This is a genomic window from Ulvibacter sp. 2305UL32-6, assembly GCF_058148545.1.
In genome coordinates, this window is the sequence record NZ_JBYVKA010000003.1 from 115343 (window position 1) to 173013 (window position 57671).

41 protein-coding genes (2 of these 41 running past the window's edge) are annotated in these 57671 nt (G+C 38.8%); 22 read left to right on the top strand and 19 right to left on the bottom strand.

Going from position 1 to position 57671, the window contains the following annotated elements:
• Positions 1–1704, top strand: the 3' portion of a protein-coding gene (locus ACY2RU_RS10320; RefSeq protein ID WP_490138377.1) for an ATP-binding protein. It extends 309 nt beyond the left edge of the window; 1704 of the gene's 2013 nt are visible here — the last part of the coding sequence; its start codon lies beyond the left edge, outside the window; the stop codon is at positions 1702–1704.
• Positions 1701–2333: a response regulator gene (locus ACY2RU_RS10325; RefSeq protein ID WP_490138378.1), complete on the top strand. Its 633-nt coding sequence runs from the start codon at positions 1701–1703 to the stop codon at positions 2331–2333. Before ACY2RU_RS10320 ends, ACY2RU_RS10325 begins: the two co-directional genes overlap by 4 nt.
• Positions 2334–2622: 289 nt before the next feature.
• Here ACY2RU_RS10325 and odhB read toward each other — a convergent pair whose 3' ends face one another.
• Positions 2623–3888 (bottom strand): 2-oxoglutarate dehydrogenase complex dihydrolipoyllysine-residue succinyltransferase, encoded by a 1266-nt coding sequence (odhB, locus tag ACY2RU_RS10330; RefSeq protein ID WP_490138379.1) that lies wholly within the window; start codon positions 3886–3888, stop codon positions 2623–2625.
• 66 nt (positions 3889–3954) lie between these two features.
• Positions 3955–6696 (bottom strand): 2-oxoglutarate dehydrogenase E1 component, encoded by a 2742-nt coding sequence (locus tag ACY2RU_RS10335; protein ID WP_490138380.1) that lies wholly within the window; start codon positions 6694–6696, stop codon positions 3955–3957.
• Between the two features lie 145 nt (positions 6697–6841).
• Between ACY2RU_RS10335 and ACY2RU_RS10340 the strand changes: the two genes are divergently transcribed.
• Positions 6842–7339 carry an alpha-ketoglutarate decarboxylase gene (locus ACY2RU_RS10340; protein ID WP_490138381.1) on the top strand — a complete coding sequence of 166 codons (498 nt, stop codon included), beginning with the start codon at positions 6842–6844 and terminating at the stop codon, positions 7337–7339.
• Between the two features lie 9 nt (positions 7340–7348).
• Here the strand turns inward: ACY2RU_RS10340 and ACY2RU_RS10345 are convergent, their stop codons facing one another.
• Entirely contained in the window at positions 7349–8341 is a 993-nt protein-coding gene (locus ACY2RU_RS10345) for a polyprenyl synthetase family protein (protein ID WP_490138382.1), read from the bottom strand.
• A 188-nt stretch (positions 8342–8529) separates the two neighbouring features.
• Here ACY2RU_RS10345 and ACY2RU_RS10350 point away from each other — a divergent pair, with 188 nt between their 5' ends.
• The 4 genes from ACY2RU_RS10350 to ACY2RU_RS10365 are packed head-to-tail and all read left to right on the top strand — an operon-like array spanning position 8530 to position 15262.
• Positions 8530–9141 carry a TetR/AcrR family transcriptional regulator gene (locus ACY2RU_RS10350; RefSeq protein ID WP_490138383.1) on the top strand — a complete coding sequence of 204 codons (612 nt, stop codon included), beginning with the start codon at positions 8530–8532 and terminating at the stop codon, positions 9139–9141.
• A complete protein-coding gene (locus ACY2RU_RS10355) occupies positions 9134–10513 on the top strand; it encodes a TolC family protein (protein WP_490138384.1) in 1380 nt (459 codons plus the stop codon). Before ACY2RU_RS10350 ends, ACY2RU_RS10355 begins: the two co-directional genes overlap by 8 nt.
• A gap of 35 nt (positions 10514–10548) precedes the next feature.
• The gene (locus tag ACY2RU_RS10360) at positions 10549–11718 is read left to right on the top strand and encodes an efflux RND transporter periplasmic adaptor subunit (protein ID WP_490138385.1); all 1170 of its coding nucleotides are present in this window, start codon (positions 10549–10551) and stop codon (positions 11716–11718) included.
• Positions 11719–11749: 31 nt separating this feature from the next.
• Positions 11750–15262 (top strand): efflux RND transporter permease subunit, encoded by a 3513-nt coding sequence (locus ACY2RU_RS10365; protein ID WP_490138386.1) that lies wholly within the window; start codon positions 11750–11752, stop codon positions 15260–15262.
• Positions 15263–15342: 80 nt separating this feature from the next.
• On the opposite strand, the gene ACY2RU_RS10370 is transcribed toward ACY2RU_RS10365, so the two are convergent.
• Positions 15343–16695: a RagB/SusD family nutrient uptake outer membrane protein gene (locus ACY2RU_RS10370; RefSeq protein WP_490138387.1), complete on the bottom strand. Its 1353-nt coding sequence runs from the start codon at positions 16693–16695 to the stop codon at positions 15343–15345.
• 20 nt (positions 16696–16715) lie between these two features.
• Complete coding sequence (locus ACY2RU_RS10375; RefSeq protein WP_490138388.1) at positions 16716–19694, bottom strand: SusC/RagA family TonB-linked outer membrane protein; 2979 nt, start codon at positions 19692–19694, stop codon at positions 16716–16718.
• Between the two features lie 201 nt (positions 19695–19895).
• Here ACY2RU_RS10375 and aspS point away from each other — a divergent pair, with 201 nt between their 5' ends.
• The 6 genes from aspS (at position 19896) to ACY2RU_RS10405 (ending at position 25426) form a co-directional block, all read left to right on the top strand.
• The gene (gene aspS / locus ACY2RU_RS10380) at positions 19896–21650 is read left to right on the top strand and encodes an aspartate--tRNA ligase (protein WP_490138389.1); all 1755 of its coding nucleotides are present in this window, start codon (positions 19896–19898) and stop codon (positions 21648–21650) included.
• A gap of 59 nt (positions 21651–21709) precedes the next feature.
• The gene (locus tag ACY2RU_RS10385) at positions 21710–22288 is read left to right on the top strand and encodes a hypothetical protein (RefSeq protein WP_490138390.1); all 579 of its coding nucleotides are present in this window, start codon (positions 21710–21712) and stop codon (positions 22286–22288) included.
• Complete coding sequence (locus tag ACY2RU_RS10390) at positions 22260–23111, top strand: tetratricopeptide repeat protein (RefSeq protein ID WP_490138391.1); 852 nt, start codon at positions 22260–22262, stop codon at positions 23109–23111. Before ACY2RU_RS10385 ends, ACY2RU_RS10390 begins: the two co-directional genes overlap by 29 nt.
• Positions 23090–24880 (top strand): chloride channel protein, encoded by a 1791-nt coding sequence (locus ACY2RU_RS10395; protein WP_490138392.1) that lies wholly within the window; start codon positions 23090–23092, stop codon positions 24878–24880. Before ACY2RU_RS10390 ends, ACY2RU_RS10395 begins: the two co-directional genes overlap by 22 nt.
• 5 nt (positions 24881–24885) lie before the next feature.
• Positions 24886–25131 (top strand): hypothetical protein, encoded by a 246-nt coding sequence (locus tag ACY2RU_RS10400; protein ID WP_490138393.1) that lies wholly within the window; start codon positions 24886–24888, stop codon positions 25129–25131.
• Between the two features lie 97 nt (positions 25132–25228).
• Positions 25229–25426 carry a cold-shock protein gene (locus ACY2RU_RS10405; RefSeq protein WP_490138394.1) on the top strand — a complete coding sequence of 66 codons (198 nt, stop codon included), beginning with the start codon at positions 25229–25231 and terminating at the stop codon, positions 25424–25426.
• A gap of 59 nt (positions 25427–25485) precedes the next feature.
• On the opposite strand, the gene ACY2RU_RS10410 is transcribed toward ACY2RU_RS10405, so the two are convergent.
• Entirely contained in the window at positions 25486–25935 is a 450-nt protein-coding gene (locus tag ACY2RU_RS10410) for a nucleoside deaminase (RefSeq protein ID WP_490138848.1), read from the bottom strand.
• An 84-nt stretch (positions 25936–26019) separates the two neighbouring features.
• Between ACY2RU_RS10410 and ACY2RU_RS10415 the strand changes: the two genes are divergently transcribed.
• Complete coding sequence (locus ACY2RU_RS10415; RefSeq protein ID WP_490138395.1) at positions 26020–27807, top strand: 1-deoxy-D-xylulose-5-phosphate synthase; 1788 nt, start codon at positions 26020–26022, stop codon at positions 27805–27807.
• A 56-nt stretch (positions 27808–27863) separates the two neighbouring features.
• On the opposite strand, the gene ACY2RU_RS10420 is transcribed toward ACY2RU_RS10415, so the two are convergent.
• Together ACY2RU_RS10420 and ACY2RU_RS10425 are read right to left on the bottom strand one after the other, a co-directional pair.
• Positions 27864–30458 carry a T9SS-dependent M36 family metallopeptidase gene (locus tag ACY2RU_RS10420; protein ID WP_490138396.1) on the bottom strand — a complete coding sequence of 865 codons (2595 nt, stop codon included), beginning with the start codon at positions 30456–30458 and terminating at the stop codon, positions 27864–27866.
• A 122-nt stretch (positions 30459–30580) separates the two neighbouring features.
• Complete coding sequence (locus tag ACY2RU_RS10425) at positions 30581–31921, bottom strand: deoxyguanosinetriphosphate triphosphohydrolase (protein WP_490138849.1); 1341 nt, start codon at positions 31919–31921, stop codon at positions 30581–30583.
• Positions 31922–32101: 180 nt separating this feature from the next.
• Between ACY2RU_RS10425 and ACY2RU_RS10430 the strand changes: the two genes are divergently transcribed.
• Both ACY2RU_RS10430 and ACY2RU_RS10435 read left to right on the top strand, forming a co-directional pair.
• Positions 32102–34879 (top strand): TonB-dependent receptor, encoded by a 2778-nt coding sequence (locus ACY2RU_RS10430; protein ID WP_490138397.1) that lies wholly within the window; start codon positions 32102–32104, stop codon positions 34877–34879.
• 44 nt (positions 34880–34923) lie between these two features.
• Complete coding sequence (locus ACY2RU_RS10435; protein ID WP_490138398.1) at positions 34924–36870, top strand: hypothetical protein; 1947 nt, start codon at positions 34924–34926, stop codon at positions 36868–36870.
• A gap of 85 nt (positions 36871–36955) precedes the next feature.
• Here the strand turns inward: ACY2RU_RS10435 and ACY2RU_RS10440 are convergent, their stop codons facing one another.
• The 4 genes from ACY2RU_RS10440 to ACY2RU_RS10455 form a co-directional block, all read right to left on the bottom strand.
• A complete protein-coding gene (locus tag ACY2RU_RS10440) occupies positions 36956–37330 on the bottom strand; it encodes a toxin-antitoxin system YwqK family antitoxin (protein WP_490138399.1) in 375 nt (124 codons plus the stop codon).
• A 338-nt stretch (positions 37331–37668) separates the two neighbouring features.
• Positions 37669–38298, bottom strand: a complete 630-nt coding sequence (locus ACY2RU_RS10445) for a carbonic anhydrase family protein (protein WP_490138400.1) — start codon at positions 38296–38298, stop codon at positions 37669–37671.
• 12 nt (positions 38299–38310) lie between these two features.
• A complete protein-coding gene (locus ACY2RU_RS10450) occupies positions 38311–40152 on the bottom strand; it encodes a SulP family inorganic anion transporter (RefSeq protein WP_490138401.1) in 1842 nt (613 codons plus the stop codon).
• A gap of 77 nt (positions 40153–40229) precedes the next feature.
• Positions 40230–40478 carry a hypothetical protein gene (locus ACY2RU_RS10455; protein WP_490138402.1) on the bottom strand — a complete coding sequence of 83 codons (249 nt, stop codon included), beginning with the start codon at positions 40476–40478 and terminating at the stop codon, positions 40230–40232.
• A 224-nt stretch (positions 40479–40702) separates the two neighbouring features.
• Here ACY2RU_RS10455 and ACY2RU_RS10460 point away from each other — a divergent pair, with 224 nt between their 5' ends.
• The 4 genes from ACY2RU_RS10460 (at position 40703) to chrA (ending at position 46178) form a co-directional block, all read left to right on the top strand.
• The gene (locus tag ACY2RU_RS10460; protein ID WP_490138403.1) at positions 40703–41905 is read left to right on the top strand and encodes a porin; all 1203 of its coding nucleotides are present in this window, start codon (positions 40703–40705) and stop codon (positions 41903–41905) included.
• 79 nt (positions 41906–41984) lie between these two features.
• Positions 41985–44231, top strand: coding sequence for an inorganic phosphate transporter (locus ACY2RU_RS10465; RefSeq protein ID WP_490138404.1), 2247 nt, complete (start codon positions 41985–41987; stop codon positions 44229–44231).
• Between the two features lie 84 nt (positions 44232–44315).
• On the top strand, positions 44316–45038 hold the full coding sequence (locus tag ACY2RU_RS10470; RefSeq protein ID WP_490138405.1) for a DUF6503 family protein: 723 nt from the start codon (positions 44316–44318) through the stop codon (positions 45036–45038).
• Positions 45039–45041: 3 nt separating this feature from the next.
• A complete protein-coding gene (chrA, locus tag ACY2RU_RS10475) occupies positions 45042–46178 on the top strand; it encodes a chromate efflux transporter (protein ID WP_490138406.1) in 1137 nt (378 codons plus the stop codon).
• A 55-nt stretch (positions 46179–46233) separates the two neighbouring features.
• Here the strand turns inward: chrA and ACY2RU_RS10480 are convergent, their stop codons facing one another.
• From ACY2RU_RS10480 to ACY2RU_RS10505, 6 genes are all read right to left on the bottom strand, one after another.
• Positions 46234–48675 carry a ribonucleoside-diphosphate reductase subunit alpha gene (locus ACY2RU_RS10480; RefSeq protein ID WP_490138407.1) on the bottom strand — a complete coding sequence of 814 codons (2442 nt, stop codon included), beginning with the start codon at positions 48673–48675 and terminating at the stop codon, positions 46234–46236.
• A 127-nt stretch (positions 48676–48802) separates the two neighbouring features.
• A complete protein-coding gene (locus tag ACY2RU_RS10485; RefSeq protein WP_490138408.1) occupies positions 48803–49780 on the bottom strand; it encodes a ribonucleotide-diphosphate reductase subunit beta in 978 nt (325 codons plus the stop codon).
• 450 nt (positions 49781–50230) lie between these two features.
• The gene (locus ACY2RU_RS10490; RefSeq protein ID WP_490138409.1) at positions 50231–51973 is read right to left on the bottom strand and encodes a T9SS type A sorting domain-containing protein; all 1743 of its coding nucleotides are present in this window, start codon (positions 51971–51973) and stop codon (positions 50231–50233) included.
• 181 nt (positions 51974–52154) lie between these two features.
• The gene (locus ACY2RU_RS10495) at positions 52155–52757 is read right to left on the bottom strand and encodes a hypothetical protein (protein ID WP_490138410.1); all 603 of its coding nucleotides are present in this window, start codon (positions 52755–52757) and stop codon (positions 52155–52157) included.
• A 154-nt stretch (positions 52758–52911) separates the two neighbouring features.
• Positions 52912–54654 carry a T9SS type A sorting domain-containing protein gene (locus ACY2RU_RS10500; protein ID WP_490138411.1) on the bottom strand — a complete coding sequence of 581 codons (1743 nt, stop codon included), beginning with the start codon at positions 54652–54654 and terminating at the stop codon, positions 52912–52914.
• A gap of 395 nt (positions 54655–55049) precedes the next feature.
• Positions 55050–55613 (bottom strand): DUF3109 family protein, encoded by a 564-nt coding sequence (locus ACY2RU_RS10505; protein WP_490138412.1) that lies wholly within the window; start codon positions 55611–55613, stop codon positions 55050–55052.
• Positions 55614–55779: 166 nt separating this feature from the next.
• Here ACY2RU_RS10505 and ACY2RU_RS10510 point away from each other — a divergent pair, with 166 nt between their 5' ends.
• Together ACY2RU_RS10510 and ACY2RU_RS10515 are read left to right on the top strand one after the other, a co-directional pair.
• Complete coding sequence (locus ACY2RU_RS10510; protein ID WP_490138413.1) at positions 55780–56361, top strand: MarC family protein; 582 nt, start codon at positions 55780–55782, stop codon at positions 56359–56361.
• A gap of 22 nt (positions 56362–56383) precedes the next feature.
• The gene (locus tag ACY2RU_RS10515) at positions 56384–56578 is read left to right on the top strand and encodes a hypothetical protein (protein ID WP_490138414.1); all 195 of its coding nucleotides are present in this window, start codon (positions 56384–56386) and stop codon (positions 56576–56578) included.
• Positions 56579–56628: 50 nt separating this feature from the next.
• On the opposite strand, the gene ACY2RU_RS10520 is transcribed toward ACY2RU_RS10515, so the two are convergent.
• Positions 56629–57671 carry the 3' portion of a S41 family peptidase gene (locus ACY2RU_RS10520; protein WP_490138415.1) on the bottom strand. The gene runs 556 nt beyond the window's last position, so 1043 of the gene's 1599 nt are visible here — the last part of the coding sequence; its start codon lies beyond the right edge, outside the window — the gene reads right to left on this strand; its stop codon occupies positions 56629–56631.

The window sequence follows — 57671 nt, forward strand, 5'->3', positions numbered from 1 at the left end:
ATAAATTCTGTTTTAGTACATAAATATAAACTTCGGGACAGTTTTTTATTAGGTGTTCTTTATCTAAAAAGAGGGAAAACACACCAACAAATCGATCTTAAAAGCGCTATTGAAGATTATACCTTAGCCCTAGAAAGTTTTTCCAAAAATGATATTGCCGTAATTGGAGATGCTTATTTGTTTAGAGGGCAAGCCAATGCAGATTCTGGACAATTTATTGCCGCAACTGAGGACTTTAACAATGCCTATAAAATTTATGAAAGTCTCCAAGATTACGAATATATGTTATATGCCCAGCAAGGAAATATCAACATGTATAGCTTAAACGGTTTCTTTAAAAAAGCAGAGATAGAGCGAAATAGATATATTACCAAGATCAAAGAACTCAAACTAACCAAAAACTTACCGTTGGCGTACTATAATCAGGCAATCGACTATCGTAAAACTGGCGAACGAAATTTAGAATTTAAGGCATTACACAACGCCAAAAACTATCTCGATCAAGGCATTGTAGACCTGAGCACTTTTGTAAGAGTACATTCAAAATTACTAGAATATCACTGTCAGGATAACGATCTGGTGGCAGCGAAAAAATATTTGACCATTCTAGATGACAACCTTCCAAAATTTGAAGGAAACGTACTTGCGATGCTAAATTATTTGGAAGCAAAAGCCACCTATCTGGCAAAGATCTCAGAACCTGAAAAAGGACTTAGCTTTGCGCAGACAAAGTTAGAAACCGCAGAGAGTTTAGGAAGTGGCGAAGACATTATTGCCTCCCATTTACTCCTCTCAAATATTTATGAACAAACTGGAAATTACAAGAAAAGTTTGTATCATAAAAAAAAATACTCCCGCTTTCGGGATTCTGTATATAGCAAAAGTACCGCCAATGCGCTAGCCTACTATCAGACATTGTATGATACCGAAAAAACGGAGAAAGAACTTTTAGAAAAAAATGCCAACATTCAACTTTTAGAAGAAGGAAACGCCTCGATAAAAAAGTTCGTTTATTTTATCGGAATTTCATCTGTTCTTAGTTTCGGACTCATTCTATTATATCGTAATCAGCGTTATTTGAAGGAAAACAAACTTCAACAAGAAAAGTTCAGCCAAGAACTTTTAGTTTCCCAAGAAAAAGAAAGAAGACGTATTTCCAAAGATCTTCACGATGGTTTGGGCCAGCATTTGTTACTCATTAAAAACAAACTCATTGATTCTGGCGATGCCCAAGCAAAACAAATGGTTGATAAAGCGATTGACGAAGTTCGTTCTATTTCCAGAGATCTGCACCCTTTTCAACTTCAGGAAATGGGCATTACGAAAGCCATTGAACATACACTCTCCCAAGTAGATGACAATTCTTCTCTTTTTGTTTCTTCGGAAATTGATAATATCGATAATATTTTCAGTCCCGAACAAGAGGTCAACATCTATCGTATAGTGCAAGAAACGCTAAGCAATATTTTAAAACATGCAGAAGCTGAGGCTACTCGTGTTTCTGTCAAAAAATTTTCCCGATATATTGTTATTTCCATAAAAGATAATGGCGTTGGCTTTGACTTTCCAGAAAAATTGCAGAACTTGAAGTCGCTAGGGTTAAAAACCTTATTAGAGCGGACAAAATTCTTAAACGGGCAAATGAAAGTGCAATCTGTACGGGACAATGGAACCACTTTAGAATTTCAATTTCCTGTTACATGAGAAAAGAATCTATTATTATAGCTGATGACCATCCCCTACTCCTTAAAGGTTTGAGTGATTTTCTAATTGAAAAAAAGTACAATCTTGTTGGTTCAGGCAATAACGGACGAGAAGCCTATAATTTAATTGCCAAGCTACAACCCTCCATTGCAATCTTGGATATACAAATGCCCTTTATGTCTGGGCTAGAAATTGCAAAAAAGTGCAAAAATATACATATAGACACTAAAATTGTGCTTATTACACTTCACAAAGAAAAAGATTTGTATCAAGAAGCTCAAGACCTAAACATCTTTGGCTATATTTTAAAAGAATTTGCATTAGAAGAAATAGAAAATTGCATCTCTTCAGTTTCACAAGGCATTCCGTTTTTTAGTCCGAAGATCAAAGCCCTGTTAGGTAAAGATTTTTTTGAAGATGAATCTTTAGAAGCACTAACTCCTTCAGAAAAAAAGATCCTTAAATATATTGCAAATGATAAAACCAATAAGGAAATAGCATCCCTTCTCTTTATTTCTTATCGCACTGTAGAAAAGCACCGCAGTAACATTATAAACAAGTTAAAGTTAGAGCCAAAAACCAACAGTCTCCTTATCTGGGCTAAAGAAAATCACGACAAACTTCACTAAGGAACTTAAAATACGTATTAACACGTATTTCAAATCTATTGCTTTATTGCCATCTTTACACTGTGAAAGAGATTGTATTACATAAAGCATCAAAGACAAGAACACACAAACGAACTAGTTGGTTTGTAATCTTGATAATAGCCGCTGCTGTAGCTACCATCATTTTGAATATTGTTAATTATATTGTTTCGTTTTAGCACACGCCAAATTTGGCACTACTAACCAAATTAAAACCCCGTCTTCTATTAAGAGACGGGGTTTTTTTATGTTTTAATTTTATATCTAAAACCTATAACTCTAACGCTTTTTTCACATCGTTGTTCATTAGTAATTCTATTGGGTTTTCAAGCGCTTCTTTAACAGCAACCAAGAAACCAACCGATTCCTTTCCGTCAATTATCCGGTGATCATATGACAAAGCAACGAACATGATAGGTGCGATAACAATAGCACCATCCCGAACGATAGGACGTTCTACGATATTATGCATTCCTAGAATTCCAGATTGTGGCGGATTGATAATAGGTGTTGACAGCATACTTCCGAAGACACCTCCATTTGTAATGGTAAATGTTCCTCCAGTCATTTCATCAACAGTAATTTGTCCGTCGCGGGTGCGAATCGCAAGGCGTTTTACCTCAGATTCAACACCTCTGAACGTAAGGTTTTCAGCATTACGGATCACGGGAACCATTAAACCTTTAGGTCCCGAAACTGCAATTGAAATATCTTTATAATCAAAAGTCACCATTTCCTTACCATCAATCATACTGTTTACGGCAGGATACATCTCTAATGCGCGTACTACAGCTAGGGTAAAGAAAGACATAAAGCCTAAGCTCACTCCGTGTTTTTCCTTAAAGGTCTCTTTGTATTCTTTACGCAATTCAAAAATTGGCGACATATCAACTTCATTGAACGTAGTCAACATAGCTGTTGTGTTTTTTGCCTCTACCAAACGTTCTGCCACCTTACGTCGTAACATCGACAATTTGGTTCGTGACGACCCTCTTGTTCCAGGTCCTGGAGTTCCCATAGAAGGTGTTGCATTTTCTGCGTCGCTTTTAGTAATCCGTCCATCTCTTCCTGTTCCAGAAACAGCTGACGCGGCAATATCCTTTTCATCAAGGATCTTTTTCGCGGCTGGAGAAGGAGTACCACTTGCATATGTTTTATTGGTAAGCGGCTCAGCTTTAACATTGGTGTCTTTTGCTTCGGCCTGACGTTTATCTACATCTGGCGCCGCATTCCCTTTTCCTTTTTCATCACCTGCATTTTCATAGGTGTCAATATCGTCTGCATCTTTACCTCCTGGTTTTTCAGCATCGGTATCAATAAGACAAACCACAGCACCCACGGCTACTGCATCGCCTTCTTCGGCTTTGAGAGTAATAATTCCGCTTGCCTCTGCAGGAAGTTCAAGAGTTGCTTTATCGCTATCAACTTCGGCAATAGCCTGATCTTTTTCAACATAATCGCCGTCTTCAACAAGCCATTGTGCTATTTCAACTTCGGTGATCGATTCTCCCGGTGAGGGAACTTTCATTTCTAACATAGTATCGTATTTACTATTGATATATTATTTAAATCACGGTTTCAACTTCCGAAGAAACGTACATCCTTATTTTTTTGGTGTCTCAAAAACACTGTCAATAACTTCTTTATGTCTCGCCTTTGATCGAGCGCTACTTCCTGCTGCGGGAGAACTATAAACGCGGCGGGATGCAACTCGTAGCGGTACTAACTCGAAATTCATCAACATAAATCCCCAGGCACCCATATTTCTAGGTTCTTCCTGCGCCCAGACATAGTCGGTCACATTCGAATATTTCTTTATAATTGCTTCCAATTTTTTCTTCGGAAGAGGAAAAAGCTGCTCAATACGTACAAAAGCTATGTCATCTCTTCCATTCTCTTCCTGTCGTTCGATAAGGTCGTAATAAAACTTTCCCGTACAGAAAACCAATGATGTTACTTTCTTTTTATCAGCTTTTGGATCGTCAATGACTTCCTGGAAGCTTCCGTTTGCCAATTCTTCTTTTGTTGAGATCACTTTTGGATGACGCAACAAACTTTTAGGGGTAAATACCACAAGCGGCTTTCTAAAATTCCACTTCATTTGACGACGAAGTAGATGATATAAATTTGCAGGTGTAGTTACATCTGCCATGATCATATTATCTCGAGAACACAATTGTAGATAACGTTCCATACGAGCACTTGAATGCTCAGAGCCTTGTCCCTCGTATCCATGAGGCAACAACATGACCAAACCGTTTTGTGTTTTCCATTTCGCTTCGGCTGCCGAAATATATTGATCTAGCATGATCTGTGCTCCGTTCGAAAAATCACCAAATTGGGCTTCCCAAATAGTTAGTGTTTTTGGAGTTGCCATGGCATATCCGTAATCAAATCCTACAACCCCATACTCAGACAGTAAAGAATTATAGATATAGAAGTGTCCTTCAAGACCTAACATATTATGAAGGTTCAATTCTTCGGCATCATCATCTGTTTTGATAATTGCATGACGGTGTGAAAAAGTTCCTCGCTCTACATCCTGACCAGACATACGCACATTAAAACCTTCTTCCTGAAGCGTCGCATACGCTAATAATTCACCCATCGCCCAGTCGAGCTCATTTGTTTCAAAATAGCGTTTATGTCTATCGTCAACAATACGCTTGATCTTCTTAATAAAATTTTTGTCCTTCGGAAGTTTCGTGATTCCTTGAGCCAAGAAATCCAATTTTTTTAATGGAAAAGTAGTGTCAGTTTCAGCAAGAATATCTTCTGAAGTACCGTGTGTATATCCTTTCCAATCATCGGCAAGAATTTCTGTAATAACTGTCTTATCCTTTTTTCGAGAAGCTTCTAGATCGTTTTCAAGATCTTCTTTATAGGCCACTTCCAAATTTTTTACGTAACCCTTATCGATTACGCCCTCATTTAAAAGTCGTTTGGCGTATAATTCTCTTGGATTAGAATGTCTTGCAATGGCCGCATATAACTTTGGTTGCGTAAAACGAGGCTCGTCACCTTCGTTATGCCCATATTTTCTATAGCCCAACATATCAATAAATACATCACGCCCAAATTCATTTCTAAAATCTAGTGCAAATGTAAACGCATGGCAAACAGCCTCAACATCATCGGCATTTACGTGTAATACAGGTGAAAGCGTCACTTTACCAATATCAGTACAGTATGTAGACGACCGTGCATCGAGATAATTAGTGGTAAAGCCCACTTGATTGTTTGCAACTACATGGATGGTTCCACCGGTGCGATAACCTTCTAATTGTGCCATTTGAATCACTTCGTAAACCACTCCTTGTCCTGCAATTGCAGCATCACCGTGAATTAAGATTGGCAGAATAGCCTTTTCGTTACCATTTAAGGTATTGTCTAATTTGGCACGTGCAATCCCTTCTACTACCGCATTCACAGTTTCAAGATGCGAAGGGTTTGGAGCGAGATCCATACGAACTTTCTTTCCGCCGTTGGTTTGTCTAAAACTAGTCCATCCCATATGATATTTTACATCACCGTCAAAAAGTTCGGCTTCATCGTATTCTTTGCTGTCAAACTCACTAAAGATCTTTTCGGGCGATTTTCCGAAGATATTCGTCAGTACATTTAAACGCCCACGGTGAGCCATTCCCACAACGAATTGTTCAATACCTTTTTCAGCGCCTTTTTCAATAAGGGTATCTAAGCCAGGGATCAAAGCATCAACACCTTCAATAGAAAAGCGCTTTTGACCCACATATTTTGAATGTAGAAAAGTTTCGAAAGAAATTGCCTCGTTTAATTTTCCTAAAAGATGTTTTTTCTCTTCGGAATTATAATTTGGATGATTATCATTTTTGTTTAACCAATTCTGAATCCATTTAATTTCGTCTGGATTCCGAATATACATATATTCTACTCCTATAGCATCGCAATAAATGGCATCTAAATGACGTACGATCTCTCGTAAGGTTGTTTTTCCGAGGTTCAAAATAGAACCTGCCTCAAATGATGTCTCTAGGTCGCTTTCAGATAAACCAAAATTTTCCAGCGCCAGAGTAGGTGCGTATTTACGTCTTTCACGAACTGGATTGGTCTTTGTAAATAAATGGCCACGTGTGCGGTAACCATCAATCATTTTAATGACCTGAAATTCTTTTAATACATTATCTGGAACGACAGCCGAATCAACCCCAAGTGCTTCTATGGAACCGTTTTCAATCCCAAAATCAAAACCTTGGAAGAAAGCTCTCCAACTTGGTTCAATACTATCTGGGAACTGTAAATACTTATCGTAAAGTTCTGCTATATAAGCAGGGTGGACGGCGTTTAGAAAAGAATATTTATCCATACGTGGAATGAAAGCGTGCTATTTAAAAATAAAACGTTACAAAAATACAATAAATCCCCAAACTACTTAGTCCGAATTTGTATATTTATAGCAGGTAACTCTTAAATTATTCCCAATGCTTTATTCGCGAAACGTTCTATTAAAAATGATTCTTTTTTGCTTTTTCTTCGGAAGTGTTTCCGTGATGAGCGCTCAAGAAAATACCACATCATTTTGGGATCATGTTCGCTTTGGCGGGGGTGTAGGACTTAGTTTTGGCGACGGATTTTTTAGCGGAACCCTTGCTCCAAGCGCTATTTATGATGTAAATGATCAACTTTCTATGGGAGTAGGCCTTAACGGAACTTACAACAGTTTGAAGAATACCTATAACTCAACTATTATTGGAGGCAGCTTGTTAACGCTTTTCAATGTGATCCCAGAAATTCAACTCTCGGCCGAATTTGAAGAATTGAACGTCACTCGAAACTTTGAAAGCGACCTGAATATTGAAGATCAAAATTATTGGTATCCTGCCCTATTTTTAGGGGGCGGCTATCGTACTCAAAATATCACCATTGGCATTCGATATGATGTACTCTATGATGAAGGAAAAAGTGTTTACGCCAATGCCTGGGCTCCTTTTTTTAGAGTTTATTTTTAATGCTATTTGCTACACCGTTCGCTGCATTAACCATCCGCCAAATTCGCGTAGTTTCGTTCGGTTTTCTTCGGAAATATCAATATGTTGTAATAAGGCATTTGCCTGTTGGGTGTAGCTTTCTATTTTCGCGATTGTCGCCTCTGCAGCACCCGAACGTTTAAAAATAGCTTTCACTGTTTCTATTTTTTCCGACGGATCTTTAGGCATTTGTTTGAAAAGATCTCGCAGCTGTTCTTTGTCTTCCGAAGTTCCCTGCGCTAAAGCCGTTAAATAGAGAAAGGTTTTTTTATTGGCAATTATATCCCCTCCTACCTGCTTTCCGAAGGTAGCTGGATCTCCGAAAGCATCTAGATAATCATCTTGCAATTGAAAAGCGATTCCAAGATTTCTTCCGAAGTCATATATATGATCACGACAATTTTTCGACGCATTTGCCACAATGGCTCCCATCTTCATAGACGCGCCAATAAGTACAGCCGTTTTATAATCTATCATTTTAATATAGGCATCGATTGTCACATCATCTCGTGTTTCAAAATCGACATCGTACTGCTGCCCTTCACAAACCTCTAGAGCGGTTTTACTAAAAAGACGCGCCAGATGCTGAAACATCTCTGGTTTGTACGCCTCAAATAATTGATATGCTAAAATAAGCATCGCATCGCCAGAGAGAATTCCGGTATTAATGTCCCATTTTTCATGTACTGTTTCCTTGCCGCGTCGCAAAGGAGCATTGTCCATGATATCATCATGAATCAATGAAAAATTGTGAAAGAGTTCTACGGCCAATGCTGCATTCATCGCCTTTTTATAGGCTTCTTTTCCTTCCGAAGCAGCTAAAAAGAAATCGGCTGTAAGTAAAGTGAGCACTGGTCTTAAACGTTTTCCACCTAAAGTGATTATATACTTTATAGGTGCGTATAACTGAACAGGCTCCTTCATTTGTACAGCAGCATCGAGGTGTTCAACCAAAGCACTACTGTATTTTTCTAAATGATCCATGCAAGAATTTTTGGTAAAAATACAGATTAGATAACATTCCTATGATGTAAGTAATAACATTTTAAAAAAAAATACGCTCGGGGAATACTCACAGGCAGTTCATTATGAGCATAAATGTTAATAAATCATTAAAACTTTGGAAACTTATAATGTTTTTAAAGTTTCCTGTTATATATTTGCACTCGATTATGAGAGAAAAAATTATACAAAAAGCAACCGATCTTTTTATAACGCTCGGTTTTAAAAGTGTTACCATGGACGATATTGCCACCGCAATGGGTATTTCAAAAAAGACGATCTATACACATTTTAACAATAAATCGTCATTGGTTCGTGAAACAACCATGGCTATGTTCAATCATATAACGCAAGGAATTGACTGCATTTGTGCTTTGAATAACAATCCTATAGAAGAGCTATACGACATTAAGAAATTTGTAATGTTACAATTAAAAGACGAAAAACTATCACCACAATACCAATTGCAAAAATACTACCCAGAAGTTCATGAAACTTTTAAGCATAAGCATTTTGAAAAAATGCAGGATTGTACCAAAAGGAACTTACAACGAGGAATTGAACAGGGGTTATATCGCGATAATATTAATATCGAATTTGTCGCGCGAATTTATTTTATCGGCATCAATGGCATTAAAGATGACGTGATGTTTCCCATGACCGAATTCCCTAAAAAAGCACTTTTTGAAGAATATCTCGAATATCATTTAAGAGGTATTGTAACTAAAGAAGGGCAACAAATCTTAAATAAATTTATAAATAACAACCAACCAAATGCGTAACTTATTTTTAATTTTAGGCGTGTTGCTGTTAACCACAACGGCATATGCACAAGAACCCAAGCGCTACAGTTTCAATTTGGAAGAAGCCGTTAGTTTTGCAATTGACAGCAACTACCAAACCATCAATGCCCGTCGTGACATTGCTGAAGCGCTAAAACAGAAGTGGGAAACCACGGCTACCGGACTACCGCAGATAAGTGGTGCAGTTTCATACCAAAACAATTTAAAGCAACCTGTAACACTTTTACCCGCTGAAATTGTTGGAGGTGAACCCGGTACTTTTGTCCCAGTCAATTTTAGTACAAAACAAAGTGCGTCTGCAACTGCCACATTAAATCAGTTGATCTTTGACGGAAGTTATCTCGTGGGGCTTCAAGCCGCGAAAGCGTTCTTAGATTATTCTGAAAATGCAGCTGAAAAAACCAATCTTGAAGTTAGAAAAGGTGTTATCAATGCCTACGGAAGTGTGCTACTTTCCGAAGAGCTTGTTGCCATCTTTGAAAAGAACAAGGCCAATCTTGAAAAGAACTTATTTGAAACCCGAAAGATCTTTGAAAATGGTCTTACCGAAGAAGAAAATGTAGAACAATTGGAGATCACCTTACTCGATATTGAAACACAACTGAGCAATGCTCAACGCTCTGCAACCATTGCCCGTGAAATGTTTAATGTAGCATTGGGCATTGAAATAACAGACATCGTTCTGTTTGAAGACAATTTAGATGCCCTTGCTGAGCAAAACACCCAACTTAAATATTTAGATAATACCCTGAATGTGGAAGAAAATATTGACTATCGAATTGCTTACAATCTCACTGAACAGCGAAGTCTCGAATTAAAACTAGAGAAAAGCAAAGCATTACCAACTCTTTCTGCCTTCGTAAACTATGGAACCTCAGCTTACAATGAAGATTTCACTTTCTTAGATGGAGATCAACCGTGGTTTCAATCATCTATTTTTGGAGTCAATATGAGCATTCCAATTTTTAGTAGCGGTATGCGAAGTGCGCGAACACAACAAGCCAAAATTGCCTTAGATCAATCAAAAACAGAGTTAGATGAAACTGCTAAGCAGGTTCAACTTCAGCTAAACACCGCAAAAAGCAATTATCAATTCGCTATCGAAAAGTATGAAAATTCGAAAAAGAATATTAGTCTCGCAGAACGAATTGAGAATAAGAACCAAATAAAATTTACTGAAGGGCTTTCAACCAGTTTTGATCTGAGACAGGCTCAAACACAGTTATACACGGCACAACAACAGTATTTTCAAGCCATGCTTGATCTTATCAACGCCAAAGCCGAGATCGAATCGGTTTTAAATATTCCTCAATTACGGGTTACTTCCGAAGAAATCCGCAATCAAAAATAATTATGAAAACGAGCAACAACCAATATACAACGACCATGAGAAATCTATTACCTTTATTAACCCTATTGCTTCTGCTTGCATCTTGCGGAGGTGACAAGGCAGAGAAATCTGTTTCAGAGATCATTGCCAGCGGCGACGTGGCCCAAATGACCGAAACAAGAAAGACTATAGTTGCCGAGCAACAAGAATTGAACACTCAGTTAAAGCAATTAGATGAAAAATTGGCAGAACTGAATCCGGAGACAAATATCCCTTTAATCACCGCCTTTACAAGTAAAAAAGAACGCTTTGAGCATTATGTAGAGTTACAAGGAAGCGTAGAAACCGATCAAAATTTAGTTCTTACTCCCGAAATGAGTGGTGTACTTACTAATGTATATGTAAAGGAAGGGCAAAAAGTGAGTAAAGGACAAATACTAGCCAAGGTTGACGACGGTGGAATGAGCCAACAGTTAGCGCAAATGCAGGTACAGGCCGACTTGGCAAAAACCACTTATGAACGTCAAAAACGTCTTTGGGATCAAAAAATTGGAAGTGAGATACAATACTTGCAAGCAAAATCGAATTACGAAGGCATGCAAAAAAGTATTAGTTCTATGCAACAACAAGTTGGTAAATCAAATGTTCGCGCCCCTTTTTCGGGTATTATCGACGATTTGATCACTGAACAAGGAAGTGTAGTTTCACCAGGAATGACACCACTTATGCGAATTGTGAACTTAAACGAAATGTATATCACCGCCGATGTGCCAGAGAGCTATTTGGCCGATGTTGTTACAGGGAAAAACGTAGCGGTTGAGTTTCCGGTGCTAAATAAGAAGCTCGACGCCAAGGTGAGTCAGACAGGAAGTTTTATTAATCCTGACAACAGAACTTTTAAAGTGGAAGTCGATGTTCCTAATAAAGATAAAAGCATTAAGCCAAATCTTACCGCGCGTTTAAAGATAAACGACTATACCAATGAAACCGCAATTTTGATTCCGCAAAGTATAATAAGTGAAAATGCAGCTGGTGAGCAATATGTTTATGTTTTAAAAGATAGACAAGGTGAAAAAGCAGTTGCTTCGCGAGTAATCATTGAAACGGGAAGAACTCAAGGTGATTTTATTGAAGTTATCAAAGGAATTGAAGACGGCAATGACATCATCGAAGAAGGTGCACGAAGCGTAAAGGACGGTCAGACTGTTAAAATTATTTCATACTAACCAAATTAGTAGCCATTAGGCAGAATGTACTATGGAAAAAACGAAAAAAAATACCGAAAAGGAGTTTAAACTCTCCTCTTGGGCCATACATAACAAGACCACTATTTACATGTTTATGGCACTTATCCTATTTCTTGGGTATAGTGCATACAACTCAATGCCCAGAGAGAGTTTTCCAGAAATTAGAGAAACCAAGATTTACGTCAGTTCGCTCTTCCCTGGCAATACCGCCGAGGACATTGAAAAACTAATAACAGACCCTTTAGAGGACGAGTTAAAAACGGTAAGTGGGGTAGTAGAAATAACCTCAACATCACAAGAAGATTATTCTATGATCGTTATCGAGTTCGATGATGATATCCCGGTTGAACAAGCCAAACAACGTGTTAAAGATGAAGTAGACACCGAAACATCTAGTGAAGATTGGCCATCTTTTAATGGCGCTAAAATTGAACCCAATATTTTTGAGTTGAGTATGAGCGAAGAAATGCCCATTCTCAATATTAATATTTCAGGAGACTATACCGTTGCACGTCTTAAAGAATTCGGAGAATACCTACAGGACGAAATTGAAAACCTTTCAGAAATTAAGAAGGTAGATATTCGCGGAGCTCAAGAAAAAGAAGTTGAAGTAGCTGTTGACATTTATAAGATGATGGCGAGTAATGTGAGCTTTCAAGATATTTCTAGTGCTATTAGCGATGGAAATATGACGATGTCGGCAGGTAATTTTAAAGCCAGTGGTCAACGGCGTACCATTCGTATTCTAGGCGAAATTACAGACCCTAGTGATTTAGAAAATTTTGTTGTAAAATCTGAAGATGGCAACATTGTTTATCTAAAAGATGTGGCTACTGTTGATTTTAAAGAAAAAGACAAAACCACCTTTGCAAGAGAATTTGGCGCGCAAGTGGTCATGCTTGATGTAAAAAAGCGCTCTGGACAGAATATGGTGGAGGCTGCAGAAAAAATTGACGCCATTGTAGCAGATGCTAAAGAAAACGAATTTCCTTCCGATTTAAGCATAACGATCACAAATGATCAGTCTTCCAAGACCATTGGTCAAGTAGATGATCTAGTGAACAATATTATCTTCGGAATCATCCTCGTTGTCACCGTATTGATGTTCTTTTTAGGATTTAAAAATGCGTTGTTTGTAGGATTTGCCATCCCGATGTCAATGTTTATGTCCCTAATGATCTTAAGCTGGATGGGGTACACCATGAATACCATGATCCTTTTTGGTCTTATTATGGGACTGGGAATGCTGGTAGACAATGGGATTGTAGTTGTAGAGAACGTGTATCGCCTTATGGAAGAAGAAGGCTTAAGCCGGATAGAAGCAGCGAAAAAAGGTATTGGTGAAATAGCATTTCCAATTATCATATCAACAGCTACTACTGTAGCAGCCTTTATTCCGCTGGGATTATGGCCTGGTTTGATGGGCCAGTTTATGATTTACTTCCCCATTACACTGTCGGTTGTTTTAGGCTCGTCGCTCTTTGTTGCGATCTTCTTTAACTCGGTTTTAGTTTCCCAGTTTATGACCATTGAGGACCGCGATATGCCGTTAAAGAACATCATTAAAATTTCGGCCATAGTTGGAGGTATCGGGATCTTTATAATGATCTTTGGTGGCTCATGGAGTGGTCTAGGCGTTTTGATGCTCACTGTAGCAGTGATGTTGTGGGTATATCGATTGATTCTTCGGAAAATGGCTAATCGTTTTCAGAACAAATCGTTGGTTACACTTGAAAACTGGTATGAGCGTAATTTAACGCAAGCTTTTAAAGGAGCTCGGCCCTATGTTATTTCAGTAGGTGCTTTGGTCTTGTTTGTTGCATCAATTGTTGCTTTTGGAATTTCCGTAGGGGCTCAACGCACAAAAATTGAATTCTTTCCAGATAACAAGCCCAATCAGATCATTGTTTACTTAGAATATCCAGAAGGAACCGCGATAGAAAAAACCAATGCTATTACTAGAGAAATTGAACAGCGTGTTTATGGAATTCTCAATGATGATATGTATATGGATGATGGGGAGAACTTTTTAGTTGAAAGTGCCGTGTCTCAAGTTGGTGAAGGGGCTGGTAACCCTCAAACCGATGGTGGTTCGGCGGCCGAGATGCCTCATAAAGGTAAAATTACAGCCTCTATGCGTGAATACAAACACCGCCGAGGAGAAGATAGTGAGACACTTCGTAAAAAAGTACAGGAAGGATTAGCGGGTATTTACCCTGGTTTGCTTATTTCAGTAGAAAAAGACGCCAATGGGCCTCCACAAGGAGCAGCCGTTAACATTGAATTGGAGGGTGATGATTACAACGAATTGATCGCCACAGCCGAAAACATGCGGAAATTTTTAAATACCAAAAATATCCCAGCTATTGATGAATTAAAAATTGATGTCAATAAAGATAAACCTGCCATGCAAGTGGTGGTAGATCGTGAAAAAGCAGGTGAACTTGGTGTAAGCGCTGGTCAGGTAGGTCAGCAATTGCGAAACGCTATATTTGGAACAAAAGCCGGAGTTTACAAACATGATGGTGAGGATTATGATATTTATATTCGTTTTAACGAGAATAGCCGTTATAATACAAGTGCACTTTTTAATCAAACTATGACCTTCAGAACCAATACTGGGCAGTTAAGAGAGATTCCAGTATCTGCCGTAGCGGAAAAAAAGAACAGTTCAGGGTTTAGCGCTATTAAGCACCAAGATACTCGAAGAGTTGTTACCGTTTATTCAGGACTAAAGCCAGGTTATACTGATGCTGGAGCCGCGGTAGCGGAAGTTCAGGAAGCTATGAAAAGTTTTGAGGGTATGCCTAGCAATATAAATGTTGATTATACCGGGCAATTAGAGGAGCAAAATAAAGAGCAGGCCTTCTTGATGAGTGCTTTTTTCAGCGGACTCTTTCTTATCTTCTTAATTCTGATATTCCAATTCAATTCAATTTCGAAACCGGCTATCATTATGGTAGCGATCTTTTTAAGCTTGATTGGTGTTTTCGGTGGAATTGTTATCTCAGGATCGCCATTTGTGATCTTAATGACCATGATGGGGATAATTTCACTTGCAGGAATTGTGGTGAACAACGGAGTGGTTCTTTTAGACTATGCACAATTATTGATTGACCGAAAGAAAAATGACTTAGATCTTGACGACTCAGAATATCTAGCAAAAGAAGATCTTTTGGCTAGTATCATTAAGGCTGGAAAGGCGCGTTTAAGACCTGTATTATTAACTGCCATTACCACGATCTTAGGATTGATCCCGCTGGCTACTGGTCTTAATATTGACTTCTTTGGGTTATTTAATGACTTTGATCCTAATATTTACATGGGAGGAGATAACGTGATCTTTTGGGGACCATTGGCTTGGACGGTGATCTACGGATTAGTGATCGCTACTTTCTTGACATTAATTGTTGTTCCCGTATTATTTTATCTGGCAATGCGTTTAAAAATGTGGTTTCATGATAAGCGTACTCCAAATACTATTCAGGAAACTGAAGATATTAGTTTAGAAGCTGCCGAATAAACAGTAGATTTCGCTTCTAATAAAATGAAAAGAGCCCTTTCAGAAATTCTGAAAGGGCTCTTTAATTTAAAATATTGAGTTTATTGATTTTCAGTTAACGGAATTGGAAACTGTTGAAAGATGGCATCTCCTGCTCTATCAATAGGAAGAACATTTAGCATATCAAATCTTCTTAAATCGATCCAACGATGTCCGCCTTCAGCAAACAATGAATACCTTCTGTTATATAGAATTTCGGCTTTAAGTTCGGCTGGAGAAGTTCCTCCTGCATAATCGCCTATTTCAGCTGCATTGCGAATCACATTCAGCGCAGAAACAGCAGCCCCTGGGTTTGAAATATGATTTGCTTCAGCATATAATAAAAGAAGCTCTTCATTTCGAATTATAGCTGCAGAATCTGTATTGCTCTCATAAATAAACACGTCGTAAGAACCTGTTAAATTAGATTGTGTAAGCGGGTTTGGTTGTAATACGTCATTTTCATCTGGCACCTCGCGAAACACAGCTTTATTCACTCTAATATCACCTGGTCTTGCTTCATCAATAAAGCTAGGATGCGCAATTCTCGCGTTTGCTCCAGTTGAATTAAGTGCAAAAAACAAAGGGTTAATGATGTCGGCTCCTGTTAATGAGAAGGTCATATAAACTCCCTTATCTAAATTTCCACTCAAATCCATAAACGAATTTTGCAAAATAGAATTTGCAGAGGCATAGTTCCCTCTGTACACTTCAACACGTGCTGCAAGCGCTCTGTTGAATTCGTTAAAATCTGATGGTGCATAATCAGTAGTTGGCATATTTCTAAATTCAAACCCCGAAGGCACAGAAAAAGGAAATGTTCCACCACCATTGGCTAAATCAGTAGACGCATCATTAAGCATTTGACTAATTGCTGCCAATGATTCATCGTAGCCTACAAAAGGCCCCAAATTATCTGGATCAGCCACATCAAGACGAATTCCATTTTGATATTGATGATTTAATAGCATAAGCAATTCATGTGCTTTGATTGTATTTGCAAAACCTCGAGTTGCCGCGATCTCAGCAGAGCTGAAATCGGCTGTTGTATTTTCAAGACCTTGCAACAATAGATTGATATCCTTAACAGTTGCATATCTAGCAGCATACGGATTGGTGGTATAATAGGTATTATTATCTAATGTACCTGTTAGCAAATCGGCAGTCCATCGCGGATCTGAACTTTGGAATCTCCAATATTCTCTCCCAGCTACAGACATAGCATCTACTTGGGTTCCCAGACGCACACGCATATCAGACACAGCTCCTGCCATAGCCTGCTGCAGTTCACCTCTCGAAATATCATCGGCAACCGAATCTGTGGTGGCGCCGTTCAAATTCTGCCCATCCTCAACAGTACATGAGAGTACCATCCCGACAAGCATTAATGTTAGAAAACTTTTTATAAATTTCATATTGTTATTTTTTTTAAAAATTAAAAGTCTAATGCTATATGAAACACATATCGCTTAGAAGATGGAAATGGCGTTACCTCTACTCCAGTTGATAAACCGTTTGATCCAAAGTTAGAAACTTCAGGGTCATAACTGTTATAATCAAAAATATTGATCAGGTTTTGTCCAGAAACACCCATTCTAAAGTTCGTGATAAATCCGTTAAATGCGCTATCCAAAAACTTCTTAGGTAAATTGTAGTAAAGCCCTACTTCTCGTAATCTTAAGTAAGAGGCGTCTTCAACGAACGGAGTTGCTACCCCTCCAAAGAAAGAAGCAATTCTAAAATCACCATTGTTTAGCTCTCCTGAAGGATCAAGATTAGTATCGTCATAATCATAACTTGTTTGTCCGAAATCGGTTAATAAACTAGATAAGTTTATGTTATCTCCCCCTTTTTTCCAATGCCATAAAAAGGATAGATCCCAGTTTTTATAGGTAAAGCTATTATTAAATGTCATTTGAAAATCTGGTTCAGCATCACCAAGAACTACAAGCTCTCCGTCGGCATTGTTTCCAACAATTTGAGTGGCACTTTTACCTTCTTCAATTCTAAAAGTTCCTAAACCTGTACCAAAACCACCTAGGTTAAACGGATCAACATCTAACTGTGTAATTTCAGATTTGTTTTTGAAAAATAAGATCCCTGTATTCCATTCAAAATTTTCACCTTGAAAAACCCCTGCATTTAAACCTACTTCGAAACCTTTGTTCTCTAGATTACCTGCATTAGCAAATCGAGATACAAATCCAGAAGACGACTCATTATTTGCTAATAGAATAAGGTCATCCACTGCTTTGGTGTAGTAGGTAACTTCTAAGCTAATTCTATTGTTGAACAAGCCTGCATCCAATCCAAATTCAAGTTCTTTTTGTCGTTCAGGTGTAATTGTTGGGTCACCTAAGGTTCCCGGAACCGTGATCCCTACAAGACCGTCAACAAGTGAACTAACATAGGCCGTAAAAAGGGCTCCGTTTGGCGCAAAGTTTCCTGCTTCCCCATAAGCCGTTCTCAATTTAAACTGACTTAGGGTTTTTCCTTCACCGAAAAATCCAAATTTATGAAGGTTTAAAGCAACCGATCCTTTTGGATAATAAAATATTTCATTAGCGTCACCGTTGTTGCTTGACTTGTCGCCACGCACACCCACGGTTGCAATAACTTTATCCTGAAAATTCACTTCCTCTTGCACAAAGAAACCAGCATCTTCCTGCTCTTGTCTAAACTGTGTTACACTCGAGTTTGCAGCTTGATCTAGGTTTGTTTCTGAAGCAATTAAGCCATTGGCTAAATTACGTACTGTATTACGATAGAATGTCTGTTTCGTAAGTCCAGCTTGTGTCGAAAAGTTAATATCACTGGCTGTGTTAAAATTATGAATTAAGAAAGCCGAAAAGTTGGCATCTTTATTCTCTGTGGTAGAAAGCGCACTAACACCGTCTAAACCACCATTACTAGGCTTCTGAAACTGTAGCTCCCTTGGGAAGATAACTGTATTTACGAGTTCGTAATAATCAACCCCTGCTCGTAATTGTAGATCTAGACTTGAGTTGTCGGCTTTATATACATTAAAGTCTAAATTACCTCCAGTGATAAATCTATTAACATCCTCTCTGTTTGTCATCAAATCTCTTGTTTGCAAAGGGTTTGATGCCGCATAAGGGTTATCTGGATAGTTTCCATTTGCATCGGGACGTAACTGAGCCCACGGTGGTGTTGATGTTAACGCTACTCCTAAGGTTGTTCCTGTATTGTCATTGTTAAAAAAACCACGATCTGCTTTCGAGTCTATATAATTACTATTAAGAGATACTTTTGCGCGATCACCCCAAAACTTGTGTTCAAGATTCAATCGAATCGATTTCTTATCATATCCCGTTCTTTCCACGATACCATCTTCTTCGTTATTAGAAAAGGCGGCATAAAAAAGTGTATTCTCAGAACCTCCAGAAATACTGGCATTGGTATTCAAAATAAGACCATCTCTTCCGTAGATCTCTTCTTCATAATCTCTAAGTGTACCATTGGCTTGAGCTGCTAAAAATAAATCTCCCTGACCAGGACCGAATCCATTTTCAGCAATTTCAGCAGTATAAGTACGTTGACCTAACGGATTCAACATTCTATTAAAACCAATGTCTTGAGAAAAAGAAACTTTTGTTTGACCTCGTTTCCCTTTTTTCGTCGTAATAATAACTACCCCAGCCGCGGCACGCGAACCATAAATAGCAGCTGCCGAAGCACCTTTTAATATTTCAATACTTTCTATGTCCTGAGGATTAAGATCTGAAATCCTGTTTGAAGGGTTATCTTGGTTAGAAGCACTTCCGCCGGAAGCCGCTCCAGAAACCGCGTTCAAACCTGCCGCAGCAATACTACTATTATTCACATAGACTCCATCAATGATATACAGAGGTTGAGAATTACCGTTAATTGAGGTAACCCCTCTAAGTTTAACCGAAATACCACCTCCAGGTGCACCCGAACTCTTTGTAACTAAGGCTCCTGCAAATTTACCTGCCATTGCGCCATCCAGTGTTTGAGCTGGAGTTCTTCCTGTGAGCTCTTCAGCACCAACTCTAGCCACTGCATTGGCCGCATTAGAACGCTTAATTGTAGAAGCAAGTCCTGTAACTACAACTTCTTCTAAGGCCTGAGATGACTCAGACACAGTTACATTTAGCCTTCCAGCCGCAGTCACTTTTTGCTCAACAGTAGTATATCCTAAAGATGAAAATACCAAGGTTGCTGGAAGTGTTCCCACGTCCAAACTGTATGCTCCGTTAATGTCTGTGGTGGTACCATTTGAAGTGCCTTTTTCCACTACATTGGCGAAAGGGACAGTATCGCCTCCGTCAGAGACTACCGTTCCGGTGATCACGTTCTGTGCGAATACAAAGCACGGTAATACCATTAATAAGAGTAGGATGATCCTACGACTAGGTTTGATTTGTTTCATAATTGTTGAGTTTTCAATGTTTATTCGAATTTACTAAAGTATTTGCAATTTTTTTATTCTTTTTCAACTTTTTTAATTTTTATTAAGCAACTTTATTGGCAAATGAACAATTATTGTCAATCTTAGTTTTATAAAATGCTTAAAACAAGCTACAATACATTAGAACTTATTAAATTTGCACTCTTTAAAAGCTAACGCATCATGTATAGAACGCATTCTAATGGCGAACTTCGCGCCTCAGACATAAGTAAAACAGTAACATTAGCCGGATGGGTTCAAAAAACCCGAGACAAAGGTTTTATGGTTTGGGTGGATCTTCGGGATCGCTACGGAATAACTCAGTTAATTTTTGATGAAGAACGTACGCCAAAAGCAATGATGGAGCAAGCTTCAAAATTGGGCCGAGAGTTTGTTATTCAAGTTACCGGAACCGTCATTGAACGCGAATCTAAAAATCCGAATTTACCCACAGGTGACATCGAAATTCTAGTTTCCGAAGTAAACATTCTCAACCAATCATTAACGCCTCCATTTACCATTGAAGATGAAACCGATGGTGGTGAAGATCTCCGCATGAAATATCGCTATCTAGATATTAGAAGAAAACCCGTTCGAGAGAACCTTATTTTTCGTCACAAAGTTTCAATGGCGGTGCGTAACTATCTTTCTCAAAAAGATTTTGTTGAAGTTGAAACCCCCTACCTTATTAAATCAACACCCGAGGGTGCACGAGATTTTGTAGTTCCTAGCCGAATGAACCAAGGTCAGTTTTATGCCCTTCCTCAGTCACCACAAACTTTTAAGCAATTGCTTATGGTAGGCGGTATGGACAAATATTTTCAAATTGTAAAATGCTTCCGCGATGAAGATCTTCGCGCCGATAGACAACCAGAATTTACACAAATTGATTGTGAAATGGCGTTTATTGAGCAAGAAGATATTCTTAATATGTTTGAAGGCCTTACCCGCCATCTTCTTAAGGAAATTCGCGGAATTGAAGTTGCCGAATTCCCAAGAATGACCTTCGACGATGCCATGAAAAAATACGGAAATGACAAGCCAGATATCCGTTTTGGGATGGAATTTGGCGAACTAAATGCCGTTGCGCAACATAAAGATTTTGGCGTTTTCAACAATGCTGAACTCGTAGTAGGAATTGCCGTGCCAGGTGGAAATAGCTATACTCGTAAAGAAATAGACAAATTAATTGATTGGGTAAAAAGACCGCAAGTGGGCGCTCTTGGAATGGTTTACTCACGCTGCAATGACGACGGAACCTTTAAATCTTCTGTAGATAAATTTTACGATCAAGAAGATCTTGCCAAATGGGCCGAAATTACCGGAGCCAAAGCTGGCGATTTAGTATGTGTACTTTCTGGAGATAAACATAAAGTTCGTGCACAATTAAGTGCCTTACGCATGGAGTTAGCAGAACGTCTCGGACTTCGGAAAGCAGATGATTTCGCTCCATTATGGGTTATCGATTTTCCTTTACTCGAATGGGATGAAGAAACTGAACGTTACCATGCCATGCACCACCCATTCACTTCACCAAAGCCGGGACAGCTGGAATTATTATCGACCAATCCTGGCGATGTGAAAGCCAACGCCTATGATCTTGTTTTAAACGGAAATGAAATTGGAGGAGGCTCTATTCGTATTCACGATAAAGAAACTCAAGCATTAATGTTCGATTATCTCGGATTCACGCCCGAAGAAGCGAAAGCGCAATTTGGATTTTTGATGGACGCCTTTCAGTATGGAGCTCCACCACACGGCGGACTCGCATTTGGATTAGACCGATTGGTAGCTATTTTGGGCGGACAAGAAACGATCCGTGATTTCATCGCATTTCCGAAGAACAACGCTGGTCGCGATGTGATGATCGACGCTCCCGCACCAATTGATAAAGCGCAATTAGAAGAGCTAAGTCTGCAGCTGAACATAAAAGATTAATCAAAGATCGCGTCGCCTCATTACTTCTAGGCGAAGCGGTTTTTTTATCATTTGTACCAATGAACTGGAAAAAAGGACTGAAAATTACAGGTATCATTCTAGGTATTCTCCTTGTTGTCATTGGTGGCTCCGCGGCATATATTTATTACGTATACTACGGAAAATTTCCTGTCGACGAGACCAAATACACCAACCACGTTGGTTATATAGATCCTCAGGAAGCACTTTTTACCGAAAATTTTGAATTGTGTGAAAGTGACGACAAAGGAAACACATTCCTTTTAGGCTCCTATAGTAGCTCAGATCCTGCGATTTATCGAGGTACAAAATATACCTTCCGCAATTATATTTTAGATAATTATTCGCATGAGGCATTTTCAGACACAGGCTTATTAAACCTCCGATTTCACATTAACTGCCACGGCAAAACAGGGAACTTGATCGTGAATCAGTTAGATGTCAACTATAAAAAAACAAATTTTCATCCAGAGTTGGTAGCCCAATTAACTGAGCTTACCATGCGAAACGAAAACTGGCAGGTACGCGCTGAAAGCGACAATACGTTTTCAAAGCACAATCACTATATGTACATAATTTATAAACTTGAAAATGGAGCTATTACAGAAATTCTTCCTTAGTATTTGTCTCGTTTTCTTCGGAAGTTGTGCTACAGATACAACCAATCTATCAGACACCGATCGTTCGGCTTTGTCTAAAAAAATCTTTGATGAAGGATCACATTTATACCAAGGATCTCCAAAAAGTATGACTCGTATCGCTCACGCCATTGAGGTCGATCCTGGTAATTGTGAAGCACAGCGAGAACTTTCGGTAGCCTATCTCAAACGCGGAATGCCATTAGAATGGGAACCCCAAATGAATAAGGCAGTCGCTTGTGACCCTGCACTTTGGCAACCCTATCGAGGCTATAACTATTTGTGGTTTTACCGAGATTATAAAAAAGCCATAGCAGATTTTAACGCTAGTGACACCTTAACCCCAAATTTTATAGATGCACCCCAAGGACATAGTGTTGATTATTGGCGAGGCATCGCTTACTTAGGACTTAAAGATTACAAGAATTCTATCGCATATTTTGATCGTTATATTGATCAAGAAACACTAGATTATGGAGAAGATTGGGCAGAACCAACTGCCTTCCTTTTTCGTGGAATTGCGTATCTTGAAAATGAGAATACTGTAAACGCTCTTCTAAATTTTGATAAATTTGATTTTTACAGCAAAGGACGAACCAGCGACGCTAATTACTACAAAGCACTTATTTTTAAACAGCGTGGCGATTGCGAGAAAGCATTGACGTTGATAGAGACTGCGATCACTAACTTTGACGCAGGTTATTTCAACAGTAGAGCATATGTAGAGACTTTGCGCCAAATCTACAGAAAAGACCTTACATCTCTAAAAACTGAGATAGACACATGCCTAAACGAACCCTCTTAAAGCGCTTTCTTATTTGGCGCATCAAGCATATTTCGCATAAACAATTTGTGTTTGTGCTAAGTATAGCTGTGGGATTTTTAGCAGGCTTAGCCGCGGTTCTTATAAAAAACGGTACTCACTTAATACAACTCCTCTTAGAAGGAAAATTGATTCAGGATTACCATACGGCATTCTATTTTATCTTTCCTATCATCGGGTTATCATTGGTTTACCTGATCGTTAAATATATCCTTAAAGTACAGCCTACCCAAGGGATTCCTTCAACACTTTATGCGATCTCCAAACGCAAAGGAATTATGAAGCGTTTCCAAATGTACGGAAGCCTAATAACCGCGCCGATCACCGTAGGTTTTGGAGGATCTGTGGGACTGGAAGGCCCAACAGTAGCAACGGGGGCAGCATTGAGCTCTAATCTATCGCGTCTCTTACATCTCAATCAAGCTACACGTACACTTCTTATTGGTTGTGCCGCTGCTGGCGCCATGGCCTCAATTTTTAAAGCACCTATTGCCGCCATTATTTTTGCCATTGAGGTTTTTAGTTTAGACCTAACATTAGCCTCATTGATTCCTTTGTTGTTAGCCTCAGTCTCCGCAAGTGTCACGTCTCATTTTTTCTTCGGAAATGATGTCTTACTCCCTTTCCGAATAGAAGAAGGTTTTACTATCTCAGATATTCCGTTCTATATTTTCTTGGGCTTGATTGCAGGACTTGTCTCTATCTATTTTACCGAAATGTATGAGCGTATTCAGAAATTTTTTGATCGTATTGCCTCTCCAGTAAAACGCCTTTTGATAGGGGGAATTGGAATTGGGGTACTCGTGTATTTTATTCCTCCACTTTATGGTGAAGGCTTTGATGTTATAAATGATCTTGTACAAGGAAATCCGGAAAACGCATTACAAAATAATTTATTCGACCTTGATCTTAGCAATGTATGGGTAGTGATTGCCTTACTCGCTGGGCTTGTCTTTTTTAAAGTCATTGCAAGTGCATTTACTTTCGGAGGAGGCGGTGTGGGTGGTATCTTTGCGCCTACTTTATTTATGGGAAGTATCTTAGGAAATTGCGTGGCCAAAACAATAAACGCCCTAAATATTTTTTCAAATCCAGTTTCAGAAAGTAATTTTACTCTGGTGGGAATGACAGGGCTTATGGCTGGGGTACTTCATGCGCCGTTGACGGCTATCTTCCTCATTGCCGAAGTGACGGGAGGCTATGAATTGTTCATTCCGCTAATGATCACGGCAGCTATTTCGTTTACCATAACAAAATACTTTGTACCTCACTCTGTCTACGCGATGGAATTGGGTCGCAAAGGAGAACTTATCACCCACAATAAAGACCACGCAGTTCTCACATTAATGGATATCAACTCGGTGGTTGAGACCAATTTTATTCCTATTTATTCAACTATGACCTTAGGGGAAATTGTACACCAGGCTGTCGTTAAATCAAACCGAAATATTTTTCCTGTGGTGAACAAGGAAACGGCTGAACTTGAAGGAATTATTTTGCTAGACGACCTAAGACCTATCATGTTTGATCAGAGTTTATACACAGAAGTAATTGCCCGCGAGCTGATGAAAGATCCGCCCGCTACTATTTTAATGAAGACTGATAAAATGACCGCAGTGATGAAGAAATTTCAAGATACGGGAGCATGGAATTTACCCGTCCTTTCGGACGGTAAATATTATGGTTTTGTATCAAAATCAAAACTTCTAACAGCCTATAGAAGAAAGTTAATCGACTTCTCTACAAAATAATTATTATGAAATACATTTTACCTTTTTTATTGCTCATTTCTATTGCTGGAGCATGCTGCGGTTTTTACATTCGGGAGGCCGATCCAAAGACTGGAGAATTTTTAATTGGCGCTTCTATTTCTCTCCTATTTTTTGTCACCATGCCTGTCTTTATCTATCGAAGATGGAAAGACAGAAGCGTAAAAGAATATATGCTCACTAAAGAAAATATAGAAAAAATGCGCGATCACTCCAGAGACAAGAAGCTATAAATCAATGGATTTGAAAAAAAAATTGACATTTCGTTAACATTTCAGAACATATTTATACTACCTTTGAGTATTATTAATATTTTTATTTTTTATTACAATGGAAGGAACAGTAAAATTTTTTAACGAATCAAAAGGTTACGGTTTTATCACAAATGATGATACCGGAAAAGACATTTTTGTACACGTAACCGGTCTAAACGGCGAAGCCCTTAACGAAGGTGACAAAGTAGAATATGTTGAAGAAGAAGGAAGAAAAGGAATGACCGCGGGGCAAGTTCGCGTGATCCATGATTAAGATATACATATCGAACCAACCTAAAAAAACCCGCTCTTTTAGCGGGTTTTTTGATGCCTTTAATTTAAATTCCTTTTTTCAATAAAAAAGCGTTTTAGTAATGCCGAGGCCTCTTCAGCTAGAACACCACCAGTCATTTTGGTTTTGGGATGCAATTTCGTTTCCATTGCAATACAACCTCGTTGTTCATCACGCGCGCCATACACTATTTTAGGGATCTGACTCCAAAAAAGCGCCCCTGCACACATTTGACAAGGCTCTATGGTCACATACATCGTACAGCCTTTTAGATATTTTCCGCCTAAAAAATTCGCCGCTGCAGTAATAGCCTGCATTTCTGCATGAGCCGTAACATCATTCAAGGTCTCTGTTAAATTATGCGACCGAGCAATAATTTTATTTTTGATCACAACAACGGCACCAATGGGTACTTCCCCCTTTTCGTAAGCGGTTTCCGCCTCTTGCATGGCACGCTTCATAAAATAAATATCATCGTAAGGGTCTACTATACTCAAAGTGTAAGGTTTAATATTGGAACTCCATTAATCGTTGTTACAAACTCATCAACGCAATCACAAAAGTACAATTTCAAAATGTATCTTTGCTTTGTGTCAAAAGCGATATTACATACTATTAATTACCCTGAGGATCTTCGAAAGCTTTCTTCGGAAGACCTTCCACAGTTAGCGCAGGAACTACGCGACTTCATTATTAATATGGTCGCTACTAAAGAAGGGCATTTGGGTGCTAGTTTAGGCGTGATCGAATTAACGATCGCGCTCCATTTTGTCTTTAACACACCCGAAGATCTGCTGGTTTGGGATGTGGGGCATCAAGCATACGGACATAAAATTTTAACCGGTCGGCGCGACGTTTTTTATACCAACCGCAGGCTTGATGGTATTAGCGGTTTTCCAAAACGGAGCGAAAGTAAATACGATACTTTTGGCACGGGACATAGTAGCACGGCAATCTCAGCTGCGCTGGGGATGGCAATTGCTTCGCAATTGACAGGTGATGCCGAACGGCAGCACATTGCCGTGGTTGGTGATGCTTCTATTGCCAGCGGGATGGCATTTGAAGCGTTAAATCATGCGGGAGTTACAAATACCAATCTCCTCGTCATCCTTAATGATAATGCCATTGGAATTGACCCCAGTGTGGGTGCCTTAAAAGAATATCTAACCAAAGTAACTTTAGATGGTGCACCAGACACCGATAATATTTTTGAAGCTTTAAATTTTGACTATTCCGGACCAGTAGACGGGCATGACCTTTCGATTCTTATTGCGGAGCTGCAGCGTCTTAAAAATGTGGAAGGCCCTAAATTATTGCACGTAATTACAAAAAAAGGAAAAGGACTCCGACAAGCAGAAGAGCAACAGGTTATATATCATGCGCCTGGAAAATTTGATGCTATTACAGGTGATCTCCTTCCGAAGACAAAAGAAATTCAAGCACCAAAATTTCAAGATGTATTTGGTAAAACTTTAGTAGAATTGGCTTTAAAAAATGAAAAGATCGTTGGCATCACACCAGCTATGCCCACAGGAAGCTCCTTAAAATATATGATGGAAGCCTTCCCTGAGCGCGCCTTTGATGTAGGTATTGCCGAGCAGCATGCAGTTACCTTCGCGGCAGGTCTGGCTACACAGGGGCTCCATGTATTTTGTAATATATACTCCACTTTTCTACAACGCGCCTATGACCAGGTTATTCACGATGTATGTCTCCAAAAACTGCCTGTCATCTTCTGTTTGGATCGTGCGGGCCTTGTAGGTGAAGATGGTGCGACCCACCACGGAGTCTTTGATATTTCGCACTTACGCTGTATCCCCAACCTCATTATATACGCGCCTAAAGATGAAATTGCATTGCGAAACATTCTCTATACGGCACAATTGGGGCTAGACAAACCAATCGCCATCCGTTATCCACGTGGTCGCGGCCGCATTATTGATTGGAAAAAAGATTTTCAGAAAATAACTATCGGTAAAGCCGAAATAATTCAAACCGGAGAAAATATTGCTGTTCTTTCTGTTGGAACCATTTTAAACAATGTGCTCGATGCGTTAGCTCTTTTCTCGGATGATCAGAAGATCGGATTGTTTGATATGGGCTTTATAAAACCACTTGACGAGGATTTGCTGCATGTCGTTTTTAGAAAATACAAAACTGTAATTACTATTGAAGATGGTGTCATTTCGGGTGGCTTCGGAAGTTCAATTTCAGAATTTGCTGCCAGACATCACTATAAAAATACCCTCGAGATCATGGGTATTCTAGATATGTTTATCGATCAAGGGACAGTCGCACAACTACAGGAGATCGCCCAAATTTCTTCCGAAGCAATAAAAGAAACTCTTCAGAAATACCTATAAAAAATCCCCTCAAGCCAAGGCTCAAGAGGATTTTACATTGTTACTAATACATTTTATTATCGGATGATCACTTTTGCGGTATGTACATAATTACCACCATCAATATTGATCACATAAATTCCGGCGCTCAGGTTTTGCGCGTCGATATTTACGGTGTCTTCTAATAATCTATTTTCATTAAACACAACACGACCGTTCATGTCGGTGATCTGAATCGTTACATTTCCAACATTCAACACACTTTTAATATTAATGTTTCCTTCGGAAGGATTCGGATAAATAATAAAATTATTATTAAAATTATTGTCGTTCACACCTAAAGAACATTCCGCAGGTAAGTCGAAAGCCTCTACCTGATCAGAACGATTGTTTACACTCCCTTGGCTTGCGCTTAATCCTAGTCCCCTAGCTGCAAATGCCTCCCAGATAAGACAGAAATTCGCACCGCCATTAGTCAATTCATCTGCTTCCAAAATTGCATCGCGTCCGTCTACAGATCCAGGATTACAACCTTGTAGTTTTAAACCATCCATAACTAATTGCATAGCAATATTGTTTCCACCTGTTCCATTGTAAACATCAGGATCAAAACCATATTGGTCAATAAGATCCCATGTCATATCCCAAAGCATGGTAGTCCATACAAAGCCAATTCCGTGTGGTTGTGACACCATAGTATTTGAATCTCCATATGTAAAATCATTGATAGCAAAGTCTGTACTATATGGCGCCTCACGGAAACCCGGTCCGTTTGGTGTTTGACCGTTATCATAAGTTCCTATTCCTCGTATTTCAGTGCCATCATCGCCAGGCAGAATAGTGATCATTAGTCCGAAATAATCACTCCAGCCTTCACCCATCTGATCTGCATTTTGAAGACATCCCACATTGAAGCGGCCTCCGGTTAGACGATTCGAAATTCCATGACCATACTCATGTGCAATAACTACATTATCATAATCTCCGTCGATTTCCTGACCCACAGGTTGTGATTGAATAGTTCCATTAACAGTTCCTGAAGCGATCTCTGTAATAAGGGCTTCGCCATCGGCGCTACTTATCATGATCATAGGAATAGTCACCATAGCACCTTGCGCACCAGGACCCATAGCAATAGGATCAAGCGCTATATTATTGACAACAACAACGGCTACAGCACCTGCATTTTGAGCCGCTAGCCCCTTAAAGCCAAATTCACATTCACCTCTGCGTATCACAGCGATCTTACCGCTGAGGTCCCCAGCATTTTGAATAGGGTCACAAGCATCATTGGGATCTGTTGAAGCACCTGCATCATTATCTTCTACAACTACCATATCTTGCGTTAGAGGCATAGCTGGAATAGCACCTCCAAAAGTTGCTGCCACTGCGTTGATTGGTCCAGTTAATGGTCCATTATTGATTGTAAGTAAATCTGCCTGGTCAGACGGATCCCATAAAAACATTTGCATTCTTGGGCTTTGTCCGTCTGGTGGGGTTCCAAAGTTGGCGTTGTTTTGACCGCTTCCGTCCTGTGCGTCTGCATTAACAAAATCGCCTTGACTTCCGCCATTTCCGTAATTATTTTCTTGAAAATTTCCACTTTCTTCATCAAAACCATACTGATAATATACATCGTGCATGATATTATTCATATAGAATAAGTTGGTCATAGCTGCATCTTCCGTCGCCTCGGGCGGTGCATTAAAATCGTACGGGAAATCAAAAAATAAGCCAGGACCACCATCGGCTCTGTTTCCTGTTCCGTTGTTTCCGTTTCTATCTTCTTGAACCAGAACATTATTTCCAACCGTTTCGGTTGATTCTGCACCTGGAACACCATCAGTATCGTGCCATCCAAAAGGAGAAGCGGTTAGATTTTCTGGTGAATTTAATAATTCGTCGGGTCCGTGACTCGGACTTTCAGTTGGAATTGGAAAAACACGATACTGCGCGCCACCAGCACTTACTAAACTTGGTGTTGGCATAGCGTCTTTAAATAAGATACTCTGCTGCGAAGCCGTGTTTGCATGTGCATGATCACGTTCAGCAAAATTACAAGAAGCCACCCAATCCATTGTTTCCAATAATTCTCCAGTTACCGCATCGATGCGCACATTATAATAATGTGAAGCGTCTAAATAATAGATGCTCAAATCCCATGCAAGTCGTAAGGTATTGGTTTCTTCAATTGATTGATACACCAACTTAACTGGAATATTTTCTAAGGAGATTCCACCATTTGAAAACAGATAAACGTTTCCTTCGCGCTCCAGTAATTCGATATTTGTAGGTGTATCTATTCCAAGTGCATTGGCCGCCTTATTAATGGCGTTCATTGCCGTAATTCCAGGCGAGGTCGTGTTTACTTTCTGATTTAAATTTGAGGTAAAACCCATTTTTAAATAGGCTACAGCATTATTTTTAATAGCCGCAGCAGAAACTGAATTGAAAATTTCAATCCCTTCATGTTTTTGTGTGAAATAGACATTTTCTACTTGCATACTCTTTGAGAAGCTTTGAGAACTAATGTCAATTTGTTGAACGTCTTGGGCTGTTAGGCCTAAAGGCGCTTTGTTATTTTCTAGATAGTTTTGGATTACTTGCGTATAGTCCTGCGCATGCACAAAACTAACTACAAACAAGCCAAGTAAGCAGAGTACTTTTTTCATCGATATAGTTGGTGTTAGAATTAAAGCAATAATCAATGTGAGTATTGCCGACAATTTTTTCTAAAAATATTACAAAAAGTGCTCAAAACCATAAGATTACTGATTTTTAACAACAGTCTGTCTTATAAATTTCCTTGTATTTTCTGAAATAGCTGTAGGGCATTTCCATCAGTAAGACGTGAAACATAATTGCAGCACTCCATCAAATATTGGTAAACCGTTGGGTGTTCTTCAGTAGCATTTTTAAAATTAGACAATATGAGCTTGTCGTAATGTCGAAGTTTCCCTCCATCGTGATAGTTTTCAAAAGCTGTTGTGAATTTGTCTAAAAGGGTTGCTAAAATAGTATAGCCTGCGAGCTCTTTTTCAACAACTTCGGTACTTTGGTAGACCTTTTCTACGGAAATTTTAATGATATCATCAATTTGGGCTTTGTACTTACTTTTGTCTAGTAGCGCCACTTGAAAATCGCCTTTTAAAATAGCTTCTTCATTAGCCAAAAAGATCTCTGAAGCTTCCTTAATCAAAACGCTTATGGCCAATGATCGAAGGTATGCTAGTCGATCTGAAGCCTGCGTTAACATATTGTATTTTTCTGTGTTTATTGTGTCTTTAACTAAGGCGATCAGATATTCTAGAGCAAATTCTTCCTCAATTAGACCTAGATTGATTCCGTCCTCAAAATCAATAATTGTATAACAAATGTCATCGGCAGCTTCTACCAAATAGGTTAAAGGATGTCTGTGAAATCGTAGATCGTCCGTTTTATCACGCGCTAGCAATCCTAAGGAGTCTGCAACTTCTTCGAAAAAGGCTATTTCTGATTGAAAGACACCAAATTTTTTGTCTGCTATATGCGTTGTGGGTTTTTTCGGAAGAGATTCCTTCGGATATTTCATAAAAGCTCCAAGCGTAGCATATGTAAGTCTTAATCCGCCATCAACACCATTTTTTGATTCAGTTAATATTTTAAATCCGTTGGCATTTCCTTCAAAATCTATAAGATCTTGATATTCTTTTTCAGAAAGATCTTTTTTGAATCGCTTTCCATTTCCGTAGGAAAAATAATCACCTATAGCTTTTTCTCCACTATGACCAAACGGTGGATTTCCGATGTCGTGTGCCAATGCTGCCGCAGCTACAATAGCTCCAAAATCGTTAAAGGTATGCCCGTGAACTTTATGCAAGTGTGGATGTTTTTCAAGAATGGCTTTCCCAACACTTCGCCCCAAAGAACGGCCAACAACCGAAACCTCTAAACTGTGGGTAAGACGCGTATGAATAAAAGAAGTTTTTGACAAGGGTATGACTTGTGTTTTATCTTGTAAACTTCGGAAGGCAGACGAAAAGATAACCCTGTCATAATCTACCTCAAAACCAAGGCGTGTTTCGTTTTCTTCAATTCGTAGGCTTTTATGTTTATGTCCTTGTTTCCGAAGAGAAAGGAGCTGTTCCCATTGCATCATACTGCTATACTTTTAAATGCAAGATAGTATTTTCAGAAAGCATTTTGGACGTCACCACATGTTAAATTGGTAACATTGAGATAACGTTGGGCTAATGGTTAAGTAAAGCAATCGTAACATGGACATAACTCAAGTCGTTAGCAATTAAATTTTCTTTGCGCAAAGAAATAAACCTAAATGAAATACTTTTTTACACTAATAGTCATTCTTCTTGCAAACGTTGCGTTTTCGCAGCAAAACGGATCGATTGTGGGACAATTAACAGACAAAGATTACAACAATGAACCGTTAGCTTTTGCCAATGTGATCATTAAAGGTACTGCCACTGGTACCACTTCAGATTTCGAAGGCCTATATGCAATAGAAAACTTAGCACCTGGAAGTTATATAATACAATACAGCTTTGTAGGATACGAAACTACCGAATTACCAGTAAATGTTGAGGCAGGAAAAGTTACTACGGTAAACGTTCCTATGGGCGGAAGCGCAGCCGCACTTGACGAAGTAGTCATAAAAACAACCATTCGCCGAGAAAGCGAAGTTGCCTTACTTATTGAGCAGAAAAAAGCAACCACTATTAAGGAGAGCATTGGTTCTGAACAACTTGCCAAAATGGGTGTTTCAGACGCAGCCGCAGCAACCACTAAAATCTCAGGAATATCAAAAACAGATGGAACAGGAGATGTATTTGTACGTGGTCTTGGTGATCGTTATTTATATACGACTCTTAATGGTCTTCCAATTCCTTCAGATGATATTGAGCGTAAAAATATCGATCTTGGGTTATTCCCAACACGTTTGATCCAAAGTATTGACGTTAGTAAGACCACTGCAGCAGGATTATCTGCCGATCAGGCTTCTGGAAATATCGATATCCAATCAAAACGATTGACCGGAAGCAGCTTACTTTCTGTTTCAGCGAGCACCAGTGTTAATACAAATGTTGCAAGTGATGGTAATTTTAGCAATTTTAAGGTAACTCCAAACAGTGAAGATGTTACCGTAGGTGTTTACATGCGTGATTTTAATACCCTTGAGGCAATCACCGAACAATCTTGGAGTCCTACTAACCAAAGCACGCCTCTTAACAGATCGGTTGCTATTAGTGCGGGGAAAAAATTAGGTGAAAAGGTTAAGATCCTTGCCACTTTGGGTCAGTCTTCAAGCTTTGAATATCGCGATGGGGAATTCAAACAATTTAGAGGAAACTTTATAGACGATTCTATTCCTGACGCCATTACCTGGAAAAAGACAATAGCAACTTCAGGACTATTCAATACGCAATTTCGTGCAAATGATAATAACAAACTGGAATTTAACGCGCTTCTTATTAATAAGATCGAGGACGAAGTATTTGAAGGTGGGCGAGAAGGAACAGCAACTATTTTTGAGGAAACAGACCCTGCGGAAGGTTTGTCTCAATTCATTCGTGATCAAAATTTAAAGAAAACTTTAGTTGGAGTTGGTCAACTTAGCGGTGAGCATGATATTTCAGAAAAAAACACCTTAGACTGGGCCGCTGGATATAATTATTTAAGTGCTGATGAGCCTAACCGCATTCGCAACGAAGTTAACTTTAATGAAGACCTCGTTCAATTAGGTAGAACTGGTGGTTTTCAGCAGCGTAAGAGTATTCAAACAATTGAAGATGTTGAATACAACGCGCGTATTAATGACGCCATCAAGTTTGTTGATTTTGACACCGAAAAGTTTTATATCAATGTAGGTGGTAATCATCGAAATAAGGAAAGAAATTTTGGGTCTCAGTTCTTTGGAGTGGAAGAGACATTTACTAATGCTATCAACCCAGAATCTATTGACGCTATTTCAGATATTTTCACCGAACAAAATTTTGATAATGGCTTGTTGAAAATAAACAAGTTGCAACCCGATTTCTATAACGGTACGCTACAATCTTCTGCTGGGTATATCGAAGCAATGGGAGTTACAGGAAAATTTACTGTACAAGCCGGAATGCGCTATCAGCAAGATGATATTGACGTACGATGGGACGTTGGTAACTTTGTAGGTCGTGAAGGAAGTGTTATCAAGAAGTACCGTAGATTATATCCGTCTGTAAACTTAAAGTACGCTGTTTCTGATAAAATGGCCGTGCGTTTTGCAAATAGTACAACTACTACATTACCTGAATTCAAGGAAATAGCTCCTTTTGAATATGTTTCGGCAACTGGTCAGGTAACACGTGGTAACACAGAGATCGAAGCGTCTATTAACCGAAACTTCGACCTAAAATTTGAATTTTTTCCATCAAATGATCAATTGCTTTCATTAACTGGATTTTACAAAATAATTGAGAACCCCATTAATAAAGTACAAGACCGTGGTTCATCTGGCGCATTTTCGTACTTCAATACTTCCGACGAAGCAACTATTTATGGAATTGAGATCGAAGGTCGCTTAAAATTGATCGATGGTTCTGCAAATGAAAAAGCATCTCTTGACCTTAATATGAATGCTTCTAGAATGTGGCACACTCAAGACCTTCGTGAGATCCTCGATGAGAATGGTGATTTTCAGAATACCTTCAGATATAAAGGCATTACTGAAGTTGGTCTTCAAGGAGCTTCAGATTGGATCGTAAATACTTCAGTTGGTTACAATTCAAATACTGAAAGAGCTTTTACAGCAAACATTACGGGGAACTATGCTTCTGATAAAATTTATGCCTTAGGAAATCCAACTATTCGAAACGCAGGAGATGTGAATTACAATGATGCCATCATCGAAAAAGGATTTATAACCTTAGATTTTATTGCAAAGAAAGAGCTTACCGAAAAATTTACACTCGGACTAACGGCTAAAAACCTATTAAATCCAGAGATCAAAAGAACACAATTGGTTCGAAACCCAAATACAACAATCGAGACCGAAGAAACAGTATTGTCTTACACGCGCGGTATGCAGTTGGGACTAAACCTAAATTATACATTCTAAATCAATCAATAATCAAAAACGAACGCTAATTTAAACTTAAAATCATGAAAATTTTAAAAAACCTCTTTGCAATGACTACCATTGTAGCGATGTTGTTCTTAACAGCATGTAGTAACAACGATGACTTCCAAAGTACAGATGACGATGGTGGTGAACAAAATTTTGAATTAAATGGAACGCAAGACACAGACCGTGTTTTAGATCCTTCTCAAGAATACAGTCTTACAGGTACATATACTGTAACTGCTGGTAACAAATTAACTATCCCTGCGGGAACGGTGATCGTTTCAAATGTTGGAACAGAAAACTATATCGTAATTTCTCAAGGTGCTGAAATTGATATACAAGGAACTTCAAGCTTACCTGTAATCATGAGATCACAAGCTTCAAATCCTGGAGATTGGGGTGGCTTGGTTATTTTAGGAGAAGCTGAAACTACCGAAGGTGTCGATGCAATTGCTGAAGTAGGCGGATTGATCTACGGAGGTACAAATCCTTCTGATAATTCAGGAAGTATCAACTACTTAATCATTAAGAACGCAGGGGCACAGATTAACTCTGAGTCACAGTACAACGGACTTACACTATACGCAGTAGGTTCTGGAACAAGTATTAGCAATATCGCTATGCTCGACGGTGCAGATGATGGAGTAGAATTTTTTGGTGGAAGTGTTTCTATCACTAACATGTACTTAGAAAACAACGAAGATGACTCGGTAGATTGGACAGAAGGTTGGAATGGTACTATTACAAACACGTATGTGCTCCACACTATCGATGGTTTTTCAACGGCAGTTGAGGCTGATGGTGATAACAACAACCCAACGATCACAAACTTTACAGCAGTATCTACCACAGGTGGTACAGCGCTTCAGTTTAAGAAAATGTCTGGTGCAACCATTAACGGTTTATCTTTGACAGGATACGAAACTTCAGTAGACATGAAGGACGATGGCCCATTAGCGAATGTTATCATTGAAGGTGAAGACGCAGACCCAACAAACTCATACATTACAGCACCAACAGTTGATGTAAACACTTTTGCGTGGGTAAATTCAAACCAATCTGGACAGCAATTAACAGTATTGGGTGGAGATATTACAGGAACTACTACTTTAAATGCTTCTGAACGATATTTACTTGATGATGCACTTATTGTACAAAACGGCGGAAAATTGATCATCCCAGCAGGTACAAAGATAACTGCTCGTGACGGTGGAACCGAAGTATATATCGCTGTTCTAAAAGGAGGTGAAATTGAAATAAACGGTACCGCTTCGAATCCAGTGGTTATGTCTTCACAAAGCGCACAACCAGGTGACTGGGGTGGTTTAACTATCTGTGGAGATGCCATTACAACCGAAGGTACTGACGCTACCGCTGAAGTGGGTGGATTTATCTACGGAGGAACAAATCCCGCTGATGATTCTGGAAATATTGACTACCTAGTAATATTAGGTACAGGAGCGCAAATTAACTCTGAATCTCAATACAATGGTATTTCTCTATATGCCGTTGGAAGTGGAACAACAATTAATAATGTTGCCATCATTAATGGTGCTGATGACGGAATTGAATTCTTTGGAGGTTCTGTAGGAGCAACAAACGTTTACTTAGAAAACAACGAAGATGATTCTATTGACTGGACAGAAGGCTGGAACGGCGTTTTAGCGAATACTTATGTTCGTCATGACATCGAAGGTTTCTCAACAGCTGTTGAAGCCGATGGAGACAACAACAACCCAACGATCAACAATTTTACTGCTGTGTCTTCAACTACAGGAACGGCATTACAATTTAAGAAAATGTCTGGTGCAACCTTTACAAACATCTTATTGACTGGATACGAAACCAACGTAGACATGAAAGACGATGGGCCAATTGGTAATGTAATTGTTGACGGTACACCTTTAACAACTCCAACCGATGATGTGTTTAATGGCACTGCTGTTGATATTTCAGGATGGTCATGGATTAACACAAGATTATAAGCAATAGCTCATAATAGACTATTTTAGCCAAAAAAAGAGGCTGTTCATAGTGAACAGCCTCTTTTGTATTTAATAGAAAGTGCGTTTAGTTTGTTACTACCCGCGTCCCTTCTAAATTCCATGTTTTAACCTCGGCCATGCGAGCGTCTTTAAATGTAACCTCTTTTTTGGTATTTCCCTCGAAGAACAACCAAGTTCCTACCTTCTTACCTTTGTCGTAATTACCTATAGCTGTCTTATTTCCTTGAGCATCATAACTGATCCACTCTCCCTGCAGCTTATTATCTTCAGTATAGAAACCTGTTTGTGCAATTTCACCATTATCGTGATAAAGCGTCGCCTCAATCAAATTGTTATTTAAGACATATTTATTTGCCTTATCACATGTTTTAGAACAGGCCTGAGCCATGATCGCATTAACAGAGAATACAGCGACTAATATTAAGATCATTTTTTTCATAGCATTGGGCTTTTAATTGTTTCTATACCCAAATTTACGCAATAAGTAACAATTATGAAACCTTCAATTAACAATTTAGTAACATTTGATGCTTAACTATTTGATTTCAAAGTACTTAAAAAATGAAGATTTAACATTGGAAATAGCAGAAAGGTGTTTTTCTTAATAATTTTTTAATGCAGAGTTTACCCAAAAGGAACCTACACACTCGTAATTTGTGGAGTCGAATGACAAACACATTTTATATCGCTTTAGTTTTTGTCGACTAGCTTATAATGTGTAGAGGCTACCCAATGGGTAGCCTCTTTTATATATATTGGTGTATGTAAGCTTAGAAGTTAGTCATAAAAATGAACACTTCCATTACTAATATCATACATCGCTCCAACAATCTTAATTTCATCATTTTCCTCCATTTCTACTAATATCGGACTTCTTTTACGAATATCATCAATGGCCATAAGTACATTTTTTGCAGATACCTCATCCACAAAATCAAGATTTTTAGAATTCCGAAGACTCTCATCTTTAGGTTCTGAAACCGCCGCTACAGCAGGTTCGATCTTTTCGATCAGTTTAGTTAGATTTCCTAAGCGTGCGTGATCGCATGCGCCTTTTATTGCGCCACAACTTGTATGGCCCAAAACGACAATTAATCGCGTTCCAGCAAGCTTGCATGCAAACTCCATACTTCCTAAAATATCTTCATTGATAAAATTTCCTGCAATACGAATACTAAAAATATCACCTAAGCCTTGGTCAAAAACTAATTCTGCTGAAACTCTTGAATCAATACAACTTAAAATGGTTGCAAAAGGAAATTGCCCTTCCGTAGTATCATTTACTTGCTGTAATAAATTTCGGTTTGCGCTAAGGTTACCTTGAAAACGTTTATTCCCTTCTTTTAAATATTCCAACGCTTTGTGAGGGGTCATCGTTGCTTGTGTTTCTTTTGTGTGTGCTTTCATATCTACTCTATTTTAGTATGTATCTTTTATATTATTTTTAACCCAATCTAAACATTCTCTGAAATTTTTAAAGATATGTTCTTGTGGTATCAAGTTTGGTATGATATCAATTCTTTCCATCATGTATTTCGGTTGCTTAAGAACATCTACCAACAACACTTTGATGTTGCGTTGTGCTAGATCAACTAAAATATCTTCCATCGCATAAAGACCCGATTGATCCATATACTGCATTCTACCCATCCTGATCACAACGGCCTTTGCGGTATCAGGTATTTGCGATGCCAACTGCTGAAAATCACTTGTCGATCCAAAAAACAAAGGTCCCTTTAAGTGCTTAATAAAGACCTCTTCTTTTAAATTCTGCGGAAAATCATCTTCATCAGCCCACGCTTTTTCCTTTAATAAAGGCTTAACGTCTGATCGTTCTGCAGTAAGATCTCCCATCTTTTTCATAAACATAAGAGACGCGATAACAAGGCCAATTCCTACGGCATATACCAAATTCCAAACAGAAGAGAGCACTAGCACGACTAGCATGATAATTACCTCTGCTTTTGGCATATAAGGTATAGCTTTTAATCCTTTATAATCCATTACGCCTATTCCTACCGTGATTAAAATTCCTGCAAGTACTGCAGCTGGAATTTCAGAAGCGACAGGACCTAACGATAAAAGAATTATCAATAATAATACACCCGCAATCATACCAGACAATCGTGTTTTTCCACCCGATTTGATATTTACAACCGTTCTAATGGTCGCACCAGCCCCTGGTATTCCGCCAAAAAGAGCTCCGATACTGTTTCCTATTCCCTGACCAACTAGTTCTTTGTTTGGCTTGTGTTTCGTCTTTGTCATATTATCTGCAACAACAGACGTCAATAACGAATCAATGGCTCCTAAAAGTGCTAAAGTTAGTGCAGTAAAAATATAGGGTGTTATGCTTCCGAAGCTAAAATCAGTAAAGATCCCGAGATTTGGAATCGGCAATCCGCTTGGAATTTGCTCAATAGGACGATAATCTAAACCAAATCCAAAAGCAATCCCAGACATTACCAATAGCGCCACCAAGGTGCTTGGAACAGCTGTTGTGATACGCTTAAACCCGTAAATAATTAAGATGGTTCCTAATGCTAAGAGCAATTCTAACCAATTGATATTGTTTAGCGCTTTAGGAAGTACTTTGATCGCTCCCAATACTCCAGAAGCCTCTGAAGCCGCAAGCGTTTGCGATTCCTTTAAAATATCTTCTTGAGTGATGTCTTCAGCTCTTAGAATCGTTTCTTTAAAGTCTTCCAATACAAGAATACCCTCTCCGGCCTCTTCCTTTAAAATATTATCAAGAATGATCTCTTCGGCCATGGGTTTGTATTGATTTACAAACTCGGTATCTTCCTTTGGATAATACCCCAAGGCCGGCAATATCTGCGTGATTAAAATGATAATTCCAATCGCGGTCATAAAGCCAGATACCACAGGATAGGGAATATATTTTATATACTTACCTATTCCCAATAGCCCTAACCCCACCTGCATCAAACCTGCGAGTAAAAACACAGTTAATATCGCAGGCAAAGCCTTGTCTAGATCACCGTCATTTATGGCGATAATTCCCGCAATAACAACCATACTCACGGCAGTCATTGGAGCCGTTGGTCCTGAAATTTGTGTATTGGTGCCGCCAAATAGCGCAGCAAAGAAACTTACAAAAATAGCTCCATAGAGTCCGGCACTTGGCCCAAGACCTGAACTCACTCCAAAAGCTAATGCCAGCGGCAAGGCTACAATACCAGCCGTAATTCCGCCAAATAGATCTCCTCTAAAGTGTTTAAAATTGAATAAATTTTTCATCTAATAGTATTACATTATAGAAACCCCATCATTACTGAAGTGGTTTCACTTGTTTTTTAAATTCTGTTTTGAAAATTTTAAGCGAGCTGCTCTGGAGGGGGAAGCGGTATTTCAGTAATAAACCCAACAACCGAAGGAATACAGTATCGAGAAGTTACTGGTTTTTTGTTAAACCAAACCGCATCAAAATCTGGATAAGAATACAAAACAACTTGCTTCTCTTTAAGATCGACCTTGTAACTATTTTGATTTTCTTCTTCAGTAATATTGATAATCAAAACAGAATCACTATCAAAATTGATCAAATTCACAATAGCCGGAGCCATAAGCGTGAAGCTTAAGAAAAAAGAGATTGTGATTTTTGCAAGTGTTTTCAAATACAGATTGAGTAAGCGAACAAATATAACCTCAAAAAGTTATTTTTATAGACCACATTTTGTTAAATAAACTTTAAAAAATCTATTTAAAATTTATTTCTTCACCTCGGCTTAACCTTAACTTAACATTGAAGTTGGTTATTTGCAGCGACAAAAACTATAAACGATATTTAATGAGAGTTCATCTACTCCTCGTATTTGCTTGTTTTTCAGTAATTTATTCTACACAAGCGCAAGAGATTAGCGACACCAAATTTGGAAATGGTATTATTAACTATGTAGCTAAGGATAGTTCATTTAGTGTAAAATTTGCTCCACGTATTCAAGTGCGCTCTATCTCTTCATGGGATTATCAAGGGGATCGTTATGGAAGTGCAGAACACAATTTTCTCGTGCGACGTGCCCGCTTAAAATTTGAAGGTTTTGCCTATACTCCTAAACTAAAATACAAAATAGAACTTGGCCTCTCAAATAGAGATATTTCTGGAGGCAACGATTTTAATAGAAACACACCGCGCTATATTCTTGATGCGGTAATTATGTGGAACTTCTATGAAAATTTCGAACTTTGGGCAGGACAAACCAAGCTTCCTGGCAACGTAGAACGTGTTGTTTCTTCCGCAAACCTACAATTGATCAACCGTTCCTTATTAAATAGCCGCTTCAATATTGATCGTGACGCTGGCATACAACTCCGTCATTATACACAATTAGGAGAATCATTTTTAATGCGCGAAAAACTCGCAGTTTCGCAAGGAGAAGGTCGTAATGTTACAGAAGGAAATCAAGGCGGATTACAATATACCGGACGTATTGAGTTTTTACCCTTCGGAAAATTTGCGTCCAAAGGTGATTATTCGCAAGCCGATCTAAAGCGGGAACAAACACCAAAATTGATGATAGGCGCCACATACGACTTTAATAATAATGCCGTAAAAACCCGAAGCAATTTAGGTTCCTATATGTTTTTACAAGACGGCTCGCTCTACGAAACCGATATTACCACCGTATTCGTGGATGCCATGTTTAAATACAAAGGTCTTTCGTTTATGGGTGAATTCGCGTCAAGAGATGCCAATAAACCAGTTGCCATTGATCTTGACGATACACCTACAGGCGATATCGTTCTTGTTGGTAATGCAATTAACGCCCAAATAGGTTATCTTTTCAAAAACAATTATGAAGTTGTTGGAAGATATACGACCACACAATTTGATGACGTGACCGGAAATGATAACGAAGATCAATACACCATTGGCCTTTCAAAATATATTGTAGGACATAAATTAAAAGTACAGACAGATTTTAGCTATACGGAAGTAGGCGGAGAAAAGGACAATCTTCTGTTTCGAATGGGCTTTGATCTGCATTTTTAAATAAAAATAGATATAACAATTTGGTAACAATGAAGCACCACTAAAGTGTGACATTTGCACCGTTGAATTTAATAATACTATGGAGAATATATACTTATTAATGCTTGTTGCATTAGTGATTCTGGCGATTGCAGATATCGTAGTTGGGGTGAGCAATGATGCCGTTAATTTTTTAAACTCTGCTATCGGTTCAAAGGCAATATCGCTACGAACCATTATGATCGTTGCCAGTTTAGGAATCTTTATTGGTGCCGTCTTTTCAAGCGGTATGATGGAAGTAGCCCGAAAAGGGATCTTTGTCCCCGACCAGTTTTACTTCGATGAGATCATGATCATTTTTATGGCCGTAATGATCACAGATATACTATTGCTAGACTTTTTTAACACCTTAGGACTACCTACTTCTACCACTGTATCCATTGTTTTTAACTTGCTTGGTGCGGCTGTAGTGATGTCATTGATCAAAATTAGTGGCTCAGAGACAGAAACTTTGGCCGATCTTGGAAATTACATCAACACATCGAAAGCCATCGAAATTATTCTAGGGATTTTGCTGTCGGTACTTATTGCGTTTAGCGTTGGTGCCGTGGTTCAGTGGATCTCTCGTATGGTTTTTACTTTTCAGTACGAAAAGAAAATCAAGCATTTTGGAGCAATTTTTGGCGGTATCGCTTTAACCGCTATCCTTTATTTTATTTTTATAAAAGGCCTTAAAGGAACTCCTTATTATGGCGAAATGAAAGATGTTATTGAAGGCAACGAGATCATTATCATGGGCTTAGGTTTTGTTTTCTTTACGGGTCTTGCTTTTCTATTTCAGAAGATCACCAAAAAGAGTATTCTTCTTGTTGTAATTGCTGTTGGAACATTTGGCCTTGCACTCGCCTTCTCAGGAAACGATTTGGTGAATTTTATCGGGGTACCAATGGCGGCTTATCACTCTTACGAAGCATGGGTCGTTTCTGGAGTTGACGCCTCTTCCTTTTCTATGGGTGTCCTTGAAAAGAAAGTGCCTGCAGAACCATTACTTCTCTTTATAGCTGGTGCCATTATGGTTTTAACTTTATGGTTCTCTAAAAAAGCAAAAACCGTTGCTGAAACCGAAATCAGTCTTTCACGCCAAGGCGATACCCACGAAAAATTTGAGCCAAATATGCTCTCAAGAGGAATTGTAAGCGGAAGCTCATGGCTCTCTAAAACTTTTGGAAAGCTAGTTCCGGGGAGAACACAATTACGTATTGCAAAAAATTTCGAAAAACCAAATACAGCTGCCCTTTCAAAGGATCAAAGTATGGACGCACCAGCATTTGATATGATCCGCGCTTCTGTTAACCTAATGGTCGCAGGGGTTCTTATCTCGATTGCAACCGCGATGAAATTACCACTATCTACTACCTACGTAACCTTTATGGTCGCCATGGGTACCTCTTTAGCCGATAAAGCCTGGGGTAGAGAAAGTGCTGTTTACCGTGTTGCCGGTGTACTAAACGTTATTGGTGGTTGGTTCTTTACCGCTATTGGAGCCTTTATTGCTGCTGGAATCGTTGCTTTCCTTATCAATTGGAACAAAGAGGTGATGATCCCGATCTTGTTACTGTTAACTGTTCTTTTATTGGCGAGAAACTACCTTTCTCATAAAAAGAAAAGTGATGTAAAAATTGACGCAAAAAGCCTTAAAAAGTCTGAAAGCAGTACTGTACAAGGTATTATTACCGAAAGTGCCGACAATATAGCAAATGTAGTTTATAGAACTAATAAGATCTATACGGCTGTTCTTAAAGGATTAGCTACCGAAGACACCAAAGCACTTAAAAAGAGTCGCAAAGGTGTTGAAAAGCTCGATTCTGAGATCGAAGCGCTTCGAGATAATATATTTTACCTTATTAAAAGCTTAGACGATACCAATGTACGTGGTAGTAATTTTTACATTACTATTTTGGCGCATCTCACCGATATCGGACAATCACTGGACTTCATTTCCAAAAAGAGCTATAAGCACGTAAACAACAAACACAAAGCTTTACGCTTCAATCAAATTAAGGATCTGCAAGAACTAGACGATACACTATCAACCATGCTGGTTGAAATTGAGGAAGTATTTAATAGTAGAAAATTTGAACGCATTAGCTATGTGCTTGCGCGTAAAGAGGAGATTTTTGAAGGACTTTCAGAAAAAATTCAAAAGCAGATCGATCGTACTCGTAGCGAAGAATCTAGTCCGAAAAACACAACCTTATACTTCAACTTACTGTTAGAGACAAAAGATCTTGTGACCGCTATCATGAGTCTTATGGAAGAATACTATAACAGTTATCAGAAGCAATAAGAATCAACCCATCATCATTACAAAAAGCACGATTTCCTCTTTTGGATGTCGTGCTTTTTTATTGTATTTCGTTATCTTTAAAAGATGAAAAACTTCCTTCTTTTAGTGGGTCTTGTGCTTAGTAGTCATATTAGCATTGCCCAACAAATAACAGCAGATCAATTGCTTGAAAAAACCATCCAATATCACGATCCAAATGATACTTGGCCACAGTTCAATGGACAATTTACAGTGACTATGGAAACCCATAGTAATTCGAAACGTCTTAGCAAGATCTACATCAATTTACCAGAAGAATACTTTCGCGTACAAGCAACACGTGATACGATCGTCACAGATTATACCCTCAATAAAGAAGATTGTTCGCTCACTTTAAACGGTGCCTCCAATCTTTCCGAAGAAACCATTAAAGCAAACAATATGTCTTGTGAGCGAGCTGAAATGTATAAAAACTACTATACATATCTCTACGGTTTGCCCATGAAGTTAAAAGATCCAGGAACGATCCTCGATCCAACAGTTGCAAAGAAAACGTTTAAAGGCAAGGAATATTTGGTTTTAAAAGCCACCTACGATGAAGCTATAGGAAGTGATGTTTGGTTTTTTTATTTTGACCCAACGACCTACGCCATGGAAATTTATCAGTTTTTTAAAGGCGATCCTAGCGGAAAAGGGAAAGATACAGGTGAGTATATTTTGCTTACTGAAGAAATTGTGATCAACAATATTCGGTTTCCGAAGAACCGCGCGTGGTACTACAACAAAGACGATACGTATTTGGGTACCGATTTCCTGAATAAAATGTAAGCCGTGAAGCAAACCGAAAAGCTTAAAGAGATAGCCTTTGTTTTCTTCAGGATGGGTTGTATTGCCTTTGGAGGGCCCGCGGCACATATCGCCCTTATGGAGGCTGAAATCGTCTCAAAACGCAAGTGGATCACGCCAGAACATTTCTTAGATCTCGTTGGCGCCACCAACCTAATTCCGGGTCCAAATTCCACCGAAATGACCATGCACTGTGGTCACGAACGCGCAGGCGTTCCAGGGCTGTTTGTGGCAGGGTTTTCGTTTATATTTCCCGCGGTAGTCATCACGTGCTTCTTGGCTTATTTATATGTTACCTACGGAAGCCTTCCCGAAGTAGAGCCCTTCGTTACAGGTATTCAGCCTGCCGTCTTAGCAATCATTGCTTCTGCTATTCTAAAGCTGGGTAAAAAAGCCCTAAAAAATGCTGAATTAGCCATGCTTGGTGTATTGGTTCTAGCGGGAAGCATTGCGGGAATCAACGAAATTTATATGCTTTTTTTCGGCGGAATTATTGGCGCATTTTACTTTCTTCTGAAAAGCAAATGGCAGACAAATTCGGTAAAGTCGGTATCCCCTATACTGTTGCTGTTTTTCTCTTCGGAAGTGATCACCAAGCTCACAACCTTAAAAATTTTATGGACCTTTTTAAAGGTGGGAAGTATTCTCTACGGAAGTGGCTACGTCTTATTTGCGTACCTCGATGCGGAGCTCGTTAGCAACGGACTCCTCTCGCGACCGGCACTAATGGAGGCTATTGGGATAGGACAATTTACACCAGGACCCGTACTTTCAACGGCAACCTTTATTGGATATCAATTGGGTGGCTTTTGGGGTGCATTAGCGGCCACAGTGGGTATTTTCCTTCCGTCTTTTTTATTCGTTTGGGTTTTGAATCCGTTAATTCCTAAAATGCGAAAGTCAAAACTTTTGGGCTATGTGCTCGATAGCGTCAATGTTTCGGCAGTAGCCATTATGTTGGCTGTTTTGTATGTGATGAGTCTTGAGACGCTTTCAGATTGGCGCGCCATACTCATTGCTGTTTTGTCGGCCATCATCATTTTCGGCTTTAAAAAAGTACACGTGATCTGGGTAATTGTGATGGGTGCTATTTTGGGCTATGCACTTCAGTTTATGGCATAAAAAAAGGAAGCCAATTACTCCTGACTTCCTTTTCTTTATTAACACTTAAAATAGGTTAAGATCCGCACATTTCGCAGTCCTCGTCTGGGCCGCCAGTTTGCGATTTGGTCAATAATTCTCGTAATTCTTGTGGGGTCATAGGTTTTGTAGAAACGCTAGCGCTTGTCGCTGCATCTTCAGCAACATTTACAACTGTTTCAACAACCGCTGCGGCTACGGGTTCTTTCTTTTCTTCCTTCTTCAAGGTAAACTTGATCGCGTCTACAGCACTCTTCGTTCTCAAATAATACATTCCTGTTTTAAGTCCGCTCTTCCATGCGTAAAAGTGCATTGAAGTAAGTTTTGCGTAATTCGCGTTTTCCATAAAGAGGTTCAACGATTGAGATTGGTCAATAAAATAACCTCTATGACGTGACATATCAATAATGTCTTTCATGCTCAATTCCCAAACTGTTTTATAGAGTTCTTTTAGGTCTTGTGGAATATCTACATTTTGAACCGATCCGTTATCACGCATGATCTGCTCTTTTAGATCGTCATTCCAAAGATCTAACTTAACAAGATCTTCTAAAAGGTGCTTATTTACTACAATAAACTCTCCTGAAAGGACACGGCGTGTATAAATATTAGAAGTATACGGCTCAAAAGCTTCGTTGTTTCCAAGGATCTGTGAGGTTGAAGCTGTAGGCATTGGCGCAACAAGTAATGAATTACGCACACCGTGTTTTTTAATTTCTTTACGCAATTTACCCCAGTCCCAACGACCGCTTAATTCGCTGTCCTCTATCCCCCAAAGGTTGTGTTGAAATAATCCTTCGGAAATAGGAGACCCTTTATAAGTTTGGTATGGTCCATCGGCTTTAGCCTCTTCCATAGAAGCAGTTAAAGCAGCAAAATAAAGCGTTTCAAAAATTTCTTGGTTTAGTTTTTTAGCTTCATCACTTGTAAACGGCATACGCAACATGATAAAAGCATCTGCTAATCCTTGAATTCCCAATCCAACCGGACGGTGACGGAAATTCGAATTTTCAGCTTCTTTTACTGGATAGTAATTTCTGTCAATCACGCGATTCAAGTTCTTGGTAACGCGTTTGGTTACTTTGAACAATTCTTTATGGTCAAACTCACCATTCTTTACGTACATGGGTAACGCAATGGAAGCTAAGTTACATACAGCAACCTCATCTGGAGATGTGTATTCCATGATCTCAGTACATAGATTTGACGATCTAATGGTTCCTAAGTTCTTTTGGTTACTCTTACGGTTTGCTGCATCCTTGTACAACATATACGGCGTTCCTGTCTCAATTTGAGACTCCATAATTTTCTCCCAAAGCTCTCTTGCTTTGATGGTCTTTCTTCCTTTACCTTCAGATTCATATTTGTGGTACAGTGCATCAAACTCATCGCCGTGAACGTTAAATAAGTTCGGACATTCATTCGGGCACATCAAGGTCCACTCACCATCTTCTTGCACGCGCTTCATAAACAAATCTGGAATCCACATAGCATAGAACAGATCACGTGCGCGCATTTCTTCTTTTCCTGTATTTTTCTTTAAATCTAAGAAATCAAAGATATCTGCATGCCATGGTTCAACATAGATCGCGAAAGAACCTTTACGTTTTCCGCCACCTTGATCTACATAACGTGCTGTGTCGTTATAAACACGTAGCATGGGTACGATTCCGTTTGAGGTTCCGTTGGTTCCCGAAATGTAAGATCCTGTTGCCCGTACGTTGTGAATAGATAAACCAATACCTCCAGCCGACTGTGATATTTTGGCTGTTTGTTTTAGTGTATCGTAAATACCGTCGATACTATCGTCTTGCATGGCTAATAAAAAGCAAGATGACATTTGTGGTTTTGGTGTTCCACTATTAAATAAAGTAGGTGTTGCGTGTGTGAAGTATTTCTTCGACATCAGCTCGTATGTTTCTTTGGCTGCAGGCAGGTCATTTGGATGAATTCCAATAGAAACACGCATCAGCATATGTTGCGGACGCTCCACGATTTTTCCGTTAAGCTTTAAAAGATACGAACGCTCTAATGTTTTAAAACCGAAATAGTCATACCCAAAATCTCGGTTATAAATAATTGTAGAATCCAGATCATCTGCATTCGCCATGATCACATCGTATACCTCATCACTTAATAACGGTGCTTTTTTACCCGTACGCGGATTTACATATTCGTATAGGTCTTTCATCACTTCTGAAAAAGACTTCTTTGTGTTTTTATGTAAATTAGAAACTGAAATACGAGCTGCCAAACGTGCATAATCTGGATGTGAGGTCGTCATTGTTGCAGCAACTTCCGCAGCAAGATTATCTAATTCACTTGTTGTTACCCCATCATATAGTCCCTCAATGACACGCATCGATATTTTGACTGGATCTACCAATTCATTAAGTCCATAGCATAATTTTCTTACTCGTGCCGTGATCTTGTCGAACATTATAGGCTCCTTGCGTCCGTCTCTCTTTATTACATTCATATTATCGTGGGTATTATGAGGTTACTTAAAATTATTCAAAAACGTGGATTGTAAGCAATGTGTATATTGCTCATTATCAACTTTGTAAGCGAAAAGTCCGCCTCTTGGGGAAAAGACGGTAACTTCTCTAAAAATCTGCGTCGAAACTAATCTTATTAGACTCTTTGTCTTTATTTGTTACACCTGCTTTTTGATATTCTGAAACACGCTTTTCAAAGAAATTTGTTTTTCCTTGAAGCGAGATCATATCCATAAAGTCAAATGGATTAGTAGTGTTATATTCTTTTTCACCGTTAAGTTCAACCAAAAGGCGGTCTGTTACGAACTCAAGATACTGTGTCATTAATTTACTGTTCATTCCAATAAGACTTGCTGGAAGCGACTCGGTAATAAATTCACGTTCGATGTTAAGTGCATCTACAATGATTTCGCGAATACGTTCTTTAGGAACCTTATTGATTAGGTGATGATTATGCAGGTGTACAGCAAAGTCACAGTGTACTCCTTCATCACGAGAGATTAATTCATTAGAAAAGGTAAGCCCTGGCATGATACCGCGCTTTTTCAACCAGAAAATCGAGCAAAAAGCACCTGAAAAGAAAATACCTTCTACCGCAGCAAATGCGATAAGACGTTCAGCAAAACTCGGACTATCGATCCATTTTAATGCCCAATCTGCCTTCTTTTTGATAGCAGGAAAATTTTCAATAGCATTAAAAAGCATGTCTTTTTCCTTTTCATCTTTTACATAGGTATCGATAAGCAACGAATAGGTTTCACTATGAATATTTTCCATCATGATCTGAAAACCGTAAAAGAATTTAGCCTCACTATACTGAACTTCATTTACGAAATTCTCAGCAAGATTTTCATTTACAATCCCGTCACTCGCAGCAAAAAAGGCAAGAATGTGCTTAATAAAATAGCGCTCATCGTCATTAAGTTTCGTAGTCCAATCGGTTAGATCTTGATGTAAATCAATTTCTTCTGCTGTCCAAAAACTGGCTTCAGACTTTTTGTACCATTCCCAAATATCGTGATGTTGTATTGGAAAAATTACAAATCTGTTGTCGTTTTTTTCTAAAATGGGTTCTACTGCGCTCATTGTCCTTTCGATTTAAATTCTGTGTTTTGTTGCCTTTACTAGGGACTAACAAATATGGAAAATAAATAGACTTCAAATGGACAAAATCGCTTTAGGTTTTCAACAAAGTTTTCAACATTCGCTAAAATAGATTGTTCTTATCGATTTGTTAAAACCAATTACTAAATTATTGATTTTCAGTAATTTATATAAATTTAATTGGCTTATTAACAATTGACTCCCTTGTCGTTGAAAAGCCTTCACGCTGTCCTAAAATTCGGGTATTTATAGGGGTTGAGAACGCTTAAATACCATAAAAATTTTCAACATCTCGGGCCTCATTTTTTTTGAAATGAATCATCATAAAAACGCAGATTTCAGAAAACATGTGTAAAATAAAAAAAAAGACAAGCCAAATGTGACCTGTCTTTCTTACACTAAACTTAAAACTAACTTAAACTTAAAACTGCTTTACTCTTTGATTATTTTAAAGATACTCTGTGTTGAATTTGATTTAACTTCTACTAAATATATTCCAGAAGTCAATCCAGCGGTGCTAATTGTTGATTGATACTCTTGCGGCTGCACATGTATCACTTTTTGACCTAGAACTGAATACACTATAATTTCATCAATCATCGTTTTCGCCTGTATGTGTAATTCATTTTTAGTAGGATTTGGGTAGTAGGATAGACCTACGATCCTGTTTTCGGTTACATCTAAAACAACACCTGCTTCATTGTCAAAATAAAGTCCGTAGGCATTCCCTCCAACGTTCCCTGCGAAAGCAATACAAGCTAGCTGATCTAGCGTTTCTGCGACAGCAGGTGCAAAACCATTCCATACTTCATTACCAGTATCATTGATTAGCGTAGGTCCGCTTATAGCCGCACCATCATAATCTCTGTATATCAAACGATCATCGATTGAATTATCAATAATACTTCTAACATAAGCAGCTCTAATTCGATCTACATTGTTTGTTCTTCGAATCCAAGTATCATAATGCACATTAGTGTCACCCGGCAACGCTAAACCAGTCCATAAAACACTGTAATCACTACTGTTTTCACGTATATAATACTTAATGTTATACCCTAAAGGACTTCCTGTGGGAATGGAAGAGGTAAATATGACAACTTCGTCGGCTGGTAATAATTTTCTAGCTGCTGCTATAGACGGATTAACCGTTTCTTCATTCCCGCCGAGCTCCACAGTTTCTCGGGTCCCCCACGATGCTGGATCGTTATAATCTGGATTGACATTTGCGTATAAATTCCCTGTATTGAAGCCTGTATAGGTTACATAGCACGCACCGCTTCGGCCATAGGCAAAGTCAACTTGCAATCCGAATGTATTACTCGTTGAAACTTCATCAACCCATCCAAGTCCATAACTTCCAGCCGTGCTTCTTGCCGAAAAAACTTCGGAAAAAAGATTATCTAATTGATAGGTAGCAAATACTCTTTGTGTATTTGTTGTTCCTGGGTAATTTCTATCAACACTAAAATCTGAAACTTCAGAGGGAACAATTATTTCAAGAGACAATGATGCTGTTTGCAAATCCCATCGCAAAGCTTCAAACAACCCTCCTTCAAAAAGCGAATATGCGATTAGGTATTCTTCTCCTGCTCCGCTCAAGATCACAAGCTGAATTTTACGAAAAGGAGAAACTGCAGGCTCATCTTTCCATAGCGTAAAACTAGCACCATGATCGGTAGATTTGTAAATGTATAGATGATCAAGTGATCCTCCTGCATCAATTTCATTCTCGTAAGCGGCGACATAAATATCCCCATTGTTGGCAACTTCTATGTCTATTCCGTCAATAAAATCATCCCGTAGTAATAGGTCGGTGGTCCAATCCCTTTGAGGTACTATCTCGGGGCGTTCCACGATCTCTGTAGGAACATAAGGCACCCCGTTAAAACCGACTGTTTTGTATTGAACTCCTGTATACACGGGTTTATATAATGCAGCCACTTCTGGGTTGACCTGCTCCCATGCCGCCTTGATCGCCAACCTGTTTGCTTCTATTTCGGCTGCGGTACCGTTTTCTTCAAGGACATGTGCTTGTTCATAAAGCAATTCGAGGGCTGCGGTTTTTTTAGTTTCACCCAAACTAAAACCAGAAACAGAAGTGTTATCATCTGATTGTGAAAATAAATTTGAAGCACATAACAGACTTAATAATATTATACCAAGTTTTTTCATAATAGTAATTTTAATTTTTTTTGGAAACTTTAAATGAAGTTTCTCCATGCTATTTTATAGCTTAAAACTAAAAACAAACACTTACGCAAGTTGTCAAGAATGTAACAATTGCTGTCTTATTTGTAACAAAAAAGCCGGAAACCTATAAGGTTTCCGGCTTTTTTAAGCGTATGACCAATATTTACACTAAATCATCCACATCTAATTCTTCTATGGCATCCCATGTTTCGTCTAGATCCATTCCCGTACCCGTGGCTTTCATATAAAATCGATCGTCATGCATAAACTCGATCGTGCTATTATTGTTATTTTTACGATACTCTTCAATTGCCTTTACGCCATTCTTTTTGGTTGTTCTTCTACTTTTATACTCATCTTCTTCCTCAAAGTCTTGAGAGAACATCATACGCATTCCTGCTGTTGCTGCGGCCCCTATTTGCCCTGCGCCATCAATTACTTCGATTTTGAATTTTTTTGTTTTGTCTTCGTTCGCATAGGTCGCTTCAATATTAGCGATCTTCATATACGACATTTGGCCTGCTTTATAAGCAATGCGTTTCATTCCATTAATTTCATCAGGCAGCCAAGCCTTCATCTCATCATTAGTAAGAGGCTCTATTTGTTGCAACTCTTGCAGATCTTCTTGAAGATCGGTCATTTCCTTTACAGCCTTAGTGGCATTACTTACATTTTGTTTGGTCTCTTTTATTTTTTTGGAAACCGGATTTTCACAAGAACCGAATACAAGAACGGTTACTAAAGCGACTAATAGATATTTTTTCATAATTATTAAGGTTGGTTGTTGATAATACTAAGTTACTATTATTCAGTGAATTATTAAATGAAACGGTATGCTTTTTTCTTGATTTTTCAGCAAATAAGCAAGGCCGTACTATAACGACGGCCCTGCTTCAAAAAAACAATTGAAAAAAATTATCTTAGTCTTTCACTATTTTGAAACTTGCTGTTTGCAAACCTACAGTTACCTTCATGACATATACCCCAGATGCCAAAGATGCTGTATTCACAACTGTTTCTGTTGAACTTGGTTTAACATTCAAAAGTTGTTGTCCTAAGATGCTATAGATTGATATAGTATCAATCGTTTCTTTTGCTGAAACGTTCATCTCATCAGATGTTGGATTTGGGTAATAATTTAATCCGTCAATACTCAAGTCGTCTATTGATAAAATTTCTGCTTTGCTGTCAAAATACAATCCAAAACCACGTGTACCATTTGTTCCTGCAAAAGCAAGACAAGGTAAACCGTCTGCGGTTTCTGCAGTTACCGACGGAAAGCCATCAAAAACATCTAAGGGTGAGTCTGCCACCGATTCGAATCCATCAAAATCTGAACCGTTAAAAGTGATAGATCGATTGAGATCATTTTCTGAATTATCAATGTTATCACGTACATAGCTAAAACGTATCGTTTCATTTTCTTCATTTCTATTGATCCAACCATCGGTATGCGAGATATTCCAATTGGAACCACCTGAACCAAAATTGCTAAACACGGCAAACGCACCTGCATCTACTTTTAAATAGCCAACACCATCAAAATTTGAACCTGAGCCACTAGCTCGGTCTGATGCCCAAACAACCACCTTCGCTTCAGGTGGAGTTAAACGTGCCGCACGAATTGTAGGATTTAAGGTTTCTCTTGTGGCTCCTAACTCTAAAGTCTCTCTTGGTTCCCACATGGTAGGGTCATTAAAAGACGGATTGTAATTCACATAAAGGTTTCCACTCGCCGAACCTGTATATGTTGTATACAAATCTCCAGCTCGTGCATACGTAAAATCTACCTGAGCCCCACAAACACCATCAATGGATACTTCGTCAACCCAACCAAAACCATATTCTCCTGAGGTACTTCTAGCTGAAAATACTTCAGTTGCACAACCGTCATCTTTTAACATCGTAACAAATGCTCTCATGGCATCTGTATTTGCTGGAAAATTTCTATCTGCTGCAAAATCAGATATTCCTGTAGAAATCGTGTTAAAACTAAAATCGGCGTTGCTCGTATCCCAACGTGCTACCTGAAATAATCCTCCGTCAAATAGTAAGAAAGCCAAGATATACTGGTCTCCAACACCGTCAAACGATAAAAGTTGTATTTTTCTAATCGGTGTAGGTGATTGTAACTCTACAAACAGGTCCCAAGTGGCTCCATTAGTAGATGATCTATAAATATATATATTGTCTGCTGCACCTCCAGCATCGATTTCATTTTCATACATCCCTACAAACACATCTCCTGTATTTAAAGTTGTTGTCATATCGATTCCATCGACGAAATCGTTACGGATTAAAATATCGTCTCCCCATTCTCTAGACAAAGGAAGTGGGTCTGGACGCTCAATAATTTCTCCAGGCACATAAGGTGTTGGTCCTTGACCTAAACGATCGTATTTAGGAGCATTTGTAGGCTTATAAAGCGCACCAATAGCTGGGTCAATGGCTGTCCATGCCGCCTTAATAGCCAACCTGTTGGCTTCAATTTCAGCTGACGTTCCATGCATATCTAAATATTCTGCCTGTTGAAATAAAGCTTCAAGTGCAGGAGTGCGTTCAGGAATTTGTATTGTACTTCCTGTAGCATCTAAGCTATTTGTCTGCGCTGTCATTGCTAAAAAGCTAAACAGACATACTGTTAATGTAAAAAGTTTTTTCATGATTTCTAAAATTTGTAATTACTAATTGATTCGTTTTGATTCTATGTCTCACAATTCCATGAGACTCCAATATCCTCCATCTTTTACGATTTCAGATATCAGGACAAAATTACCTGGGGAGTCTAAATTTAGTTCTAGGTGTTTCATCCAAATAGATTGGAGGCTTCCATTCTTATTGCTTAGTGGTTTTTCCTATGCGCCTTCAGAAATACCTACTAAAGCGATTTACTAAATAGCATATTACATAACAATAGTAATTAGCTTGTTTCAAAAGTATGACAAGAAGAATGTCACACATGTTACAGTTGTAACATATCCTAAAAGATATGTAACAACGCGTAAAAGCCCCGATAAATAAAGGGGTTATAAGACTTTAAAAAATAATTGTAGATGTTTTATAAGGTATCAGCTACCTTCTCTAATTCGGCGTACCAAGGCGCGCCAAACTTACGAATAAGCGCTTCCTTTACAAACTTATAAACGGGCACTTGAAGTTCTTTCCCTAAAGTACAAGCATCATTGCAAATAGGCCATTTGTGATAATTTACTGCTGCAAACTCACTGTATTGCTGTACACGTACTGGATATAAATGACACGAAATGGGTTTTTTAAAGTCGATCTTACCAGCATTATAAGCATCTTCAATACCACAACCCGCAATACCGTGTTCTGAAAAAGTGACATATGCGCACTCTTTCCCGTCTACCAGCGGTGTTTCAAAATCATCAAGATCTGAGACGATATGGGTGCCTTGTGCTTCAATGGCTGCAATTCCTTCTGGACGTAAAAAAGGCTTAACTTTAGGATACACCTCTTGAAGTATAGCAATTTCTTCTTCGGAAACGGGCGCACCCGCCTCTCCAGCGATACAACATTCACCTTTACAAGCGCCTAAGTTGCACACAAAATCCTTTTCGATTATATCTTCAGAAACGATTGTCTTCCCTAATTGAAACATAGCGCAAAGATAGCAAGATTTGCAACGTCGGTGGCGCGACATTTTCAAAAAAAATAAAAGCTTTTTTCGTTCCCTTTCCAAAGTTATTCCGAAGAAAAAGTCAGCCTTTTTACTACAATTCATCCAACTTTATTGCCTAATTTTGCAGCCTCTAAAGAAAATGTATATGAACTTCAATTTTAAAGAAATAGCCACCGCAACCATGGTTCTTTTTGCCGTGATAGACATTGTTGGGAGTATTCCAATCATTATTTCGTTACGCGAAAAATCTAGTACTATTAAAAGTGGTCGCGCTTCCATTATTGCAGCTATTGTACTTATCATTTTTTTGTTCATCGGAGAGGAGATCTTAAACCTTATTGGTGTCAACGTCAATGAATTTGCCGTGGCAGGTGCTTTTATCCTTTTCTTTATTGCTTTAGAGATGATCTTGGGTGTAACACTGTTTAAACAAAAAGAGGGAAGCATGGAGATGGCTACTGTCTTTCCTATTGCCTTTCCTATTGTGGCAGGTCCAGGAAGTTTAACCACCCTATTATCGCTACGCGCAGAATACGCCATCGAAAATATTATCGTCGCTATTCTCGTAAATGTAGTCGTTGTATTTATTGTGCTAAAAACATCGGGCAGTCTTCAGCGTTTCCTTGGAAAAAATGGAATTGCTATTATTGAAAAGATCTTTGGTGTTATTTTGTTGGCCATCGCCGTAAAACTTTTTACCTCAAACATTCAAGAGCTCTTTATCTAAAATGCCAATCAAATAAATTTCTATGAAAACTTTTATTTATATCCTTATCATACTGTTGACAGGCTTCTTTATTTACAATCTGGCCATGATAAACTGGAAGGATCTTCTTGAAGGAGATAGCTTTGTTGCCGTTGTAAGTGCATTGGCTGCTGGCTGTGGTATGCTTCTTTTAACGATCTTATTGATCTCAAAAAAGATAGCAGCAAAGAAGCGCTAGTTTTTGTTTTTCTTCGGAAGGATGTTGTGCGTAACTGAACTGTATTCTGTTTACTCCATTACTGGGAGAAAGCCTTCTAATTCCATGACTTTTTGAATCATCGGGTCTCCTTCATTTAAAATGTACTCAAAGGCATTCGGACCGTATAATTGTTCTGCCATATTTGCTTTGATCGCTTTCTTTAAGGCTTCGGCATACTCCGAAAGATCAATTCTAGCCTCGCTAAGACGCGCATACTCTAAAAATGCATCGACCGTTTCAGTGTCTACTTGATAGCTTTCGGCAAAGTCAACAAACGGAATATTTTTAAAGACACTTCGGTTTTCTTCTAAAAGTTCAAAGATAAAGAAACTCATAAACCCGCTCCGACTCACAAACTCGATCGTTTCGTTTTCAACGCTGGTGTCCTTCGGAACAAAAACATCTGGCATGATTCCACCACCGCCATACACAACTTTCCCTTTCGGTGTAACAAATTTTAACGAGTCGGCAACCTGAATACTGTCCGCATGCAATAATTCGCCATTGCGATACCTGCTTTCATATTCCGAATAATAGGCGTCGTTCCCATTGCCATACGGACGTTGAATAGAACGCCCTGTTGGTGTATAATAGCGTGCTATAGTTAAGCGTACCGCGCTTCCATCGCCTAAAGACATTTCGCGTTGTACGAGTCCTTTACCAAATGAACGCCGACCGATAATGGTTCCAACATCGTTGTCCTGTAAGGCGCCAGCCACAATCTCACTTGCCGAAGCAGAATTTTGATCGATAAGCACATAGACCTTTCCATCTTCAAAATCACCTCGCCGCGTGGCAAAGCTTTCCGTTTCTTCTCCTTGCTTATTTCGCGTGACAAGAATAAGCTTATCGTCTGTTAAAAATTCATCGGCTATTTGTTCTGCTGCGGAAATGTAACCGCCCGGATTTCCGCGGAGATCAAGCACGAGTGAATGGATCTTCTTTTTATTTAATTCTTTTAGCGCACTGTGAAATTCATCGAAGGTTGTTTCCGAAAAACGATTCACTTTAATATAGCCAATCCCGTTAGTTAATTCATAAGATGCATCTACGCTAACTAAAGGGACTTCCT

What these genes read in the sequence shown, in the direction of transcription:
- ACY2RU_RS10325 (WP_490138378.1), top strand. Translation starts at nt 1,701, where the DNA reads ATGAGAAAAGAATCTATTATTATAGCTGATGACCATCCCCTACTCCTT.
- odhB (WP_490138379.1), bottom strand. Translation starts at nt 3,888, where the DNA reads ATGTTAGAAATGAAAGTTCCCTCACCGGGAGAATCGATCACCGAAGTT.
- ACY2RU_RS10335 (WP_490138380.1), bottom strand. Translation starts at nt 6,696, where the DNA reads ATGGATAAATATTCTTTTCTAAACGCCGTCCACCCTGCTTATATAGCA.
- ACY2RU_RS10340 (WP_490138381.1), top strand. Translation starts at nt 6,842, where the DNA reads ATGATTCTTTTTTGCTTTTTCTTCGGAAGTGTTTCCGTGATGAGCGCT.
- ACY2RU_RS10345 (WP_490138382.1), bottom strand. Translation starts at nt 8,341, where the DNA reads ATGGATCATTTAGAAAAATACAGTAGTGCTTTGGTTGAACACCTCGAT.
- ACY2RU_RS10350 (WP_490138383.1), top strand. Translation starts at nt 8,530, where the DNA reads ATGAGAGAAAAAATTATACAAAAAGCAACCGATCTTTTTATAACGCTC.
- ACY2RU_RS10355 (WP_490138384.1), top strand. Translation starts at nt 9,134, where the DNA reads ATGCGTAACTTATTTTTAATTTTAGGCGTGTTGCTGTTAACCACAACG.
- ACY2RU_RS10360 (WP_490138385.1), top strand. Translation starts at nt 10,549, where the DNA reads ATGAGAAATCTATTACCTTTATTAACCCTATTGCTTCTGCTTGCATCT.
- ACY2RU_RS10365 (WP_490138386.1), top strand. Translation starts at nt 11,750, where the DNA reads ATGGAAAAAACGAAAAAAAATACCGAAAAGGAGTTTAAACTCTCCTCT.
- ACY2RU_RS10370 (WP_490138387.1), bottom strand. Translation starts at nt 16,695, where the DNA reads ATGAAATTTATAAAAAGTTTTCTAACATTAATGCTTGTCGGGATGGTA.
- ACY2RU_RS10375 (WP_490138388.1), bottom strand. Translation starts at nt 19,694, where the DNA reads ATGAAACAAATCAAACCTAGTCGTAGGATCATCCTACTCTTATTAATG.
- aspS (WP_490138389.1), top strand. Translation starts at nt 19,896, where the DNA reads ATGTATAGAACGCATTCTAATGGCGAACTTCGCGCCTCAGACATAAGT.
- ACY2RU_RS10385 (WP_490138390.1), top strand. Translation starts at nt 21,710, where the DNA reads ATGAACTGGAAAAAAGGACTGAAAATTACAGGTATCATTCTAGGTATT.
- ACY2RU_RS10390 (WP_490138391.1), top strand. Translation starts at nt 22,260, where the DNA reads ATGGAGCTATTACAGAAATTCTTCCTTAGTATTTGTCTCGTTTTCTTC.
- ACY2RU_RS10395 (WP_490138392.1), top strand. Translation starts at nt 23,090, where the DNA reads ATGCCTAAACGAACCCTCTTAAAGCGCTTTCTTATTTGGCGCATCAAG.
- ACY2RU_RS10400 (WP_490138393.1), top strand. Translation starts at nt 24,886, where the DNA reads ATGAAATACATTTTACCTTTTTTATTGCTCATTTCTATTGCTGGAGCA.
- ACY2RU_RS10405 (WP_490138394.1), top strand. Translation starts at nt 25,229, where the DNA reads ATGGAAGGAACAGTAAAATTTTTTAACGAATCAAAAGGTTACGGTTTT.
- ACY2RU_RS10415 (WP_490138395.1), top strand. Translation starts at nt 26,020, where the DNA reads ATGTATCTTTGCTTTGTGTCAAAAGCGATATTACATACTATTAATTAC.
- ACY2RU_RS10420 (WP_490138396.1), bottom strand. Translation starts at nt 30,458, where the DNA reads ATGAAAAAAGTACTCTGCTTACTTGGCTTGTTTGTAGTTAGTTTTGTG.
- ACY2RU_RS10425 (WP_490138849.1), bottom strand. Translation starts at nt 31,921, where the DNA reads ATGCAATGGGAACAGCTCCTTTCTCTTCGGAAACAAGGACATAAACAT.
- ACY2RU_RS10430 (WP_490138397.1), top strand. Translation starts at nt 32,102, where the DNA reads ATGAAATACTTTTTTACACTAATAGTCATTCTTCTTGCAAACGTTGCG.
- ACY2RU_RS10435 (WP_490138398.1), top strand. Translation starts at nt 34,924, where the DNA reads ATGAAAATTTTAAAAAACCTCTTTGCAATGACTACCATTGTAGCGATG.
- ACY2RU_RS10440 (WP_490138399.1), bottom strand. Translation starts at nt 37,330, where the DNA reads ATGAAAAAAATGATCTTAATATTAGTCGCTGTATTCTCTGTTAATGCG.
- ACY2RU_RS10445 (WP_490138400.1), bottom strand. Translation starts at nt 38,298, where the DNA reads ATGAAAGCACACACAAAAGAAACACAAGCAACGATGACCCCTCACAAA.
- ACY2RU_RS10450 (WP_490138401.1), bottom strand. Translation starts at nt 40,152, where the DNA reads ATGAAAAATTTATTCAATTTTAAACACTTTAGAGGAGATCTATTTGGC.
- ACY2RU_RS10455 (WP_490138402.1), bottom strand. Translation starts at nt 40,478, where the DNA reads ATGGCTCCGGCTATTGTGAATTTGATCAATTTTGATAGTGATTCTGTT.
- ACY2RU_RS10460 (WP_490138403.1), top strand. Translation starts at nt 40,703, where the DNA reads ATGAGAGTTCATCTACTCCTCGTATTTGCTTGTTTTTCAGTAATTTAT.
- ACY2RU_RS10465 (WP_490138404.1), top strand. Translation starts at nt 41,985, where the DNA reads ATGGAGAATATATACTTATTAATGCTTGTTGCATTAGTGATTCTGGCG.
- ACY2RU_RS10470 (WP_490138405.1), top strand. Translation starts at nt 44,316, where the DNA reads ATGAAAAACTTCCTTCTTTTAGTGGGTCTTGTGCTTAGTAGTCATATT.
- ACY2RU_RS10480 (WP_490138407.1), bottom strand. Translation starts at nt 48,675, where the DNA reads ATGAATGTAATAAAGAGAGACGGACGCAAGGAGCCTATAATGTTCGAC.
- ACY2RU_RS10485 (WP_490138408.1), bottom strand. Translation starts at nt 49,780, where the DNA reads ATGAGCGCAGTAGAACCCATTTTAGAAAAAAACGACAACAGATTTGTA.
- ACY2RU_RS10490 (WP_490138409.1), bottom strand. Translation starts at nt 51,973, where the DNA reads ATGAAAAAACTTGGTATAATATTATTAAGTCTGTTATGTGCTTCAAAT.
- ACY2RU_RS10495 (WP_490138410.1), bottom strand. Translation starts at nt 52,757, where the DNA reads ATGAAAAAATATCTATTAGTCGCTTTAGTAACCGTTCTTGTATTCGGT.
- ACY2RU_RS10500 (WP_490138411.1), bottom strand. Translation starts at nt 54,654, where the DNA reads ATGAAAAAACTTTTTACATTAACAGTATGTCTGTTTAGCTTTTTAGCA.
- ACY2RU_RS10505 (WP_490138412.1), bottom strand. Translation starts at nt 55,613, where the DNA reads ATGTTTCAATTAGGGAAGACAATCGTTTCTGAAGATATAATCGAAAAG.
- ACY2RU_RS10510 (WP_490138413.1), top strand. Translation starts at nt 55,780, where the DNA reads ATGAACTTCAATTTTAAAGAAATAGCCACCGCAACCATGGTTCTTTTT.
- ACY2RU_RS10515 (WP_490138414.1), top strand. Translation starts at nt 56,384, where the DNA reads ATGAAAACTTTTATTTATATCCTTATCATACTGTTGACAGGCTTCTTT.